The organism is Rhizobium sp. AB2/73 (assembly GCF_020871915.1).
GTDB classification, from domain to species: Bacteria; Pseudomonadota; Alphaproteobacteria; order Rhizobiales; family Rhizobiaceae; genus Rhizobium; species Rhizobium dioscoreae.
In genome coordinates this window covers 1-54,516 of sequence record NZ_CP067076.1, presented here as the reverse complement: position 1 = coordinate 54,516, position 54,516 = coordinate 1, and the positions used below count along the sequence as shown (strand labels likewise).

The window sequence follows — 54,516 nt, the reverse complement described above, 5'->3', positions numbered from 1 at the left end:
CGGTTTCAGGGTCGTGCATCGCAAAGACGTACCGATGTCCAGCAAATTGGTCAGCGAGGAAATCACGAACAGCGCCTTCAAAGGCTCCTGCATCTGTTCCGGCACGGGCCGACATGATGACATGCATCACATCACGGCTTTTGCGGCTATGAAGCTCTTCGCGCCACTCTTTTTGAACGAGATCACCTGCCGCCTTGCCGTCTGCTATTAAACGACCGCGATCGTCCCGAACTTCCCCATTGTCCGCGATAAGCTCCCGAACTTTCGTGGTGCCGTAATCGACACCGTTTCCATACCCGCCGAAGGAAAACCTTGCAGCGCCCTGACCTGCGACCGCGCTAGCGTCAAAACGTTGCTGCACGATCCCGGCTGCCTTGGCGTCTGCTGTAAGTCTCTCACCCTGCCCGCTACGAAGAACGACAAGGCCATTAATCCTCAATGAGCCATCACCGCGCTCTGCAACGGCGTAAGCATAGCGGCGATCGCCAAAGCCGCTCGATAGGATATCTCGCACTCGTCCGTACAAATCCTCTCCATCCGCACTTGCTGCGATCTCAACCGAGAAGCTTCCAATATCACGGCTCTCGGTCCGGTTCTGAAAGAGGTGGTTCCAGTCGCCCCGAACACGAGCAAGATCTTCACGGCCTTCAAGCTTCTCGCCGTTCTCGTTCTCGACCTTCAATTCTCCACCACGGGAGACGTAGTTGAGCATCGACCCAACGCGTGCGCCGCCGCCATAGGAGGCCATTTTCACAACAGCTGGCTGACTACCCTTCGCGACGCTCGCAAGACGCGCCTCCATCGGGCGGCTGGAAGCCGTCGCGCTTCCAGAGGGCATTGAGATCCGGGGAAACTGCATGCGGGGAATCCGCATAGGCTTAGCCTTAGGTCCACCTCCCCCACGCCTGACCTCCTTAATCTGATGGACGTACTTGAAGAGGTTTTCCTCAGATTGCTGCGCCTTCCCCCCAAGTGACATCTCATGCAGTAGCGCTGCACGCTTCTGCTCCCACTCACTTGTGAACGCTCCAAAGAAGAACTCCACCCTATTCCTCCCCCCGACGCTGGTAGCCAGCACGTCTTGAAAGCGATCGGAGTTCAAGCATTACAGCGGCCTGAATAGACTGAACGTTAGCAAGGTTGATATCCAGCTCGCTCGGATGAACAGCCTTCCCGCTGTTCAGGGCTCGCGCGACCTGGTTCAAGTTCACACCGATCTTGCGCATATCTTCCAGCAATGCCGCCATGATAAGCCGGTCATCACGCGTCAAGATCGGCCGGACGCCCGCGCCCTCAAGCAACAGCGAACGGAAAAATGCGGACACGCTCATATCAGCCGCTTTGGCCGCCTCTTCGATCTTTCCATGTTCGGCATCCGTCAAGCGCACGTTTACAAGCCGGTCTTTACGGGCCTTAGTCGCAGACGTCACCAAACTGTTTTCACTCATCAGCCGAAGGCCTTTCCAGAGCAACGCGAAGGCATCGAGGGCCAGTCCCTCGATAGCAGCAACCAAAATGTAAAACATTTTTGCGTATCCTGCCACCCTTAAAGTCATTAAAATACCAACACCTCTCATCCAACTCCTCGCCCACTGATTCCGACGCTTACGCATCGGCTTCAAAGCATTGAAACGCTCACCAGGGTTCACCGCCAAAACCGCTAAGAAGCCCTTGGTATGGCAGCCGTACTCACCCGCAAGGGACGCTGCGCTCTACGCCCTTGCGGCTTCCGTTCGCCTACCAAAGTCGGCCTTCACGCGGCTCCGGGGTTCACCACTCGAACAGGTCACACGAGGAGACCACACGACAAGTCGTGTGGTTTCTAAGTGTGTATTATCCGTTCTCTCTATCATCATGAGTGAAAAGCACGATCAAAACACTTCACACGACGATGTCATGTAATCGTATCGTGGCTTCGATCTTAACCTCGTAGTTGACATATAGTGTGGCAACATCTTAGGTTAACAGCGTGCGGCCTCATCGTAGCGCACTCGCATGGCGCAGCATCGTGTTTCTGTGTCGTGGTTAAGATTTTAACAACCGTTGGAATGCTAGATGTGGGCACACCGTTGAGAAGATCGTAAACACGATCGATTTACACGGGCGCGCTCGGGCCTTCAGAGGACTGGACGAATTTCTTTTGGGCTAGCAAAGGAAGCAGCTATGACGATTTGTATGTCCGCAGTGAGCGGTAAAGGCGGCGCAGGGAAAACAACTGCCGTGATCCTGCTAGCCGGAGAGTATGCTCTCGAAGGCAAGTCGGTTCTGCTCATCGACGCGGATGGTCGCCAAAATCTATCGACGTGGTTTCAACGGTCGATTGACAAGGACAACCAGCCAGACGGCATAACCCTAGTCACCGCAGCCCAGGATGCCGGTATTCGGCAGATCCTCGAACGGGACGCCGCAAAATACGATGTGGTGATCATGGACTCGCCCGGTCAGGACACCGTTACGAGGGATACTATCATCGCAGGCTCTCATGTTGTGGTTACGCCGGTCCAGCCATCGCAGGATGAGATTGTTGCCGCAGGGCAAGCCGCAAGCGACGTGGCGGACATGAGCGATCGAGTAGGGCGGGACATTCCTCACCTCATCTACCGGACACGGATCAGTATGCCGAACCGTGCACTTGAGGAATATCGGTTGATCCGTCCGTTCGTCGCGAACCTTCAGGAGGGTGGCTATAATTCGCATCTCCTCGAAACAGAGCTCGTTGAACGAAACCCTTATCGAGAGATCCGAACCGGCTACGGGACCCTGCAGATGCTGGAGCTCACAGAGTCCGTGAAAAAGGCACGGGCAGAAGTTCTTGCTCTCAAGCAGGAAGTCGAAGGCTTTCTCCTTCCTCCAGACCAACGCAAAGGGTTTAACTGATGGTAAAACGAGACACGAGCGTAACAGATTTTGCGGTTGCCCCTCGCAAGCCGCGTCAGGAGCCGACAGCTGCTCAGGCTGCTCCGGCACAACCTCCAAAGGATGCGCCCATAGCTCCCGAGGCCGCGATCGACCACGCGACAAGAGCCGTTGAAACTATTGCGGAAGCCCCTGATCAGGCGGACAGCAAGCCCGTACCGGAACAACGCTCCGAAAAACTCATTTCCCCCGATGAAGAGGTTCGCCGCGAGCGCACCACGACGCGGGCACTCCGCCAGGAGGCATCGCGTCTGCGCTTGCAAGACTTGAAGCAGACAAAGGCGAGGGAAAGCAAACACTTCGTGAACTGCCCATTGGATTTCGAAACGAAACAGCGGCTTGCGCGCGCTGCAACGGAGAACGAAGTGAAAATGACAGTCATCATCAAAACAGCCATAGACCAATACTTGCGGGACAACGGGTATTGATCCTGGACCCCAAATTCCTACTTGGCGTTGCGCTGGGCGGAGTGCTCGGAGTTCTCCTTGCGCCGCAAGCCGCATTGGTCGGAATAGATCTCCCCGCCCTTAAACATTCCATTTTGGCGCGAACAGTGAACAGCACGGATGTAACCGATAAGGGCGACTGGCCGACTGACCAAGCGGCCAAGGAGCAACTGTTTATCGTATCCAAATGGGATATAGAAAACTACGGCTCCCAGTCGTCAGTCCACGTCAATCGGTGTATTAGTTTAGCTCGAAACGCCATCGCATGCGAGATGACTGCGAAACTCGGATGGATCAAAGAAGATACCCTGTTGGAGGGTGTCTTCGAGCGGAAACATGAGGATTGGTCTCTGGTTTCACTTAGAACCAAATAGCTGGATATTCTTTGGTGCGCGCTATATTGCTCTGTTCGAGGCAGTAAATATATACCAACACTGAGTTCGCCAATTTGGCTTAGTTTGCAACTTGCCGCCGATTGTACACCTTACCCCCAAATTGATAGAAAGATGATTTGGTGATTCATAGGAACAGACTGCTGCCAAGTTGGTTCAGCTTGGTACATAATACCGCTCGAAAAGCGGATTGAGGCTGAGGGTGATGTCGGAAACGCGGGACCTAATCAAATACAAAAGTTCAAAGGGCCTCGTTGAGACCACTGACGATGAAGTAGACCGGCCGCTTTATCGCCGCCCAGGCTTCGAAGGTATCGTGAGTTTCAAGGAAATGGACGAGAAACTTGCAGCGTTTCTGCGCAAGGCTCGCGAGGATGAAAAACTCACCAGAGAAGAATTCGCTTCCATGGTCGGTCTTTCGACAGCCGTGTACGGTCGCTATGAACGCGCGTTTTCACGGATGACAGTCACACGGATGATCCATTTGTGTGAGCTTCTTGGCTTCCAGCCGATCGACATGCTCTTTGCCGCAGCACCTCATCTTTATGGGCGCACGCCCGAAGAGGCGAAGGATCACCTTGAGCTCTCGCACCTTACGCGGAGTCTACCGCACGAAGCCGTGCGGAATCTTATCGGTATCGTCGCACGGATGACACCTGAGGATCGCCCGGAGAGAGCGAAGACTGAAGGCCGCTAGGCGGCCTCCTTCTTACCTTTGTCCTGCATAGTGTGAAGGTAATCAGCCACGGCCTGAGCCTTGGCGGCGGCCGTGACGATCGCCCGCTTATCCTGCTTTAAAACCTTCAGCCAGCTTTCCAGATACGTTGCGGTGTTTTCGCGTGGATCGTGCTCAACGCCAAGATCCGCGCACACGAAGGCCGCCGACAGTTCCGCAACGAGCTCTTCCACGGCATAGGTCTCAGTCCCGAACCGGCCGGAAAGATCGCGATCGAGACGGTGTTTTGCGCCGGTCCAGTGACCGAGCTCGTGCAGAACCGTGCTGTAAAGATGGACTTCGCTTAGGAAGCGTTCACGGGCCGGCATCTCGATGTCATCAGGACCTGGACGATAGCAGGCGTGCTTGCCGCCATACGTGATCTTCGCGCCGGTTCGACCGATGAAGTCTTCGACATGCCCGAGGAGGGGCATTGAGCCCTCCGGAATGTCTTCGACCGGGCTTTTGAAGCGGTCGGGTAGGCCATCGATCTGCTCGACGTTGAAGACCGTGTAGCCCTTCAGGTACGGAATGCTTTTGTCGTCGGCTTCCTGCTCCTTTGGGGTGAAGGTTCCGTACTTGACGACGAGGGTTCCCTGTTCGCCCTTTCTGACCTGGCCTCCAAGATCCTGAGCCTGCCGGTAGGTCATCCAGGTGTTCTCGTCGTAGCCGGCGAGCTGGCTGGAAAGCCACAGCATAATCACGTTGATGCCGCGATAGGCTTCGCCGGTGGCGCGCTGCGGTACCGGCGAGCGGCGAACCGTTCCGCGCCAAGGGCGGATCCAGGGTTTCGTTCCTGCTTCCAGCTGCTCGATGATGGCATCCGTGATGCGCTGGTAGGTGTCCTTGCTCTGCATAGCCGTCTCCTTTTCGTTGGTTGACGGCAAAAAACGGAGATAGCCGAGACGAGGCCATGCACCCGGAGGGCCGCAACGGAGAGGAGGACCGCGGAGCGGTTGAATGGGGGAGGGGCTATCGTAGCTTGTCCGTCAATCACCCAACGAAAAGGGAGACGGCAAACACAAGGGAGCACGGACCGCAAACGGCGCTGCGGTTGCCGGTACTGCAACGGGGAGGAAGCCGGGCTAACGGTCCCTGTCGTCCCGGTCGTTCTGCTGCTGACGGGTTGCTAAATGCTGCGCTTCGACGGCCTTGAGCTCTGCGTTGTGATTTGACTGTTGTGGCGCTTGTTCAGCCTTTTGCTCGACGCTCTGAGGCTGCGCTTGGGCCTCCTGCTCCGGCCGCCCCAAGGTTCTGAAGTCAGATCGGGCGGTGAACTTCACCTCTTCGTCGTCGGCCGGAATCCGCTCCGGAAGGTCGGCGCGATCGACAGCGATAATGCCGTTCTCGGTCACAAGGGTTGCAACGCGGTTGTCATGACCGAACACCTGGCCCTCGATCTCTTCGCCCGGGCGGGCAGTCCGAACATAATGCTCGAAGGGCTTCTCGCCGACCTGCTCCAGATCCGCGAAGGCACCGCGCAGCGCCTCACGGCGGTTGGGGTCTATTGCATCTTCAATGACATGCTTCAGCGCCGGGCTGGCAGGGTCATTTGTCGTGGCAATGGACGCTTCAATCATACGGGTCTTGCTGATCACGCTCATATCGATGTCGTGCCCGTAATGCCGGCCGAGCTCTGTGATGAAGGTTTCCTGGGTCCTTCCGTTACCTTCGCGAAATGGATGCACGTAGTTCAGTTCTGACAGCGTTTTTGCGGCCCGTTCAACGAATTCTTCCCTGCTGGCGGCTCGTAGCGCCTGCGGATCGCTGATCGGCTTCAGCGCCTCATTCAGACCCATGTCTATACGCGCGCCATGCAGGAAAGACGTTCCGCCTTTTGAAAGGCCACCAATCGGCTCGACACGAGCTCCGTCAACCACCGGGCTTTCGTTTCGAGTATGACCCGCCCATTCATACACATCCTGAAATATGTGCCCGTGGATCGCCTTGAGATGAGCGGCATCAAAGTTCCCCTTGGGACCATCACCCTCAAGGATTTCCGAAATTCGGTCCTGCGTTGCACGGTACTCGACCGTGCGAAGCTCCGATTTGGATTCGATACCGAACTTGTTACGAAGGACGTTCTGGCGATCCGGATCGTCTGACGTGTTGGGATAAGTGTAGGTACCCTTGGGGTGTTCTTCAGCCATGCGTAAACCAACAAAAAGCCGTCTGCGTTAGCAGACGGCCTTGAGCCTCTTGAGACTTGAATGGAATGGAATGATCAGCCCTTGGGCTGCGGCAAGATGCGAGCGCGATACTCTTCTCGGGTGAGATCGCCGGCAACGTAAGCAGCGGTTGCCGCTTCGAGCAGGGCGTCGTCTTCCTGATAGCCTTGGCGAATGTTCATCGCGCGAGCCTGATCGGTGCTCTTCTTTCGAGCCGCTACGGCTTCCGGGGAGCGGTCGGGACGGGTGGAATGAATGTTCATCGACAAATCTCCAATTACTGTTCAACCTAACACGAAAAGGGCCAAAAATCCAGCTATTTGGCGGATTTTCAGCCTTTTCGGGGTGAGATGCCCGGTGATGAACCGGGCTTCTCTGCGCAATCAATCGCGTGGTTCCCACTCGATGATTGCCTGAAGGGTAGGATCGTCCTGGCCGGGGAACCGGCCGAGATTGGCATTGAAGCCCATGCGCTTGATCGAGATCGTGTAGTAAGGCCTGCCTTCGCCGTTCTCTTTTTTCCAAATGCCGCCTACGTCGAGGTCGTGACCTGCCGGAGACTTTGCGTAGACGCGGTGCGTCGGGGCTCTCTCGTTGGTGGAAGAAAAAGGCGTTACCTTGATGGGCAGGTCTCGCTCGATGGTGGAGATGAGGCCGGTACCGTCTGCGGTTTCGATGTTGTCGCCGTTGAACTGGATGTAGTTGGTGATGTTTTTCATGGTGGTCACTCCTCTTTGGTGGTTGCGATGAGCGTTCACAAGGCACAGCGGAAAGCGGTGCGCACCGGAGGCCGAAGCGCAGCGGAGGAGGCTGGAAGGCTGCCAAATTTGCTTCGCGAGGAAGCCAAAGGCGGGGAAATTTGGCAGACAGCCAGCTTTGCGCAAACCGCGTCGCTGTGCGAACGGGCATCAAGAGCAACCGCCTTGGAGGGGTGTCTACTGAAAGCGTCTACCAAACATCACCTGTACGACCAACAACAATAACCGCATATTCCTGCGCCAATATTATTCAACTTTTGCAAGCATACAACCAGAAACAAAGGGCTTTTCGCTCCACGGGTTAGCCAAATTGGCGCTAGAAAAGCGGACATCGACGGTTCCAGATCCAATCGTCATTGGGCTACTGATGAGAATTGGAACGGCGATAGTTGCTCGGCGCGTCGATCTCGGCCGCCCATTGGCCCAAACGTCTGCCTCGGGCGCTGTCTTCGGCCTGATGGTAAGCGTCAAGAGGCATTGAGTTGCCTCGCGGTAGATACTGCAACAGAAGTCGCGCCTGGCCGGCTTTTACCATTTCAAGGCCGATATCGGTTTGCTGGATGAAGCACTGTCCGACTAGGCGACGGTATTGGTCCTCGTCGATGATGGTGCATCTCACATGCTTCCCGTCGATAAGGCGAGAAAGATAGCTGCGAGCCTCGACACCACACGCCCATTCCGCTCCATTCTTCCAGCCCTTTTGCGAGCGCTCGCAGGCGTCAATTGCCGCAATCCTGATCCGCTGCTGTCGAATGCTGAAGGTGTCGCCATCGATCACGCGTGCTTGCCCGGAATAGTTCGCCGCGCCGGCAGATTGTGAAAACAGCAGAGCGAAAAAAAGTGCCGGAAAAACAGGGTTTTTTCTCAATTTAAAGCCTCCATAGAGTTGCGGGCGGCAAGCCCGAAGACAGAACGCGAAAGATGAAGCTCACCGGATGCCGCCCGGTCCGTCATGGCGCGCAGATACCCTCCAGGCGAGCTGACTTCTTGGCGAGAGTATTTCTCGAACGTGACGGCGATGGCGATCGCGGCCGCCTGCTGGCCCATTTGATCAACGGCGCGGAGCCGCGCGTCCTCTGAGACACCCGCCAAGCGGCAAATCTGCGGGGCGATGCGGGCGAGATCGGACCAGCTGCGTGGCGCGGTGGCAAAATAGTCTCTCAACGATGGAACCGCCCTCCACACATCATCAAGAGCAACAAACCCTTGCTGCGGGTGAGATTGCCCATTGTCTGGATCGGATCCTCTCGGCAGGCTTTCCTCAAAAGCCCTCTTGCTGGCGGAGCCAGCCTTAAACGAATTGTGTTGTCCGGCGCGAGCCGGACGCCGTTCCTCTTTACTCAGGTCAAAGGGATGGGGGTTTGTAATCTGTTTGTGCATGTCGTTTTCGACATCCGTGCATGTCATATTATCATGATCAGACGCACTCTCAGGATGTCTCGACGCCTTAAGGGAGCGTCCAACAAGCCACTCCAACAGTCGCGCTGCGCGCCTCGAAACAACCGCCGGCGCTCTGCTGGCGATGCCAACGAAGGCAGCGATACGGTCGATACGAAATGCAAGGCTAGCGAGGGCGGTTTCCGTCATATCGGCGGCATTCGCTAGCGCGTAACGGGCGCTCCTGAGTGCGTCCCTGAAGCGGCGCGCTGCGGCGTCGTTGGCGCGCTTCTCCTCACGCTTCTGCCGCACAAGAGCGTCGAGCTCACGATAGCGGGCAATCAGCACACGCAAATCGATGCCACAAGCGTCCGAAATTTCACCTTCGCCGTCCCTGATCGGATAGCGCTTGAAATTCGCACTATCCTGCATCGTGACAAGCCCGGCATCAAACAACCTCGAAAGGATACGGCTGACCCGCCCAGGCGAGCGGTTGATTTCGAACCCAAGTTGATTGTTTGACTTGAACACAATGGGTCGTCCGCCCTTGTCGAAGGCATCGGCCCGGGCGGTGTTGATGATCACTGTAAGGAGATGGCTTTCGGTACTGGTGATGAGGCCAGTGCATGGAAGGCTTTGTGACAACACGGCCAACTGGCCGCGCGTCACCGTTCCGACTTCCGTTGACTGTGCCAGTCGCCGGAACTCGGCTCTCTCCTTTGTCATTCTGCGGCCAGTCAGCCGCTTGTTCGTGAGGGTTTCCCTCATTGTCCTGTCTCCTATTCGAGGGACCAGACAAAGCTTCGCCGTTCACCGAAAAGGCGTTTTTCTTGTTGACAGTGGAAGGAGGGTCTGCGAAAACAAATCTGCTTAATTATTTGGTTTTTGCGGACCGCTTCCGGGTTTTCTCGGGAGCGGTTTTCTTTTTTCTGGGCCGGTGTGTTCTCCAAAAATTGGGTTAAACTGTGCGAGTCGGAACATATCTGATTCCGGCTAAGTGCGATACATAGCCCGATTACCCAACTTGGCGCAACGATTGAGCTTTCTCTCAATCGGAATTGGCGCATGAATGCGGTTTTTTCGCCTATAACCCCTGTAAATTGTGGGTTTATATTCGCATCGACGTGCGCGAGAGCTTGCGGCGACGTTACCGAAATGGCTCAAACTCTCGGTTAATAGTGCCTTAAAAGGCTTTTTGACCTCGGGTGGGAAGGAGAGTTTGAGAGGAGGGGGCCTGGGCCTCCTCTCAACGGAGCGGCGCGTTCCGCGACGATCCGGACCTATGAACCGGCTTTCCATCCCCGTATTGCACTAAGGTTGCAAATAACAGAACGCCCGCCTTCGGTATCGAACCAAGGACGGGCGGGGCTATGGGGCGAAGGATCAGGCGGTTTAAGCCTGTTCCTCAAAGAACGTGGGCGGAAGGTTGAAAGCTTCCAGCGCCGTGTTGACTGCCGTTTGAACATCACTCCAATCCACATGCTCTGGATCGGACAGGTACGCTTGAATGAGTTGGCAGCAGCATTCGGCGGCTTTGGTAGGGTCGGGGACTTGATCGAACATGACTGGCTCGTGTCGAGAGGGGAGCCGGTCACGCTGGAGGACGTGACCGGCTGACAGCAGCGCGGCTATTCCGCTGCCATCGGGAAGGGCTGCTCATCCTCCGAACGGAGTTCCGTCTGTTCCTTCTCGGCCTTCGGATCGGGCGCGATCCGCACCAGCGACGGAAGCCAGTTGGACCCCTTGATGGCAGTTTCGGCAAAAGCCGCCGCCTCGGCCTTCTTCATACCTGCGACACGCGAAGCGAAATCAGCGCCTCTCACTTCTGCCACCGCTGCTTGAATGCTCACGCGGTTCAGGCTCGAAAAATAGCTTTCGGCTGTCGTCTCGAACCAGTCGGTCATATCAACCTTTAGGGTGCGCCCGATCTGGTCGGCATGGGCGCATGCGTCCTTGCGGAAGCTATGTTTCGTCTCGACGGCATTGAGGGTGTGCGCGGCGGCATAGGCCAGCAGCCCCAAAAGCTCCGACTGCGGCTTTTCGAGAAGATGGTCCCATAGGTCTTCCGGCTCACCGGGGAGTTGATAACCGAAGTTTTCGGCAATCCGGTCCCATTCCTCGGTCGCCCGACTTGCATCCGGCCTTTTCATCGAACCTTGCAGACGCTCATGCGTCACGGCGATCTGCAATGCGGTCATCCCTCGCGAACGGCCATAGGTGCCGGGATAAACGAGATCGAGCAACATGGCGTGAACGACGCTGACCAAAGCCACGTCGGGATTGTTGGCAAGTTCGACGCGCAGCGCTGCGGTCTTCTGCGCTGTCAGGTCTTCGACCAGCACAGCAGAGTGGACGATCGTCGGCGCGCCGACTTCCTCAACCTTTTCGGAAGCCTCGGACCCGCTATCGTCATCCTCCGTTTCCGATTGCTCTGTATGTTCGTCATCACCCGGTTTGCGGATGCCAACGGCAATATCCGCCCTTCCGTAGTAGTCCAAGGAAACGACAACCCCGCTTATCGCCTTGTCCTCGTCGGAAAAGACCTCCTGCATCGAGTCCAGTTCGTCTAGTCGTGCGCTGATGGCGTCGACGCGTTCGGAATGGCTTTCGTCGCCCTCGTCACGGTTCATGAGCTCTACGAGTTCATCGTGCTCGGCGCACAGGCGCAAACGTTCCGATTGTTCGTCAGGGGAAAGCTCGATCTGTTTCGGATAGACGCGAGGGACCCCGAAAATCCAGTCGGGCCGCTGCATATAGGTTTCGACAAATTTCCAGCCCTGCGACAAAAACGGCTCCGCTACCGCTGCTAGCTTCTCACTGACCAGCTTTTCAACCAGTATGACGTCAAGCGCGAACCCGCCGCCCTGCGCGTCGAACAGGTCGCGGCGCACCGCACCTCCTGCCTGTTCATAGACATCGAGGCCGCCGATGAACTTGATACGCTTGTCGCTTCCGGCAATTTCGTCGGTCATCAGCGCCGACTTGATCCGCGAGATATCGCGGCTCCACCGATCAAGAGAGTCCCAGACCTGTTCCTGACGCTCATGATCATCGCAGACCGTGAAGGCGGTCAGCTGCTCAAATGTCATTTCGTCGTTGCGAAACAGGTCCAGCAAGACCGGCGAGACCTTCGCCAAAGCCAATCGGCGGCGAACGATGATTTCAGTGACACCGAACCGGGCAGCGATATCCGCGATGGCCTTACCCTCGTTGACCATGGCCTGAAACGCTACATACTGGTCAGCAGGGTGCATTTCCTCACGCTGCACATTCTCGGTCAGGCTAAGCTCTGTCGCCTCGTCGGCTGTCTTTACGATAGCGTTCACGGCATAATCGGCTGCGATCTGGCCGCGCTCGACAAGGAGCAACAGGGCAGCGCGCCGACGACCGCCCGCCGTAACAAAATAGCGGCCCTTGGGAGCCTTGCGCACGACGATGTTCTGAACAACACCATTGGCGAGAATGGATGCTGCGAGGCTTTCGACGCCCTCGGCCTTGTAGGTTTTGCGGACGTTTTTCGGGTCCGTATCAAGCTTGCTAAGCGGAATGCTGACAATCTCGGTCATAGGTCAATCTCCAAAGTTTTCCCGGTTCCCTTGGGAGCAAGCCCCGCTAGTGGGCGAAGCCTCTGCCTACGTTCCGTAGGATGTGCCCCCACATCCGGCGGAACGAAGGGGGAGGGCGCAGCCCGCTCCCGTCAGGGGGTGGAGCGGGTCATGGGTCCGGAGGAGGGAAAAACGGAAGGTTCGCCGGCTCGGCGGTGAAAGCCGTTTTTCCAGACGAGGGACAGCGCTTGCGCGCTTGCCCATTGGCGCGATCCGCGACCTGTCGTAAGAGCGGATAAGTATGAAAAATCGTGCGTCCGCTTATCGGACGCTCATTCCAGAAGTGAACCGGCCAGCCGGTTCCCCGGATCGATCTGCCCGCTGCGCTCCGAGTGTTGGGCGCTCCGCTTCACGGGCAGATCTGGTTCAATGTGGATTAGCGCAATGAGAAAGTGAACCAGAGCGCCGCTCGGCGTGCCGATAGGTGCTTGCTCGTCGCGACGAGCCAAACGAACAATGAAGAGTATCGGAGCTTTCAGCATAGCGACGGCCGTTCTTAAGGCCGGGAAAGCGGGAATTCTCGACGCGCATTTGGCGGGAAAAAGGAAGCCGCAGGAGGCTTAGCTTGCGCCGCGAAGCGGAAGCCGGGACCGACTTCCTCCGGCAAAGACGCACCGCCTGGTTCTCAACGGCCTGAAGCTGACGTTTCACTTTTCATGATGTAGTGCGCGATCTGAAAAACCTTCTCGATAGCGTCGGCCAGATCGAGAGAGGCTTGCCGTACATCTGAGGGTGTTGAGGGGTCCGCTGCCAACGCACGAAAACCCTGCCGGAGCTCTTCGCAGGGATCAGCAATGTCATGCACCTTCGCCAATAGTTGCTGTCTTGAAGTCATCGTTCATCCGTCCGGTCTCTTGCTGAGTGTTCTAAAGCATATTGTACGGGATATTAAGGGTTGCCTGATGCAATACGGGGATGACCAGACGCCCGCGCTCGCCAACGCAGCCGCTCCGTACAGAAGAGAATGCGCCGCTGCAAAGCGGGCGCGTGCGACGCCGCGACCCTAGCCAGCCGCAGTTGCTGTTCGATCCCATGCCCGTGCGGATCGAACCATGCCTTGCCAGTCTCGTCGCGCGCCCGCCAATCGGGCCGGAATGGTCATGGGATATCAAGTGGGACGGATACAGGATCGCGGTCCACCGCGAACCCGACCGGGTGCGCATTATCACGCGCGGAGGCCATGACTGGACTCACCGCTTTCCGGGTATCGAGGCGGCCGCGCTTGCGACCGGACCGGCGACGTTCATCCTCGACGGCGAGGCCGTCATGCTGGACGAACAGGGGCGCTCAGATTTCGGACTTTTGCAAAGCTCGCTCGGCGGGCGAGGCAGCACCGCGACCGCGGGGCCTGCCATCATGTACGCATTCGACATCCTGTATCTCGATGGTCACGATCTGACGGGCGTCGAGTATGCGAGTCGACGACATCTTCTCGATGACCTGCTGGAAGGCGAGGTCGGCGGCATTCGCCTATCGGAAGAGTTTCACGCTGATCCCGCTTTCCTGCTCAAGCAAGCTTGCCAACTTGGCCTGGAAGGCATTATCGCCAAGCACCGGGACAGGCCGTATCGATCCGGTCGAACGGGCGACTGGATCAAGGTAAAGTGCATCCAGCGTGAAAGCTTCGCGATCATCGGATATGAGCCGTCATCTTCGGCTCCTGACGGCTTCTCCAGTCTCCTTTTGGGCGCAAGAGCAGGGACGGACTTTGTTTATGTCGGTAGCGTTGGAACCGGCTTCAAATCGGCTCAAATGCGAGATCTGCGATCGCAGCTCGACAAGCTGAGGGTGAAGAAAACAGCGTCTGGACTTAAGAAGGGCGCGGTTTCGACCAGGCCGACGCTCGTTGCTGAGATCGATTTTCGAGGATGGACGAATGACGGGAAACTTCGTCATTCGTCATTCAAAGGCATTCGTGACGACGCGGACGCCGGCGACATCTACTCAATTCCCAGTGAGGAAGACGATCCGAGCTTGTGAGCGCGAATGCGGAATGATGTTATCGGCTGTCCCGACATGATGTCGCGGCTCTCCTCCGGCCATGGTGCATTACCCCAACTCGCGTCATGGCCGGACCCTCTTATAGCTTGGCAAGGTATGAAGGCGCCGGTGGAAGAACGCCGGGCTCGACGTTCACCCAGGTGGGAGCGATCGGGATGACGCGACCATCCTGCAGGGTCCGCGTATGACCGCGCCGCCAATGGGCCGGGACGCTGTAGCTGCCTTCGCCGCGCTTGCTGTTGGCGTATCGCCCACTCGCCCTGACGTCGATAACGATCGTCCCGCCGATGGGCTCGCGACCTTTCCGGATACGGTGCTTGTTGAGTTTTGAGGGTGCAGGCTCTTCCCGCCGAATGGCTTGAGGTGTCGCGAGTGCGCCTATGAGCGCGGCTGTCACTTCAAATCCGATATCGCTCAAGCCAGCTGTTGAATCGTTTTCAGCGCCGCTAATGAGAATATGCCTGTGATCTCCCATAGCCTTGTGCCCGACCATATTCAGAAACACTAGACCGTCGTGCTTTTTCGTCTCGAACATGGACCGGACGGAGAGGGAGACGATGTCACCCTTATCCGACAGGTTCCTTTCGCACAGAACGCCCATTTGCAGCGTGATGTCATTGAGCTGATGCTCGAAAGATATCCAGAACTTGTCGTATGGGATGGGCGCGATACGCGCATCCCAAAGCTGGTTCGAGAAATCGATAAAAGTTTGCAGGGTGTCGTCGGCTTCATCGGGATTGCGGAAGCTGAAGGTGAACTCGGCAATGGCACGGGCGTGGGCCTGGACGTGGAGGGCAAGCTCTTGAGGAGCGCCTTCCGGCCACGGTTCCATGGAGCGGAAGTGTCCTGCCTTCAAATGCTCGAGTGCGCGGTAAAGTCTCATGCCTGACCTTAAAACTGCCTATACTTATTTAGGGTCTAGCAATCTAATTGGTTGTCACATTTACGCAAGCGACGAGGACGACAAGGCAGCGCCTGTGGATTTTGGCCCGATTTTGATATTGCGGCCCTCTCATGAAAGCGGGTCTGAGTGAGAGGCGATATGATCGGTGCGCCTCCTGAATTTGGAAACAGGGAGGCAGGGCCGTCGCCTCGACCTTCGAAATAGAGGCGGCGGCTTCTATCCACGCGTCGTCGGAATCTAGGTTCGCTTTCGAATGCCTGATAGCAGCTGCTCAAGCTCGCTATTGGCTCCAGCAGCTAGAACGAGGTTATCGGCCACTTCAATGATAGCGCTGAGGACTTCGACATCTGACCAGCCTTGGTGGACGGCATTCTCCACCAGGTCCTGTAAAGGCCGCTCAACGGACATTTGACATAGGATGTGTCGGTTTTCGTCGCTGCCCGTGGCAGGTCGGCCGGGAAATATGGTCATGCAATAGAGGTAGGTGCTGTCGCCCTCAAACGTAGCATCGGTACGGTATCGGACCGAACACATCGGGAGCGCGATGGAAAGCCGCGCCCCGAAGGGCGCGGCTTTGCCTCATTGAGGCTTGTTGGCGTTTCCGGCCTTGCCATCGAGCTCCACCTGATAGGTGAACTCGACCTTGGCGAGGAGTGGAAGCATGATGGCGATGGAGAACTTCAGTTGGCCCTTATGGGCCAACTTCGCGATTTGCCGGTTGATGAACTGGCGAAGGCGGCGGCCGGTTTTCTGGCAGAAGGTTACGAGCGTTTTCATGAGGTGATCCTCTTTGGTGGTTGTGCGTAATCGCGAAGCTCGAATACGGCTGGAACCGCCGAGTGCATCGCGGAGCGATCGCAACGGAGCGAAGCGGAGAGGAGAACCCCTTGGGGTTGCACGCAAAGGCGGGGCCAGCCGTATCGTGCGCAGCATTAGATTACGTACAGCCACCAAGGAGAGACCGGTAAACGCGGCCTTCGTTGCCCCGGCCGTCGTCTTTGCCTTCAACCGGCAAATCGCGATCCGACCGCAAGGGCGGATCTCTATCGCCGTCATGCTGCAACGGGGTGGGCACATATCAGGACGTCTCCGGCCGGAAACGCCAACAAGCCTCAATGAGCCGACCCGCTTGCGGGGCGTCATCGTGCGGGGGAAGGGGAGTTTGAGGGGAGGGGCCGAAGGGGGCTCCCCTCATTGCACCCGCTGGCCGCTCAACGCGGTCAGCGAGCGCGCGCTTGAGGCATGACGGTGGAACCGATCAGCGCGACAGGAATCTGCTCAAGCTCAGGCCAGCCAGCAGGATGTAAGGTGGAATACCGAGTGAATAATGCCCGCAGTTCAGTTCCAGGATGTCGGGCGAAGCGCCGACACTCTCGAGCCTCTGCATAAATAGGGCTGAGAGCTCGGGCAAAACGACTGTGTCTCGTTTCGCGAGGACGATGTGAAGCCTCAAGTCCGGTCGCGCTAGGTTTTGCGCGTAGTTCTCCAGATTGAGCGGTCCCCACGCTCTTCTGAGATCGTTCAGCTCGATATGGGGCGCAAGGCTCTCGTGAATGGATCGTGTCGCGCGTCCTGTCCAAACCATTTCCGCAAGGCTACCGGCTGTCAGAAACAGCGAGGCTTTCGACACGGCGGGCTCGTGCGCCGCGATCAATCCTGCGACCCAAGAGCCCAGGCTCATGCCGAGAACCGAAATCTCGCGATAGCCTTCGCTTTTCAGCCAGCCAATGACTTTCCGGCCGTCGCAAACCGCTTGCCTCATGGATTGGAGCGTTCGCCCGAGATTGGCACTGAGGATGTAGTCGGCATACAGCGAGCCGGGACGGCTGCGCTCGAAATGATAGGGCATCGCGATCTCGATCACGGTGATGCCGCGCCTCGAAAACAATGTCGCGATTTGGGCATTGCGGGCGTCAGCATTCCAGTGGTGGAAGATCACCAATGCCTTTTTGCTGGACGCGCTTTCCGTGATTTTAGCCCACACGATATTGTTCTCGTCAACGTCCGTCGCGATGTCGGACGGGAACTTGAGCCATCCGTCTGTTCGGTCAAAGCCGTCAACGCCCCCACTCGGTCGCTCGAAGAAACTCGGATCGGAAGCGGCCTTGTCTGCAAGCAGACAAAATTCTTCCAAAGACGCGGTATTCTGTGCGCCGGCAAAGGCGCGATCGGCGTCGATCACGAAAGGCGTTGTCTTTTTGACCTGGTCACCGCGCTGCGCGCGCTGCTCGTCCCAACCATCAAGCCAGCTATGAAACACGTTGATCGCTTTCTATCTCGTCTGCGCGCCACCGCCCAAACTCCGGATCGAAGAGGGCGTATGTCGCAAGCACAGTTGCGATACCAAGTAGGATCGAGAAGCCGTCGAAGGCATCGATAAGCATGTAGGTTGCGAAGAGCAACGCGACGACCGCTGACATCCGCCATAGCGGCATGTGGAAGCGTCTTGCAAACCGAACGGACCCGAACAGGAAGCCTACACAGGACGAGATCGCCACCAACAGACTGCTGAAATGCGTTGGCATTCTGTAGTGGAAGCCATTTCGGCCATTGGCATAGCCGTCAATGACAACCGAGCTATCGTTCACGAGCCACGTCACGATGTCCTTGCCGTTCGAGGCCAGGTAGGCGCTTTGCAGCTTCATGCAGATGGCGACCAGAATGCCAACCGTGGTGCACCGGAATACTCCCTCCATCACTCTCAGGGCAATCGCCCCGGCTTCCCGCTGAAACTCGTCAGGCCGGAGCTGTGTGGCACTTTCGATCGTCCAAAGGTCATGGAGGATCGTGTGGAGCAAGATCAGCCCGGCGAACAGCAGATAGAAGCAGAGGCACATGTAGAGATATGCAAGGCCGGTGAACACGACCGACATTGGGACCGAGACCACCTCGGGCCGAATAAGCGCCAACGTCCCCCAACTTATCGCGTAGTCGCCACCGCCCTTTAGCAGCGGTATCAGATCCACTGCGATCCACTGGATGATACCCGCAAAGGGAATGCAGATGACGAAAACGGCCCAATAGGAGTAGGAATAGGCCTTCAGGTGACGTTCCCAATCGCGGCTGCTCTGGATCCTGTCACCATGGCCTGCCAGCACCATCCGGCCATTATTTTTCCAGTAAACCAGAAGCTCCGTTACCAACACGAAAAACACGGGCAGGAGAACCATGAAAAGGAAGGTCCAGTTGGGTGCCCAAAGGAACCCGACCTGCTTAACAATGCCATCGGCCCGGGTGTAGATCGCGCTGTGTATGCCCAGGATATAGGCTAAAAACCCGAGAGCCGACGCGCCGGCGAAGACCGAAGCGGGCAGATTCAGGGGCGAGCCGCGCGTGAAGACCGCTTCCGACATTCGGCCGAGACTGAAGCGCGGCTTTTCGGTCTGCGCATCGCCTTGGGCCGCATAGACGATTTCCACGGCCTCGAGCTCGGCTAGAGGAACATCAGGAATGCGACTGAGACGGCTGTCTGCTTTCTTGGAACCCCGCCTCTTGGCGACCAATCGGGATTGAGCCGCGCTGAGCTCCATTTGCCATTCGCTCGTCGCTTGCTTATCAGCGCATCCAAAAACCCTCGCAAGCCAGCGAATGTTGGCCGCGCTCACACCCTTGTCGTTCTCCTGAAACCAGAGTTGTACCGTTCGCAAATCGACGCCGACATGATTGGAATCTATCTGCGAAATCGCTTCGGCCAGAAGCTCCGGCGTCCACGGACCCGATGGAAAGCCGTCGCTGTCCAGGGGGCGTCCAGCCCCCGCAGCGACAAGGTCCTTGAACAGTTCCTTGAAATCCCGACCATCCTTAGGGGGCGCGATGAAAAACTTTCCGTTCTTCTCCAAAGGCTTACCGGCGTTGATTTCGTTTCGTTTCGTGGAACTTCGTAGTGTATCGTGCCTTCATCCGCAAGCAGTGGTCTACGCTAGCACGCTCATAGATCAGTGAGTTGTTTAGCCATGATAGATTTGTCGTCATCCGATCCACGCTTATCCCGTCATCGCACACACAAGGCGCTCGTGGGCAAGGACACCCTTGAGACTTGCCTTGAGGAGCTGATTGATCAGCACATCGTCACGCTCCATGCGAGGGCAGAGGCCGCTCAATTTGACGCCGCTCTGGTGAGGCAAGAAGCGGAAGCCCGACAAGCGATCCTCCATTACAGGCCGCAGGGTGAGAGCGAGGTGAATGAGAAGCTGACCTATATCGCAGCTTATATTCTTAAAACCGGCAATGTTCTGACGCCCCAGGAAATGGATCTGCTCCTCGGATCTCCGCGCCGGATGTAAGCGATCCGGCCGTCATGCCTGACCTCACTCGATCACGTCCAACACTTCGTGATCGATGACAGCAGCCTCAAAGCCCGAATTAAAAAGAAGCAGCAAATTTTCTCTATTCATGGGCGCGAGGACAAGCTTCTCGATCTGTACAGGCGTCCACTCAGTATCGCCCTGACGCACAATATCTTCTCGTAGCTTCAGGGCGTCCTCCTTCGCAGCTTCGTATGTGTCGAAGATATCAAAGCCGGCATCGTCATCTTTCCAGCGTCGATCGCCTTCGGCCCATCGGCATGGAGAATATGTGTAGAAAATCTGTGATACATCTTCGGACATGACTTCCTCGCGCGTTGCTGTTGACCGTCACCAGCCGAGATCGGTTTCCGCAAAATCGTTGCCCTTGTAAGCGATCTTCGTGCGGTAGGCTCTGGCGCAAGCATAGGTAAAGCAATCGCCCATATTCAGTTTCGCGGGGTGATTGACGATCTTGCCGAACTGCTGAGCAGCGTCGAGCGCTTTCGTCCCGACATCACCAGAGATCATGGCCTCCTTGGCCTCAAGGTCCGCAAAGAATTGATCGACCATCCTTCGCGCGGTAGCGAGCATATCAGGGGTCGCAGGCCGGTCCCGGCCTGTCGCCTCGGCCATGCGCCGCGTCAGCGAAAGCGAGGCTTCCATGCGAACCACCGCCGACATGTAAAAAGGGCCGTCATGCTGTTCAAGCCGCTGCATTAGCTCGCCGGCGTCGTCTTCGCCGGCAAGGATCGCGACGGCCACGGAAGCGTCAACGAACAGCATCAGTCTTCGCCCCACATTTCATCAGTTTCGCGTTTGTGATCCCCCGGCGCAAAGGGACCGGCCTCCCGCGCCATCGCGAGGGACTTAGCCAGGCGCTCGCGCATGGGCAAGCTGCCCTTGCGGCTGGCGATCTCGCGCCTAAGCGCTGTCTTAACGGCATCAACCTTGGATGTTTTGGTCAAGCGGATCAGCTCTTCGGTGAGAGTATCGACTTCCGGATCCTTGATGTACAGCGGCATGATACATATCCTTTCGAGGATATTATAATATCCTCAATTGCATATGCTTGCAACTGTTCCGAGATCTTTTCGGGGAAATCGTCGCATTGCCCGTTAAGTCGCCTTGCAGGGTCTCAGCGGCACAACTTTAAGAACGTCTTGAACTACATCGTAATTAAGCACGGACTCCCGCACAAGCGGGGTCGTGCAGGCATCTGAAAGGTTCATGACATGATGTCACTCCCGGCCATCATCGGGATTTCGGCAGGCGCGGCGGGCGTTGTTGCGTTCAGCCGCAAGAAGCAGCCGCAAAGCCTCGTCAAAAAGATCGGCGTCTTTTTTCTCGCTTTCATCGGCACGATCGTCGTCATGCTGGCGGTCAATTTTGCTCTCTTCTACGCAGCCCAGACCTGACAAGACCGGGTGGGAGGGGAGCCCGAGGGGAGGGGCAAGGGCTCCCCTCGTTCGGACCTGGGCCGCTCGATGCGGCACGGGTCCGACCTGCGCAAATGGATATGGGGCCAGTCTGGTAAAACCGGCCCAAAAACATCAGCTTCGATCGCTCGGTTAGCGAACGATCCCAAGTCGCTCGCCGATGCTCGGCGGCCTCGGCGTCCCGCCTTCCTTGGTTAGGGCTATGATGACCTCATGGGTCAGCCCGTGAACTTCATAACCCTCTGAGCGGGCCGCATCGATGATCGATTCAAGGCTCGGATACTCCTCAAGAAAGCCGCCAAGCCATAACGCGCAAGCGTCCGTCGCCTCGTCGGGGAACGCCTGCAGAAAGAACGTGCGCAACGGCGGGTCAAAACCGATTATGGCGCTTTCATCGGTCTGAAGGTCTGATTTTACGGTGATAGGATATCGGCTCAATGTCGGTCCTCCTGATGAAAGGGCCGCGCGATCGGCGCGGCCAAGGGTTATTTGAACAGCGGCATTGTCCGCTTGTTTTTCAACTCGGCGCGGTTGGCGTCAAAACGGTAGCCGTCCCAATCCTTCCATGGTTCCCAGCCTGTCGCGGTTGCGCGCCCATACCAGACGCGCAACCGGACCTTACCGCCTTGCAGTTCTCCGACGATCTCGACGGTATGGCTCCCGCCAAGGCCGGACGGAATATCGAACACCTCGACGCTGCGGCGGGTTGCCTGCTTTGGGGCAGGCTTTCCCCCGCATTCGTCGCAAAGGTCTTCCCCCCGTGCGCCTTTCTCGCTTTCCCAGAAGCTGCCACCACAGCGTTTGCAAACAGAGTGCGTCATGGTAGCCCCTAGAACCGGAAGTGGGCGTAAAGCCCCTGATTGGCTCGGTGACTGGCAAGCGCGTAGGCACATGCCTGAGCTACATAATCCGCGTACTGGCCTAGCGGCCAACCTTCCGAACGGGCGACGATATCGGCGGTTAGGTCCTCGTCGCTTGTGCCAACGTGCATGTTCCCGACGATCCAGCGGAGCTGACCAACGGGAATACGTGGGTCACGTGGCACCGGCAGAACGGAAATCAGTCCGTTTCGAAGGCTCGCGCCTTCGCCAGCTGCCTTTCCCTCCTCCTCGGTTGGGAAATAGGCTTTGACCAGATCGCGGCGCTGCGCGTGGGCGGCACACATGAACGCGTGCCGCTTGTCTTCGGTCGTATAGAGGCCCCAATCGGCGGCATTGCCGCCGAACATCGGGTCGCCCTTACCGCAAAATTCCATGACGGTAAAAATCTGCTCGGTCATGTCATCAATCCTCGATGTGTTGGGAGGATCAAGCGGCGCTAGCGCCGCTGATCTTGCTCAAGACGGTTTTGACGGCATAGCGTCCTGCCTCGTTAAGGTGACGCTGCCACGCGCCTTGCGAGGGCGACCAACGGAAGCCATGGGATTTGAGGATGCGGCGGGCTTCCTCGTCGGGCTTGCCGGGAAAAATCATCTGGATGCGGGCTATTTCGGTATTTTCCTTCACTTCCACGGCTCCCGCTTCCGTCTCGACTTCCTCCGACCTGTCGCCGCGCTTCTTCATCGCCGCGAGGCGCGCTAGGCGCTGCTGCATGCGGCGAAGCTCGGCGCGGGTGTTGGTGGTGCAAAAGCCGCGTCGGCTCTGCCACGGCGCAATTGTGATGCCCCGTGCCGCCTGTTCTTCCTGCAAGCCCGTCTCCGACACCACGCGAGCCAATATGTCGGCTTCGCTGGCGTGGTCCTTTTCCATCCGGCGAATAATCGCGTTGGCGCGTTTCATCCTGTCGATGGACAAGGCCAGGTCCTCGATGCGTGATGCGATCCGCTGCAACGCTTCGGGATCGCCGGAGCGGATCGGCTCGCCGTCCGCCCCGTGCGGGTACGCCTTGCGCCTGATCGCCTTTCGGGCATTTTCGGCATGGGCTGCGATGTCAGCGCGGCGGGCATCGGAAACCCGCATGCGCTTTTCGTTGCGAGCAACGGGAAAGCGGGCGGGACCGGTTATCATCCAATTGGCGCAACGGCTTTCCGCTGCCCAATATTTGCGGGTGACGTCAATGTGCCGTTGCGCAAAAGCCTCGATTTCGGGACCGGGAATAGGGGTCGCGGCCTCCGTCCAAAGGTCCATGGCATAGTTGGCAAAATCGTTCAGCCGCTCGGCCAAACCTTCTAGCTCCCGGTCTGCGCGACGCTCGGGCGAGTGGGTGAGCCAGCTGAAATTATGCTCGATGTCCTTCGCCGCGATCTTGGCGGCGAAGGTGTCTGCTACGATTTCTAAAACGCGGTCGGCGGCTTCCCGCTCGAAGAATGCAACGGTGATGCTCATTTCTTCACTCCCGCCATGACGGTTGGCATGGTGCGAGTGATCCGCGTTTGCAGGCCGGTCAGAAAACCGGCAAGGATAACCCCCTTCATGGTCGTCTCATCGATTGACGCAAAAACTGGATCAAGCACCGGTTTGCACACGGTGAACCGTTTGGCGGCGTCTTCGATGGTCATTTGGAGAGGCGTGAAGTGTTCGCCGTTTTGTGCACCGACAAGGACAATTTTCCCGGCCAATGGCTGCGGGTATCCATCTGCGATGGTGAAGGATGTTAGTCCGTCCTGTAACCCGTCCTCATCGATGACGAGCACATGGTGGCTATCGAACGGCACCACCTGAACCAGCTCGCATCCAATCAAGGTGTAGGTTTGAGCAAAGGCGCTGCGCGCGTCGATCTCGACGGTTTGAATGGTCCCGGCCTCCGGGTCCAACAGGTAAACGGTTGCTGTTTTGGTCATGTCTAGCCCTTCCATTTCCGCGAAGCGGTCTTCTCATGCCCCTCGTGGGCAGGAGCCCCGCTCCTGCTCCCGAGTTCGCGCGGAGCAGCGGGAGAGAGGGTGGCAAGGGAATAAAACGGAGGGGGTTCGCCCGCCCGGAGGCGAAGACGAAGGGTCGGCGCGTGAGCGCTGATCCTGCACGGAGCGCAAAGCGCGAAGGAAGGACGGGGATACCGTTTTTTCGCTTGCGAGGGAGAGAGGGCAGCGCTCCTCTTTCCCTCATCCAACAAGCAGGACACCGAAGGTGTCACCGTCAATCTCCCCACCCCGAAGCACTCTTCAGGAGGACATCTCAATGACTGAGGCGATGATAGCGAATATGGCAACCAGTGGGATGACGCCGCCAGGTATAGCGGCCAGATTGATCCATAATTTGTTATAGCTCTCGCGTTTCTCGAAAGCGCGCAGTTGTTCGTAGGTATCGAATTCCAGAACGCCAGCTGAATTGGTGTGCTCGAACCGCTCCTTGCGAATGGCATGAAAGGTGCGGTTTGCTCTCAATACGAGCCATACGTAGCCGGTCAAAACGATGACTGCTGGAATGAAAATATCCAAGACGATGATACCCCAGAAATAAAAGGGGCCGCCCTGTTTCGAGGCAGAGCGGCCCCCTGCCGGCATGGCAGAACGGGCTAGTGTCCTGTCACAACCTGACCTCGGTTTGATGCAATATGGTATCTTGCGATCAAACTGTAAATGCCCAGTGAATAGCCCAATATGGCGCAAAGCATTATTTGTTTCGCGGCGGATGCCGCGCTGCGCAAGCGATCGTTACCCGCAGGGCGGAGACGCTTTTCCAGCGGCTCCGTGCCAAAGGCATAGAGCGCGGTCGCGTAGCGATGCGCCAATTTTAATCTGGAACCTTTGTTTCGGGGTTCCTATCATGTAGCCAATTCGGTAACAAAGAATCATACCTAGAAATTACAGCGCGGTAAAACCATGGCAGGTCCAACGATAGAAAACTGGGTTGAACAACTCGGCCTACAACTGGTCCAGGATCCTGATCTTGAAAAGCCGGTCTATCGGAAGCCCTACCACGGCAAAGTCCATCTGAACGCGGAACTGGACGACAAAATCAGCACCAGCATTCGGGAGGCCCGCGATAAACGGTCTTTGTCACGCTCCAAAATCGCTCCCCTGCTTGGCTTAAGTAACGCGGTCTATCACCGGTACGAAACGAGTGTTTCCCGCCTGACTGTTTCCCGGCTTATTCATCTCTGCGAAGTTCTGGACGCTACACCAGAAGAAATCCTTGCCCCTGCCGCTCCGCATCTATGGGGCGAAAATCAGGAACATTCCCGGCTCCTGCAAAACACGATCTCGGAAATCCGACAGCTCGACACGGAAGCTCTCGAACGGATCTTCAAGCTGGTTGCCTCGATGGAGAAAAAACCGACACCCACGGCGGGCCGCTGAGATAGGGGCGCGGCGCAAGCCGCGCCTCTATTTCGGTCTCATTGGGTTGGCGTTGGATGGGGGCCGCGAGCGCAGCGGCGAAGGTTGAGCAACACTTGGCAGTCATCGCACAGACCATAAAAGGGAAAGCCGCCGCAGGCGTCCGTAGGGCAGGGCTGCATGCAGCCCTATGACATAATGATCCTTGCGGCCGCGCTCGCGCTTGCGGCCGCTCTGCTGTTGCGACGGCTGCTCCGGCCGAAGGCCAAGGAGCGACGTCACCGCCGCAAGCAGGACCAGGCCCGCCGCGTTCTGGCAAAGATCAACACCATTCCACTGATGCCGCAACGCCTAGCATACCTTCGCAAGATCGATCCCCTGACATTCGAGGAACTGTTGCTCGAGGCTTTTGAACGGCGAGGCCATGCCGTTCAGCGCAACGCGTCCTACAGCGGTGATGGCGGGTTGGACGGCTCCGTGGTGATCGCGGGAGAGACGTACCTGTTACAGGCAAAGCGCTACGGCAAACACATCAACCGCGCCCATGTGGTGGCCTTCAGCGCTGTCCTTGCTGCAAGGAACTGCAGCGGGATCTTTATCCATACCGGGCGCACTGGCGCCGGCGCAAAGGATATTGCGGCCGCGGACCCGAACCTGACGATCGTCAGTGGTCAACGGTTGCTCGATTTTCTCAACACGGGCGACATCGAACGATCGAATGGCCTGCACGGCAGGAACTGAAGGTGACGAGTAACAACTCACCGACAGACGAAGATGCACAGATCGGGGCGCGTATCCGCAAGCGACGCAAGGCGCTCGGCGTGACGCGCGAAGACTTGGCGGCCGCCGCTGGTGTGGGCACGTCACAAATCAGCAAATATGAGCTTGGCACGAACCGCGTGCCATCCGACAGGATCTTGCGGTTTGCGGATGTCCTTAAGGTCAATGTGACCTACTTTTTCGCCGATTACGTCAACGTCGAGGAAGTTGAGCGGGTCATCGCGTTTGTCGGCTCTCCAGAGGGCATCGAACTGAACCGGGCGTTCGGGCGGATCGCTGACCCGGCCAAACGCGCGACGGTCGCAGCTCTCGTCGCCGCTATCGCAGAATAGTCGAACCTGGGTGCCATTGCTTGAAAGGACGCTCCGTATATAAGGCGACGATATGAACATGCTTGAGGCCTTTATCCCCCCCGAAAACATCCCTTCTGTGCTGACGAGCGGCGCAGGCGCGCTCGTCGCGATATTCATTGTGATGTTTGTCGTCAGAAAGATCGTCGGAATGGTCGTGATAACGGCCCTGATCATCGGCGGCTGGATGGTCTGGAACGACCCGACAGTGCTGCAATCAGTCCGGGACACGGTCAGTAGCTATATCGATGAATGGCGTCATGTCCCATCCGAAGAGGATCGGCCTCGTTGGTGAGCCTTGTTGCGCTACCGTACAGAACGCACCGCATTCTCTCTCATTAGGCGAGCTTAAAATAATCATCGCGTAATCCTCTATATTGCCTTTTGCTGCCGTTTATGTTCCCTATCTGTTCCTTTCGCTCGTGTTTCGTGAAAGGTACTTTAGAATGCTTGTCGGCCTGAAAATTCAAGCGGAGGTTTACGTTCCGCTGATGCTGCACGGGCTTTGTGCCGGCTTCCCCTCTCCTGCAGATGACTACATTGACGAATCCATCGACCTGACGCGGCTGCTGATCCGCAACCCGCCCGCCACTTTCCTCTGGAAGGTTGACGGCAATTCCATGCGGGACGCTGGCATATTCCACGGCGACCTGATCGTTGTGGACAGGAGCGTGACCGCCGTCGATGGCGACATTGTCGTGGCAACGGTCCACGGCGAACGCTCATTGAAGCGTCTGCGCATGAACGGCAATCGACCGCGGCTGCTGTTTGAGAATAGCGACATGCCGCTATTCGACCTGCCCGAGATCGCGGAAGTCGAGATCTGGGGCGTCGCCATGTGCAACGTCCACTGGCTCAGACCAAGGAAGCGGACATGACTTCCTTTGCGCTGATCGATGGAAATTCGTTCTACTGCTCCTGCGAGCGGGTTTTCGACCCCTCCATTGAAAAGCGACCAGTCATTGTGCTTTCGAATAATGACGGCTGCGCCGTTGCCAGAACGGCCGAAGCAAAAGCTCTTGGCATCGGGATGGGGGAACCCTTCTACAAGATCCGGGACCTCTGTCGCACCAACAACGTCGCTGTGTATTCCAGCAATTACACGCTCTACGGCGACATGAGCGCACGCCTGAACGCGATCTACCGGCAATGGTCACCTGATGTCGAAGTCTATTCGATTGATGAAAGCTTTCTCGATATGACCGACATTAGGCCGACTGACCGGCAAGCGTTCGGCCGCGATCTGCGATCGACCGTCCAGCGCTGGACCGGGATTCCGACATGCGTCGGCATTGGCCCCACTAAGACGCTCGCCAAATTCGCCAATCACGTTGCGAAGAAAAACCCTGAACTGGGTGGAGTCTGCGACCTTACAGACGCGACTTTGCGGCAAGGCTGGCTCGACCGGATCGAGGTTGGCGAGGTGTGGGGCGTGGGTGCCGCCTCGGAACGCAAGCTGTTTGGCCTCGGCGTAGAAACGGCGGGCGACCTGGCGCGCATGGATGCGCGTCTGGCCCGCAAGCTTCTGAGTGTTGTCGGGGAACGGACAGTGCTGGAATTGCAGGGCCTGTCGTGCTTGCCGCTCGAAGACGTGCCCCCGCAACGCAAGGGCTGCGCTGTGACGCGTTCGTTCGGAACGCCGGTCACGGATCTTGCAGGCATGCTGGAAGCTGTTGCGGCCTATGCGACGAGGGCAGGCGAGAAGCTGCGCCGCTACGGCCTTGAGGCCACCCATATGGCAGTATTCATGCACACGTCGCGCTTTAACGAGAAGGATCAACCCTACTCCGCACAAACGACCGTGCATTTGCCTGAAGCGTCAAACGACACGTTCGATCTGATCCGCATGGCGCAAAGCGGCGCGCGCAAGATTTTCAGGGACGGCTATCGCTACGCGAAAGCCGGCATCATTATGAATGATCTTGTGCTTGCGCGATCGCAACAGCGCCCGCTCTTTGACGCTCGCGATCGCGAACAGTCCGACCGGCTGATGACGGCCCTTGATGCGGTCAACGCGAAGTTTGGCCGAGGAGCTCTCATTCCCGCCTCGGCTGGCATCAAGCGGGAGTGGCAAACGAAGTTTGATCGCCGGTCTCCCCGTTACACCACCAACATCAAGGAGCTGCCCGTAGCGATGGCAAGATAGATCATGACCAGGAACGTTAGCCCCGAGATTTTCGCTGAGCTTCAGGAGCGGATAGACCAGATTGCAGGCGGAGCAGCCAAACAGCGACCGCGTTTGCCGTTCGGTGTCGAAGATATCGATAGCCGCATTCCGGGTGGTGGTCTGGCCTACGGCTGCACGCATGAAATTGCAGGGGGAGGAAGTGACGCAGTCGCTGGAGCCGTGTCGTCGCTATTTGCGGCCGGTATCGCCGCACGGACGAAAGGCCCTGTCATTTGGTGCCTATCCCGCACTGACTTGTTTGCGCCGAGCCTTCAGCAGGCTGGCCTTGACCTCAATCGTGTCATCTTCGTCGAGTGCACGACCGAAGAGGCGATCTTGGAATGCGCGGAAGAAGCCTTACGCTTTGGGGGCCTTGGGGCGGTGATTGCCGAGACGGTGCGCTTGCCGATGGTTGCTTCCCGCCGCCTTCAGCTAGCGGCGGAACAGTCAGGCACGATGGGCCTGATCGTTCGGCGCTGGCGCCGACAATCTGAGGCGACCGATTATGGGCAGCCGACAGCATCGGTCACGCGCTGGCGCGTGTCCTCGATGCCATCGGAACCGCTTCCGGTTCCAGGCGTCGGGAGACCGCGATGGATGATCGAGCTTATGCGTTCGCGGGCAGGCGAGGCTTTTGATGTCGAGGTGGCGGCATGCGACGCTCAAGGGCGTCTGGCCAGCCTTCGCGAGGAACGTCCGGATGGTTACATCGCCGCACCCATGCGGGATGGTGTTCTAATTCCAGCTACGGTACGGCACCAGATTAGGTAATTTGTTCCCAACCACCGGTTCGGTGGAGATTGTTCGTTCCCCTTACGTAAACTATCGACCGTTTTGCAGCGCAAGATAGGGGACAGCCGAAAGTTGTCATTTTCGGCAGAGTATTTAAAAAGTAACTCAATGACTTGCCTGGGTGTTGGAGACGAGATGCAAAGCAATTACATCGCCAAGGGCGCCTTCATTCTGATGGCAGGGTGGAGCGTTTATTCGCCAGCGTTCGCGGGCGGGCTGGAACGTGGCGGATACAATATCGACCTTCTGTTTGAGAGGTCCCCCTATGCCGCCGAAACGACGGCAACCTACGTCATGCCGCAGCGAAGGTTGAAGAACGCGCAAGACACCATCACCGGACCGGACGGCAACCTCAGCACAACGCCCGGCTATTCCTATTCCAGCACCGCTGACGACAGCGAGAGCTACTGGTCGCCGCGGATCGGCATCAAGGCGGGTATCGGCGAAGCCGCTGACTGCATGTTCGATTATTCGCAGCCCTATGGCGCTCATACCAATCCCGGAGCCCGCTGGGCTGGCGCTAACGACAATATCGAGACGAAGGTCGAAAGCGACAATTACGCAGCCACATGCTCCTACCGTTTCGATGCTGGCCCGGGCCAGCTTCGCCTGATCGGCGGCGCGAATTATCTCCGCATGGATGGCTTCAAGGAAAGGCTGTTGATCGCCCCTGAAGCGCTTGGCTTTGCGTTCAGCGGTGTTGGTCGTCTCGACCTGGAAGGCGACGGTTGGGGCTGGCGTGCCGGCGCTGCTTACGAGATCCCGGAATACGCTTTCCGCGCGAGCCTGATGTATTATAGCCAGGTGAAGCTCGACAAGGTCACCGGTACGGTCGATCTGACGCAGGTCCCGGTTGGGAGTGTCTACGCCGGTACTGTCGTGCCGGTTGAGGGCTCGACGGCTACGCCGGATGCGCTCGAGCTGAAGCTTCAGTCGGGTATTGCGCCGGACTGGCTTGCCTTCGGTTCGGTCAAGTGGACCGACTGGAGCCAGTTGCAGCGCATCCCGTTCTACAACAACGGTGTCGAGATCACGTCTCTCGATCTCGGCTATCGCGATGGCTGGACGATCACCGGCGGTATCGGCCACAAGTTCAACGACCAGTGGAGTGGAGCCCTGAGCGTCACCTGGGACCGCGGCACGTCGCCGGAGTTCGGAACGCAGACCGATACCTGGTTGTTCAGCGCCGGCGTTTCCTATGCGCCGACTGAGCACGTCGAGATTCGTCTCGGCGGCGTACTCGGCATCCTGACGGGTGGCGAGTCGAGCGCGTCGTCCATCGACGGCATCCCGGTAGGCGCCGAAGCCAGCTACGAATACGACAGTGACTTGGTTTCAGCACTTTCTACGTCCTTGAAGGTAAAGTTCTAAAAATCCTTACCAGTCGGCAAGAGCCCGGTTCGAGCCGGGCTTCTTTTATGGCGCTCCTTAATCAAGCGCCAAAGAGACCGCCCTATTCAGGCGGCTCAGCGAGAACCATCGCATCGTACGCAGCTTCTTCTTCGGCAAGCTGGCGCTCGGCGGCGGCAAGCTCGTTAAGTATCCACTGGCGCTCGTCCTGGTACACGGCGTTACGCAGCTCGGCGCGCAGTTCTTGGATGTGGTCGTAAGTGGTCATCGTCGGCTCCTTTGAATGAAAACAAAGGTGCGAGACCGATAAGGGAGGGCTTGGGTCAATGACCGCCGCAGGCGGCCTACGGGGCGTGGGGGAGCCGATTTCGTTGCGTAGCGGCGAAATTGGGGGAACCGCGCATCATTGACGCAAGCTCTCCCGTTCGGTTCAATTGGCTCATGTTGAGAGAGAAAATACCTCTCCGTATTCCACCCTCTTTTCTCCTACGGTCCATGACCGGCCAGCGGCGTTCCCGCCGCGCAAAAACAGCGATGCTGTCGAATAGAATGGTCGCATGAACCGTCATCACGATGGGCGGACCATTATCGCCATCACGGTCAGAAGGGAGACGAAATGAAATTGAGGGTTTTCATCATTGCAGGTGCCGTTCTGATGGGAGTTGTCCTGCTCGCGGCTTACGAAATGCAGAGGCCGGTCAAAGACAGCTCGACGCTGAGAACGAGTGAACCGCCTTCGCCCGCAAGCCCTCCGGCCCCTCCAGCTCCAAATCGCTAGGAGCAAAGCCATCGGTTCTGACAACTGAAACCGTTTTTGGTTTGCAATCCAGATGGCCACGGACCATATGTCCCGTAGCTGATGCGCGGGTATCCTCCCAGGACCGACTTCAGCTGTTCCCCTCTGGAGGTTTATAACCTTCATACCTCAAGGGCCGCGGTTCTCCGTTGGCCCTTTTTTTCTGCGTTTCGCGCGGCGTTATCCGCATTTGGCTGAAAGAACCCGTCCGGTCTGGGGATCGCTCTCGATGGTGACGCGGTCCTCCCTGAAATCATGGGTTACCATCATTCCCGGCTCGATCCGGCGAAGGCTCTTGGCCTTCGTCAGGAGTAGAACCTCTTCATCGGTGGGTTTTTGCCCAACGAGCTTCTGTGCAGCGTCGGTATTGCAAACGGCTTGCGGCGAGGGCGGCGTAGCCGTCTCGCTGCTGCAAGCCGTGAAGGTCGGCAGCAATCCGATCATCAGAAGGGGTCCGTATAATTTTGGCATGCAAGTTTCCTCCGGTATTGCAGCGTTCAATAAATGGCTTCCACCGCCGCCTACAAGGAATTGACGATCGGCATCTTCGTGTCCGTCCCATCGTAACGCGAAGAGTTTACTTCGCGCCCGACGCGATGAAACACGAGCTGGTCATCAATCTGACGATCAGCCAGCAGCGACTTGGCATCCTTCCCCTGAATGTCCGGATTGAGCCAGGCGTCATATGACGCAGGATCCAAAATCAGCGGCATTCTGGTGTGAATGTGAGCGATATGGCTAACCGCTGGCGCGGTAATGATCGTGCAGCTGGTAATGCCAAGCTTGTCGTTGTAGGCCCAGAGACCCGCGAAAGAGAAGGGCTTGCCTTCTGGCAGTTGCAACAGCCAAGGGTCTTTTTTCCCGTCTTCGGCGTTCGTCGTCCATTCAAAATAGCCATCGGCCGGAATGAGACAGCGCTTTGATTTGAACGGTTCCCGAAAAGCGCCTGAGGTATCGACCGTTTCGATGCGTGCATTGAACATCGCTGCCTTCGGGAGCTCCTTTGCAAAAAACGGCACGAGCCACCATCGTCCGTAGTTGATCTCCAACTCACCGGATTTGCTCTTATGGGTGAAATGCACGTCTTGGGTCGGCGCGATGTTGTAGCGGGGCCGCATGTTTGAAACCGGGGGGCCGGACTGGTGAATGGTGTAAAGCGCGTGGATCTCGGCCCACGTCATGATGTTCGTAAAACGCCCGCACATAGGGCCTCCCTTATCTACCGAGTTTGCATCGACAGCTCCTTGAAACTGTCAACGATGTTGAGGATGACCCTGCGCTTTGCCGGATCTGTCACTTTAGCGAATGCCGTGTTGAGCTCGATACTCTCTTCCGAAACGAGATATCGAAGAAAGTGTTGCTCTTCGGCGAACGCGGTCAGGTGCTGCAAAAAGAAGTAGCTGACTGGCGCATCCAACGCTCTCGCGAACACGACAATCTCAGCAGGGTGAACGCGGTTCTGTCCCGCTTCATATTTAACGATCTGCTGGTGAGATAAACCGGCCGCGTAACCAAGTTCACCTTGGCTAAGTCCAAGTGCTTTTCGCCGCTTTCTTATCCTTGCACCAACAAGAATATCGAAATCCGTCGCCTGCTTTGGCTTCAATATTTTGCACCCTATAGCAACACGTTTATGAATACATAGTCCTTGTTTTATATAGGATAACGCGCGGCGTGAAGGCTGAGATTTCGCGAGCCTATTCTAATGGATATCGCGGCGAGTGCAGATCTGCAGAATGCATTTCGAAAAGAGCTATGATAATCGACAGAGAGCCGACTTAGGCGAAGTTGCATGCGGAACGAGAGGGCTTAATGAGCAGAGGCAGGGCAAAGACAGACGAGCCACACCCGGTTGATATCCATGTGGGTCAGCGGGTACGGATGCGCCGGAACCAAATAGGAATGTCTCAGACAACCCTTGGGGAAGAGCTCGGAATTACATTTCAGCAAGTTCAGAAATATGAGCGGGGCTCTAACCGCATCAGCACATCAAAGCTCTATGAAATAGCAACTGCCCTCAGTGTGCCGATTACATATTTCTTTGAGGATTTGACGCCCGGCGACAAAATCGAACGCGAGCCGGTCGCGGCACTTGAACGCCACAAGGAATATCTGTCGAGCAAGGAGGGGTACAAGCTCATCGATACGATGAGTAAGCTACCGCGTTCGCTGCGTTTGAAAATCTTGTCGCTTCTCGTCGTGCTTCAGGACGGAGAGGATGAAGCGGATGATGATGGTTCCGATACCTAGTGCTTTGACGGGGAGGGTGTGACAATGGAAAGACATATCCGAAACCAGGCCATCACCGAAGCATATGAAGCCGGTGAGCCCGTTGCAGCCTTGGCGGAACGTTTCGGCCTAAAGCCCGCCTCGATTAAACAAATCCTGAGGGACTTCGAATTTTACACGCGGATCCGCGGCGAGCAAACTCTTCCCAAAGGTATCTCACTGGTGGCCGCCGTCACAATTGTGCAAGCCATCGGCATTTGGCCTGCGCCCTCTAATCTCGATGAGATTCTGGACCGACGGATTGAACTCCTGAGAGCGGCACATGGACGGCACGTAAAGATGGCGCTGGCAGAAGTAAGCGCGGCTAACGGTATTCGCGAAACACCGTAGTGAGCCATGCGCCCTGATGTCGGCGGCTCTTATTTCTTTTCCGCACTGAACAACTTACCCTTTTACGGGGAACTCAGCGCGCGTAAGAGATCACGCCCGTTTTCCCCGCGCCAATAGCTTTTCACCGTCCGGTCGAATCTCACCCTCCGGACCTACGAACCGATAGAGGGTCTGCCTGGTTACACCGAGCTCGGCGCATAGCTCGCCCACCTTGGTTTCCGGCTTCCCCATTGCCGCCTGTGCAAGCCGAAGCTTTGCGGCCGTCATCTTGAACGGTCGGCCGCCATTGCGTCCCCGTGCTCGCGCCGCCTCGAGTCCGGCCTTTGTGCGTTCGATAATCAGTGACCGTTCAAATTCGGCCAACGCAGCAAAGATTCCGAAGACGAGCCTTCCATTAGCAGTTGACGTGTCTATCGTCGCGCCTTCGCCAGCAAGAACCTTGAGACCGATGTGCCGCTTGGTGAGTTCATCGACCAAGTTAACCAGGTGACGGAGATCGCGGCCGAGTCGATCGAGTTTCCAAACAAGGAGCGTGTCTCCGGCCCTGAGGGCCTTTAGGCACGCTGTCAGTCCCGGTCGATCGTCCTTTTTACCTGAGGCAGAGTCCTCATAGATATTGTTGCTGTCCACGCCACTCGCAATGAGCGCGTCGCGCTGTAAATCGTGAACCTGTGTGCCGTCAGCTTTCGAGACACGGGCATATCCTAAAAGGGCTGTCACATAAACGCTCGTATTTGTTACAGTCAGTGATGCGGCGAGGCGAAAAAGATAACGCGTCACATAACCCGTGTTGTTTTCTACGTAATGTAAACCTATCCCGATTTAGATTTAATGACAATGTAGCTCACTGAGAGGGGAGAAAGGCGCGCTGCCCTCTCTCCCCCACAAGCACTAAACCGGTCTCCCCATGCTTCAGCCTGCGGCTTGCAGCACCGGTCTGATTTTCTACAAAAATCCGACGCGGCCCTTCGGGTGGGTGATCCCCCTCCGGTTTAGCGCTTGTCCCCCTCTCTCCAGCTGTTCCGCACGAGCTCGGGAGCAGGACCAAGTCCTGCTCTCCTTCGATTTGGGAGGTCAAACGGCTTCGGCCGGTTTAGTGGATAGGGGTGAGATGATGAAGCAGGGAATGGAAGACGGTTCGCTCTTCGAGAAGATGGAACGCCACATCGCGGCTCAGAAGGCGACGGCTAAGACGGTGAGGGAATGGGACGAAAAGCGAGCGGTCGAGCGCGTAAGCCCTGTGATTTATGCCGGGGCTTTGGCTGCTGCATCGAAGGAAGATGAGGCGGCACGACTATCGATCGTCATGCACAAGCCAGCCGACCGAAAGGAATCCGACCGCAAACTCGAATATCTAGCTGCCTATATCCTGACAACGCAGGCAGCTTTGGATCCAAAAGAGATGGAAGTGATTCAGACAGAGGCGGACAACCTGACCGTTTGAGTTGGCCGGATAGTCGCTAATATCCGCTCGCAACCCAATCGCCTGAAGCGGATTTCGAATATCCAATAACCCGATCGAGAGGTTGAGCGGACGGGGTAAACTTAATTGACGTAAGACAAGACACACCCGGCCCGGCTGGATTCTGATCGCACTCGCCAAGTCGTATAGAGATACGGTCCTCAGATCCGCGAGTTCGCATCGGATTGGATGAGTAGGCTCGGCGGTATGCCGCCAAGGCCTCTTCTTCGCTTGGGGTCTCCAAGGCCGGAGCTACCAACTCGCGCGGCAGAAGAGACGGATCAGCTTCTATGGCTGCTACAATCTCTTCATGCGTGGGTGCGCGAAGTTGCGGATCTGGCTGCGGCATCAAAACGTAAGTTGCACCGGAGCCGGCAGCGATGCCAACGCCGGTAGCGATTACGAGTAGAATGTTCTGGTTCATGGCGCTGGCCTCATAGATTGAGGTTGAACCAATGGCGTTCCTTCACGCCTTTGTCGTTCGGGATATCGAAGTAATAGGGGTCAGCCCTCATTGGCCTTGGCTGCGTGATGACAACTTGGCAGCTGTTGCCAAAGCCGTTGTCATTGTTTGAATTGAGTTCGCGGATTGTGATGCCAGCCTGCTGGTTCGCACGGTCGTTCCCGTAGAGCGTCCGGAAAGCGCCGCGGTTGCTGCACTGGTTGACTGTCTTTGTGCAAACATTTGCCTCGCCACCGCCAAAGAGGGAATCGTTGTCGCGACCAGACGATGTCCTTCCGGCTTGGAAACCGGCAGGGCAATCCTCAAAAGGCTCGTGGCCGGGTTTGCCGGCCTTAGCTTCTTCGCAGATAGGCCACGAGAAGCCGGGCTTTTTCATCGCCGAAATCAATTTCTGCATCGGTGGCACGCAGTATCCAACCCCTTGCCATGAAGGGTTCTTGGACGCTGCGCAAAGGAGGATCTGGCACCCCCAAGACGCATCTTGCGCCCTTGCGGCAGGTGTCATGGTGAACGCCGCAATACCTGCGGCAACAAAATACAGAGCTTTCATTAGCTTTCCCTCTCTCATTCGTTCACTGCGGAATTGGCCGGTGTGAGATCTTGGCTTCTATCGCGTGGGGGGCTGTTCGGTCGGAGGCCGCGTAAATGACGGCGGCGATCAACGAGAATGCTGCAAACCACAGGATTCCGACGCGGTAGAGGAGAGGGCGGTTTGGGATATCCCGGCAAACCGCCGCAAATGCAAAGAAGCCGACAAGATAGCTGTCGAAAGCGAGATGACGCTCGGCCTGGAATAAGGCTGAGGCCACGAGGAGGATCAGAGCGCAGGGGGCGTGGATCCACCACAAACGTTCGCACGGCACGATCAGGGCGAGCGAAAGGGGAATGGCAACCAATAACGCCGCCATCGGATCGATCGCGAACGATGTCGCGATATGTGCGATATCCGGCAACTATCGATCTGTCCTCTTAGGTTTGTTGCGTGCGTCAGCAAACGGCGGCGAGATTTCGCTCTTCCGCTCTGCCAAAAGGTTGAAGTCGGCCAAGGGTCGGCGCTCAAGGGTCTTATCAACCGCTTTGCGTCGCCATTCGTTCATGTCGAGCACATAGGTGCCCCACATGCCATAACGGGCAGCCATGGCATCGTGCTGATAGGAAAGGTACTGCTGGTTAGCGTAGGGCGAATCCACCCGCGCCCAACCTACGCGCAACATTTCCGTCGCCACGTCTCGGCCCTTGACCGTGCATTGAGCGAGAGGAATGCCATCATTCCCATAGCCAAGCGTCGTGCAGACCGTCACCTTGTTGCCAATGGTTCGCTTAAGCCAGGCTTTCGCAAGCGGGCCACAGGGAACCGGCATAGGCGCTTGGTTCTTCGTTCGATCCACCCACTTGGGGTTAAGAGCCCATTGCGGGAGCTCGCATGCATCGATATTCGCGAGGCGGACCTTATAGCCCCGTCCGAGAGAGCCATACCAAAGAGTGCGACCGTCCAGAACGGTTACAACGCCTTTGAAGATCGGCAACCTGACAGGCGCAGCCTCGATGGGAGGTGCAATGCGCCCCGAGTAGCGCGGGGTATAATATTGTAGATCAGCGGCCATTGTAGGTGTGGCTATCGCAGCAATGAGGACGCCGAATAATGGATTATGTTTCATTGCTCCGCCTTCCTGGCGCGCTGATTAGCTTCACGGCTGAGGGTGATCGACGGATGCTGAACGTCTTTGAACTGCCAGAGGCCAGCCTTCTTCTGCTGAGCCATCTGTTCCGCGACAGAGTAAGGGACATGATATGGAAGCCCGTCGCTCTTCAACGCAGCGAAAGCATAGCCGCTGCTGACGAGGACCTGTCCAAGATCGAGCCGCTGGCTGCCAACGGTCGCGTAACAAATGACATATGAGATGTTGTTTGCCTTGGCGACTGGCGCACAGATTGGCTGCGTGTCTTTGATATATGCGGCAAGAACGGCGAGGGACGCCTCGCCGCAATCGCGCGTATTTTTGTGAGCATCCGTGTAATTGGTACCGCGCAAGCATGACTGGATGCCATAGAGGCGGAACCGCTCTCCGTTCGAAAGCCACGTATCGCCGGTTTCGAGTGTTATGCCGTCTGGCCTCAAATCAAAATAGCCCTCCGGGGCTGCGAGAGCCCAGGAAGGCATCAATGTCGCCATGAGAAGGGCTATCCGCTTCATTGGGACTTTACCCGCGGATCGGCCCACATGCCGAAGTCGCCCTTTTTCCCGAGATCCTCGGCTTCCTGAAGATCAGGACGCTCCACGGAGCCATCAGGCTTTTTGGCGAGACGGAGAGCGCCCAGAGAGAGAAGCTGCTCCTCGAAATTATCGACCGAGTCCATGGCACCAGGGTAGTTGTAGTACCCATAGCACGTCGCATTCTGCATCGGCGCTCCCTGCTCGCTGACAAAAGCGCGGCAGAAAACGACCTTTGGGCTCTGCAACATGACCTGAAGCTGCTTAAGGGCGTAGTCATCGCACGTTCCGGCATAGTCTTCCGTCCGGTTGACCAAATCGCCCTTACACGGCTGCAGACCGTACAGATGTACTGTTGTCTTATCATCTATCTTGAAGTCGGTTCCCGAAACCGCCTTGAACCCTGAGGCTGTTGCATAGCCCTTCCGGTCAACGACATTTCCATTGCCGTCATAATACTCGACCACCAAAGCCGTTTTACCGGGGGCTGCGAGTGATTTGACGTAATCCTTGTTAATTGCCGGCGCGGCAAAAGCTTGTGTTGCCATTGCGCAACTTGCGAGTGCGGTAATGATGGTCCGTATCATTTTCTAGCCCTAACCATCTTGGTACAACGGATTCCCTTGAGAAAGGGGGTTTAACACTGGCACAAAAACTTGTAAGTCTGAGCCAAATCGGTATCATACAAGCATCAACTTAATCGGTTTTCTTCCTAATCACAACACCGTTTGGCGGACGGAGACGATGGAAAAAAGGGCTAGCATGGCAGGCTTTTCAGGCACCACCGTCCTTTTTGGGACAGCTCTCGCTACGCTGTGGTCGGCCAACTGTGCATATGCCCAAGATGCTGTAAAAAATACCAGAATAGCTAGCGCATACAATGAAACAACAACGTCTGAATCGCCGTCACTAGCTACCAACTTCGCGGAAAGATGGGCTGGGGAGCCTGTCGCAGCCAAAGAATTTGTCTTGGGCGCTGATGGCGTTGTGAAAGATGCGAACCAGCAGAAAACCACGACGGAAGCGGCCGCGTTGCCAACTACTAAAATTGGCGCAGGAAACACCCCGTATCTGGATGTTACAGGATCAGAAGCCGACTCCCAGATCACTCCTCGTGCCACCGGTTCACTTAGCCAAATTGGCGCAGCAAACGTGTTAGCTTCGCCCGTGGTGGGGGCAAAAGAGTGCGGGGCGTCTCCTATGACGCCTGACGAGATCAAAGCCTTGGTTGTAGAGACCGCGCGCCGACATCAGGTTGACGAGGCGTTTGCTGTGGCGATTACATGGGCCGAAAGCCGGTTTGATGTGGTTCGCAATTCTCCCAAAGGTGCGCGTGGCCCCATGCAGCTTATCCCTGACACCGCTACGAGGTTCGGTGTCGTTGATATCTGCGATCCTGCGCAGAACATCGAAGGCGGTATCAAGTATCTCCGCTTCCTGCTCGATGAGTTTCAAAATCCTCTGCTCGTAGCCGCCGCATACAACAGCGGCGAGAACCGGATCTACGAATATGGCGGCGTGCCGCCGTTCCAGGAAACGGTTGGATACGTAGCAAAGGTCCTCAATTTTCAGCTTGGCCTCCCGATGCCTGCGGGCAAGCGGAAGGCCGGAAATGTCGTCCGCGAGGCAGCGGCGACGAATTCGGCCCACGGTACCGGGGTAATTGCCGTGGAGAAGACCGGCAAGTTTGTCGGCGGCGTGATGCACTTCTAAGGAGAGAGTCAGATGAAAAGTGTGAAGTTGGGTCAATCCCAGGCGGTTAAGGTGATCGCGCTTCTTGGCGTGGTCGCGGCGGTACAGATCGTTGGCGCTGAACTGGCGTTTGCGCAAGGGGCAGGTGGCGGCGGTAGTGGCGCTTTCGGTCCTATCCAGACCGCCGTGCAGATGATCGTGGATTTCATCACTGGCCCATTTGGCCGGTTGTTGGCAATCATCGCCGTTATCGCCCTGGGCTTCATGGCATTTGCCGGTCGTCTGTCTTGGTTTACAGCCGGCGCGGTCGTTATTGGCATCGGGCTAGTCTTCGGCGCTCCGGCCATCGTTGATCAGATGATTTCTTCGGTGGGCGGGCAGTAAGTTGAGCGAGTTCTCGGATGAGAAGCCGGCGCTTACGCCATTGGTGATCGGTCTGACCCGATCACCTACCCTTTGGGGCGTGCCATACATGGCGGTGGTGCTGATCATCGGCGTCACCATCATCGGCTGGCTTGCGTCAAACCATCTCGCCGCACTTCTGCTCGCGCCTGTGGGCTACCTCGTCCTTTTCTCGCTTTGCACATGGGACGCGAAAATTCTCGACGTGCTTCAGGTTTCGTCACGCAAGACCCCCCGCACTCCCAATAAGCGCTTTTGGGGCACCAACTCGTACGGACCATAATCATGCTGAAAGTCGTCACAGAAGAGCTAGGATTTGGGAAGGTCGCTGGAAACGAGCGGCCTATGTCCGTTCATATTCCTTACATGCGGCATGTCTCGGACACGGTGATAGGTCTCGAGAATGGCTCGCTCGCCAGTGTCATCAAGCTCGACGGCTTGTTTTTCCAGACCGAAGACCAGGCCGAATTGAATATGCGATCAGTCGTCCAGAACACGATGATCCGCGCGCTCGGCTCAAGCCGGTTTTCCCTATGGTCAACCGTGATCCGTCGCGAGGTCGAGACCGAGATCGGTGGAACGTTTGATCAATCATTCTGCGACATCCTGAATACGCGATACATGAGTCAGCTTCGCAAGAAGCGCATGTTCACAAACGAAATCTACTTGACGATCGTCCGTTCGGGCATGCGAGGGGCGCTTGGTGTTGGCGACTCGCTCAAGCGGATTTTTACGCAGTCTAACAGGGACGCGAAAACCCAGGCCACTCGTGAAGAGGTAACGGACCTGGAGGAGCTGATCGGGAATATCGTCCGTGAACTCAGTAAATACGGAGCCCGTTCACTCGGCATAACCTATCGGAAGAAATCCGACGATACTGCAAAGATTGAGGGGCAGGAGGAAGAGACCAAGGGCGAACCGTATTCCGAGCCCTGCGAATTCTTCAATTCTATCCTCACGGGTAGCGTGTCTCGAAAGATGCGACTGCCGCGTATGGGCATTCGCAACTTCATTGGAACCTCTCGTCTCCACTTCGCCAAGCGCGCCTTTCACGCGCAAGCCGCCGTGGACGAAGATTCGCGCTATGGTGCTCTGCTGTCTATCAAGGAATACCCTCCGTTCACTGGACCCGGCATGTTAGACGGACTATTACAGGTGAACCACGAGTTCATCCTGACTCAGTCGTTTACCCTTGCCGATAAGCCGATTGCACAGGAGCGCATAACGCGCCTTCAGAGGCAAATCCGTGCTTCGGACGAAGCTGGGACGTCTGTAGAATCCGACATCAATTTTGCTCTCGACAGTATGCTGAATCAGGAAGCCGTATTTGGCTTCCACCATTTTTCGCTACTTTGCATTTCCCGGGACCTCGAAGGCTTGAGCCGCTGCGTTTCGGAACTTGGTGCATGCCTCACGGACATGAACATCAACTGGCTGCGTGAAGATCTGAATCTTGAGGCAGCGTTTTGGGCGCAGTTGCCCGGCAACCACTCCTATATTGCTAGAAAGGCGATGCTCTCCAGCTCGAACTTCTCGGGCCTGTCATCGATGCACAATTTCGCCAGTGGTCAGGCGGAACGTACGCATTGGGGCCTTCCCATCACTATCCTTGAGACGACATCGCAGACGCCCTACTGGTTCAATTTCCACCGCCGCGACATCGGGCATTTTACCGTCACAGGACCGACCGGCTCGGGTAAGACTGTCGGTTTGAGCTTCCTGCTCGCGCAGGCCATGCGAGTTTCGCCAACACCGCGCGCCGTCTTTTTTGATAAGGACCGCGGAGCCGAAATCTTCGTTCGAGCCATCGGCGGATCTTACGAGATCCTTTCACCGGGTACACCAACCGGATTCAATCCGCTTCAGTTGGAGAACACGGGACCAAACAGGGAATTTCTTCAGCGCCTTCTCAAGGCGATGCTCGGCGGACGTGATCGCCGCGACTTCACCCAGGAAGATGAAGATATCATAGAACGCGCTGTCGTCCGCCTCATGGAAGAGCCGGCCCAACAGCGAAACCTCACCAACCTTGGCAACCTGCTCATGGGCCGTGCCCGTGCTGATGCCAATGACCTCTATTCTCGCCTTCGTCCTTGGATTGAGGGCGAAAAGGCTTGGCTCTTCAACGCTCCTCACGATGTGCTGTCCTTCTCTGGCCGGACCGTGTTCGGCTTTGACATGACCAGCATTCTCGGGAACGAGGAGCTGCGGACGCCCGCCCTCATGTATCTCTACCATCGGCTTGATGAACTGCTGGATGGCAATCCGGTCATGTTCTTCATGGACGAAGGCTGGCAGTTGCTCCTGGATGAAACTTTCAGCGCGTTCATTGTCGACAAAATGAAGACCATTCGCAAGCTCAACGGCATCGTAGGCTTTGGCACTCAGTCGGCCGCCGACATTGCAAAGTCGAAGGTGTCCCACACGCTAATTGAGCAATCATCCACGAACATTCACTTCCCAAATCCGCGTGCAGACGAAGAGAGCTACATCAAGCGCTTCGGTCTCACGGTGAAGGAATACAACTTTATCAAGAATACCCCGCCGGAAAAGCGAACCTTCCTGATCAAGCACGGCAATGACTCCGTCATAGCCAGGCTCGACCTTTCGAGCATGCCCGATCTGGTCAAAGTCCTGTCCGGGCGAAAGGAGACGATCGAGGAGTGCGCTGCGCTCCGCGAGCAATACGGAGACGAGCCGGAAAACTGGTTGGCTAAATTTTGCGGATGGGAGAATGCTGAATGAGGAAAAGTCCCACTCTGGTGCTGCTTGCTACAGCCATGTCGATTGGCGCTCCAAGCGCGGCCTTTACGCAGGTTCCGATCACCGACGCCGCTCTTACAGCGGACGACGCGGTGAGGGAGAAAACCACCGACGACATCAAGGAAACAGACAAGAAACGTCATTCTGTCAGCACGAGCGTCACTTGCTCGATGTACAAGAAAGGCAAGGGAGGCGACGCGCCGTCTGCTGCGCAAGCTAATCCGGAAATCGTCGGCCTTGTAAAGCGCGTTGCCCAGGAAGAGGGCGTAGACGAAACCCTTTTTATGTCTCTTGTCTATCAAGAGAGCCGCTTTAACCCGTGCGCAAAATCACCGGTAGGCGCAACGGGTCTATCACAGCTTATGCCAGGAACCGCAAAGGACCTCGGTGTTGACCCAAACAACATTGAAGACAACCTTCGGGGCGGCGCGCGGTATCTCAAGCAACAGTTGAAGCGTTTCAACGGGAATACGAACCTGGCTTTAGCCGCTTACAATGCTGGCCCTGGGAACGTTCAGAAATACGGCGGAATACCGCCGTTTAAAGAAACCCAAGGCTATGTCGCGAGCATCACGAAACAATGGATGCCGCAGTTTGGCGGGTCGGATACCTCCAACATTCCGATGAACTATGGAGGAGGCAGCACAGCCTTCTCGGGTGCTCGTGACAGCTCGATGAACGCTATGGCGACGAGCCAGTCCATCACGGAGAGCAGTGGCAATGTCAGTTCGTGGTTGCAGCAGCTCGGGCAGATGCAGACGGGCACAATCCAAGATAGTTGGGACCAAAACTCCGGGGCGCGAAACGCGAATCTCGAAATGATGAATCAGGTCATTCGTCTTGGCGCGACAATGGCTGAACTCATGAACTCGAAGAACGCGTTGGATCTCGGTGAAAGATCCGGTTCGTCTCGCACGAGCTCGGTGAAGAAAAAAGACGAGAAAGACCCCGAAACGGTGAAGCTCTGTGACCCGGCGCTGAACGTGGAATGGAACGAGACGGAACAAGCTTGCGTCCAGAAAAGGGAACGGGCGTCCGAGATGAAACTGATGTTGAGTACACAATAAAGGAGAACTGCCATGAAAAAGACGATCGCAACGGCGTTTTCGCTGGCTCTAGCTTCGACAGCGTACGCTCAGGTCCCCACAATCGACAATGCTAACCTGAAGGTAGCTCAGGAAACATCGAAAACAACGACCGACATTTTAGATACCAACAAGGAAGTTCTTAAGACGGTCGAAGAAACACTTAAAGCCGTGACGGGTGACCGTGGAAGCGTGCAAAGCCCCATGCAGAACTTGGCTATCGGCAATGGCTTTAGTGTATCCCAGATGCCGTCCTTCGACAGCCTGATGAGTGGTGGTGTACCGAATTTCGGAAGCATGGGCGGCGATATCGGCAAAGTAGCCTCCACATTCATCAACGGGCTGCAGCTGGTGAAAAACCTTTCGGGAAAGGCCGATAGCACGTTTTCAGGCGATAAGTCGTATGAGGAAGTGATGAATACGGTCCTTGGCGTAGCGGCTCTGGTGACAGGATCAAATCAGGCAGTGCAGCAGCGTACACAATCCTTCCAGCAAGCAGGTCAGCAGATCGGCAAAGCTGAGGATATCAAGGGCTCGATCGATCAGAACACGCAGCTCCAAGTTCAATCGGGGCTGGTGCTAAACGAAATGATTGGCGTCATGAATGGTACCGTTCAGTCGCTTAACGCCCAAAATCAGCAGCGTCTTGTCGATATGTCGAACTCGAAAAAGGCGATGACCTACGGTGATTAAGGCATTCGAAACAGCTGGAAAAGTGCTTCTAATCGCGACGTTCACGGCCGGGCTTGCCGGCTGTGGAACGGCTGCGAAAGAGAAAACAGCACCCTGCAAAAGACCGGCCAACATGACATCTTTCGTTGAGGATCCGCGTCACGACTGTGGTCCGATGACGAACGTCAACGGTGATCCATCAGCCGCTCTCGCGGCCATCGACACATTAGCAACTGAATAGGGGCGTTGGGCGATGGAGGATTTCCTCGGTGGGCTTTTGGATCGGATTGAACAGACAGGCGCTAGCTTCACGCAAAGTGCCTATGGAGTGGTTGGCAGCGAAGTCGCGCCGCTTCTAACCGTGTTACTGATCGCCTACGTCGCCTACTACGGTCTTCAACTGATCATGGGGACGGCTCGGGTCAGTGTCGGCGAGGTCATCAGCCGCGTGGTCAGGATGACGCTGATCGTTGCTTTCATAAACTCATGGGGTAACTTCAACACATTCTTCTACACCTGGCTGAGCGACACGCCGGAAGATGTCGGCCGCGCGATACTAGCTGTCAGCAACACAGGCATCACGGAGCCGACGAACGGCCTGTCGATGATCTGGGAAACGGCCAATAAAGCGGCAGGGGCTTTTGCTGAGCAGGCCGGATATTTTTCCGTCCTCCCGGCCATGGTCGGTTTCCTTATCATGTTTTTTGTCGGCGTGTTTATTGCCGTCGCTCTCGCGATCCTTCTGCTCGCTAAAGTCATGATGTGGGTGCTGCTAGGAACCGCGCCGATTTTCATCGCATGTTTGTTGTTTCAATCCACCCGTAGCTACGGAATGGCGTGGTTCCAAAGTGTGCTGATGTACGCGCTTATTCCGTTGTTCGTTTACGTGGTTGCTGCGTTCCTGATCTCCGCAATGGATCCAGAGTTGACGAAGGTCACTGCCGCAGCCGACCAGCGCAGGCTTCAACTCGATGATGTCGCGGCATTCCTTCTTTTGTGTGCTGCCGGTGCCTTTGTCCTTTTCAACATACAGACGCTTGCTCAGGGAATCACGGGCGGTGTTGCGGCCGGAATCGGGCAAGTGGCGCGAACCGTCGGGGGCCTGACAGGCTTCAGTGCTCCAGCTGCACTGCTAACCGGGGCGCGTAGTGCTTCCGGCACAGCTGGCCGACTTGGAATGGAGGCCCGCGAGCGTACCCAAGCCGGCATGCGGGAAAATATTCGGAATGCAAGTGCGAGTGCGATGCAAAATCGTATCAGTAGCAACAGCGTGCCGCGCTAAGCGCAGGCTGTTCAGAGGGGTTTAAGGGCTAGACCATGGCAGATTCAAACGATGCTCTCCGGAGCTATTTTCAAGATGGCGATAAATGGGAACAGGAGATCGTAAAGAAGGCAAATCGCTCAAGGACATTTGCTTGGTTCGTTGCCATGATCATGAGCGCCATCACCCTTATGTCGCTCGGGACATTGGTGATGCTGGTTCCGCTCAAAAGTTTCGAACCTTACATCGTCGAGGTCGACAAAAACACCGGCTACATTGAGGTGAAAACCGGGCTCACGCGCTCTGCAAACCTCACTGACCAGCAGGCTGTCACTCAGGCCAATGTGGTCCGTTACATCCGATCGCGCGAGGGTTATGATCCGTTTGCGATACAGCAAAACTTCGGAATTGCCGCCCTCCTCTCGACGGCTGACGCAGCTAAGGAGCTCCAAGACGAATGGAGCGCGGCCAATCCGAACAACCCAGGCAGGCGCTTGGGCAGAAACAAGAAAATCACCGTGGACGTTAAGTCGGTCACGTTCTCGAACGCAAGCACCGCACTGGTCCGCTTCTCGACCACCGAAAGCTCTGAGAGTGATAACATCACCCGGCACTACATCTCTGTGGTCCGCTTCCGGTACACGGATACGCCGGAGCGCAACGATTGGCGCTTTGAAAATCCGCTTGGCTTCCAAGTGTATAACTACCGTCGCGATCAGGAAACGGTTACGCCGGGAGCAGCAGGATGAAAGTCAGACTATTAGTCTCTGCGGCCTTCATGGCCGTGACGATGACTCACGCCTTCGGCGCACAGCAGCCTAAACCTGGCACATTGGATTCACGTGTTACAAGTGTTGTCTACCAGCCCAATAACGTGGTGAAGGTCTCTGCGACCTATGGCATCTCAACGATGATCATTTTCGATGAAGATGAAAAGTTCGAGACGATCTCTCTGGGCGATACCGATAGCTGGCAGGTCGCACCGTCTGAGAAGGGCAACATCCTATTCGTAAAACCTATTGCGAAAGGTGTTTCTACGAACATGAATGTCGTGACATCCAAGCGGATCTACTTCTTGGAGCTGAATGACTACGCGCCGACAGACGAACGGAAGGTTTTCGGTATCCGTTTCGTATATCCCGAGAAGGATTTGAACGCATCTCTGCGGAAAGAGGCAGAGTTTCGAGCAGCAAACCCGAATATCAGCAATATCGACAAGGCAAACGTCAACATCGACTACTCATTCTCGGGTGACTCCGCTTTGAAGCCGTCGATGGTCTTCGACGATGGGAAGAAGACGTTCTTCAAGTTCAAAGGCCGCGTACCTGCTATTTTTGCGGTCCAATCTGACTTCTCTGAAACCCTTCGGAATTTCAGAAAGGAAGGCGAATATATTGTCGTTGATGGTACGGCGACGCAATACACGCTGCGAGACGGCAACCAATGGACCTGCATTTTCAATCTTCGCAAGCCCGATTTTGCGGCCCCTGACCCCGACATCATGGCCCCGAAACCTGATCCGGACGCGAGCAAGCGCAGAAGGAGCGGCAACTAATGAAGCGCAGCCCCGAACTTGAAGCTATGGCGCAGGCTGACGAAACGGATGTCAGCAACAAGAACGCGAAACGAAACCAAACGGCAGGCATGGCCGCTCTGGTGATTTTTGGTGTTATCGCTGCATACATGGTCCTTTCGACCTCGAAAGATGAGCCGCGGGACAATTCCCAGTCGGATGAGGAGTTTCGCACCACGACGTTCCGGCCACCTGGCTACGTGCGCGATGGGGAGCCGCAACCCGCTCCGGAACAGCCAGTCGTGGTCCTACCGCCCCCTCCGCCTCCTCCTCCGCCGCCCGAACCGCCAGCTGATACGACAACGTTCAACGTGCCGCCGCCACCAGTTGCCCCGCCTCCCACTGTTGAGGTGCCTAAAGTGGAGGAGTTTCCCGAGCGCTTCCGGTCAAAGCTGATCACTATGGACCAGAATCTGGGGGGCAACGCGAACGGTTCGCTGGACGGGTCGGCCAGCGGCCCGCCGTTGACGGTTGCCGGCGAGGATAAGAATAGCCAGTACCTCTCGTCCGCTAGCGCGATCGGCGATCGTAGCGCCAAGGCCAGACAGCTGAAACGCCTCGACGCTTTAGTGCCAGAGGGCACGCTTATTCCAGGCATTCTGGAAACAGCGATCGTGAGTGATTTGCCCGGGCAAATCCGCGCTATTACGTCTCAGGATGTCTACTCGTTCGACGGACGGCGCGTGATCATCCCTACAGGCACCCGCCTGATCGGTGAATACCAGTCGGAGGTTACGCGTGGACAGAAGCGTATTTTCGTCGTCTGGACACGCCTGATCCGTGACGATGGCGCCAGCGTGAGGCTGAACTCGATCGGAGCCGATAGCCTTGGTCGATCAGGATTGACGGGTCACGTTGATAACAAGTTCCGGGAGCGCTTCGGCGCGTCCATCCTTCTTTCGATCGTTGGTGGCGGCGCAAGCTACCTGACGGGATATGGAAGCGAACAGAGTTCAGGTTCCAACAATGACGATGCGCAGCGTGGGGCGGATCTCGCTCGCGAGACTATCGCACAGACGTTTAGCGACATGGCAAACACCGTGCTTTCGGAAAATCTCCGTATCCCACCGACGATCAGCGTCCCCCAGGGCGAACGCATCTTCATCTTCGTGCGCCAAGACCTCGATTTCAGCGACATGTACGACGATCCAGTTACAGAAGCGATGAAGGAGATCAAACGTGAACGCACCGGCAGGTAATTCACTGGTTCATGATCCCCACTATTTCCTGACCCGTTCATTGGAGCCCATCAGGCCGTTTCTTGACGACCCAAAGGTTGTCGAAATCGCGATAAACAAGCCGGGCCACGTTTACGTGGAACGGTTTGGCGCAGATCATATGGAGCATCATCGTATCGATGTTCTGACCGCGCAAGAGATTGAGAACATCGGAGAACGCGTCGCCGCCTCAACAAAGCAGTTCTTGAACCAGGCCAATCCAATCCTGAGCGCGGCGTTGCCGACTGGTGAGCGCATTCAGGTCGTCTTACCCCCCGCAGCTCCTGACGGAGGATCCATTACGATCCGAAAGCAGGTCGTCCAGAATTTCTCCCTCGAAGACTACAGGGATAACGGATCGCTGGATAAGGTGTCGGTTGCCGTGGGGGGATTGAGCGACGTCGATCGCGAGCTCATTCGATATCTCCGCGAAGAAAAGATCTACGACTTCATCCATACTGCAATCACGAAGCGGGTTTCGATCCTTATCAGTGGCGGCACGTCCTCGGGCAAAACGACATTCTTAAATGCCTGCCTCAACTCAGTTGACCTGAACGAGCGCATCTTGACGCTCGAAGACACGCGGGAGCTTTTTCCGCCACAGAAAAACGCAGTCCACTTGGTTGCTTCCAAAGGTGGGCAAGGCACGTCCAATGTGACCATTCAAAACCTGCTCGAGTCGGCACTGCGCATGCGTCCTGACCGCCTTTTCGTGGGCGAGATCAGAGGCGCTGAAGCATTCTCTTTCCTGCGCGCCATCAACACCGGTCATCCGGGTAGCATGTCCACAGTTCATGCAGACACCCCTATGGGGGCATATGAGCAACTTGCCATGATGATGCAACAATCTGGAATGTCGGCGGGCTACTCGAAGCAGGACTTGATGTCCTACATTCAAATGGTGATTCCGATCGTCATCCAGCTCCGCCGCGAAGGGGGAAAGCGCGGCGTCTCGGAGATCTTCTTTGCAAGAGATGAAGCATGACGAAAGGCTTCAAAGCCGTCTATCTAGCGTTTTGCCTCGCGGTTGCCTTTGCGGCTTGGATGCTTGGATATGGCGCTGGCCTTCACCTGTTTTACGGCGACGGCAGAATCCTCGATACGACGATAAGAAGCAATCCTTTCGCGCCAATCCAACAGTTCTGGGCTTACAGCGATAATCCTACCCTGCAGAAGGTCGCCCTGGGGTCGCTGGTGCCTGCCTTCGTGATCGCCGCAATTACTGCCTATCTCGGCCTTAGACCAGTCACGAGCCCATTAGGGGACGCCGCATTTCAGGACATCGCGGGTTTGCGGACGGGGAAATGGTTCGGCAAGAAGGGGCATATTTTCGGTCGCTTTGGAGGCAAGGTCCTCCGGGCGCAGGACGATCGCCATCACCTGATCATCGGGCCGACAAGGTCCGGTAAAGGTGCCGGTTACGTTATTCCGAACGCTCTCATGCATGAAGGCTCGATGATTGTTACCGACTTAAAGGGAGAGGTCTTCAAGGCGACGGCCGGCTATCGGAAGAAGAATGGTAGCCAGGTTTTCATTTTTGCACCGGGCTCTGAGCGCACGAACAGCTATAATCCTCTCGATTTTGTGCGACCGGAACGGGGCAATCGAACAACCGACATTCAGAACATTGCCAGCATTCTTGTTCCGGAGAACACGGAGTCTGAGAATTCGGTATGGCAGGCCACCGCGCAGCAGGTCCTCGCCGGCGCGATAAGCTACATTCTCGAAAGCCCCTTCTACCGGGACCGCCGCAATCTCGGCGAAATCAACTCCTTCTTCAACAGCGGCGTAGACCTCCAGGCCTTGATGAAGCACATCAAGGAGAAAGAGCCCTACCTCTCGAAATTTACCGTCGAGAGTTTCAACTCATATCTTTCCCTGTCTGATCGAGCCGCTGCATCAGCCCTTCTTGATATCCAGAAGGCTATGCGACCTTTCAAGAACGAACGGGTTGTTGCCGCAACAAACTTCACGGACATGGACCTTCGATCCATGAAGCGGCGGCCCATTACAATCTATCTCGCTCCGAACATCACCGACATCACGCTTCTCAGACCCTTACTGACCCTGTTTGTCCAACAGGTCATGGATATTCTCACGCTTGAGCACGATCCAAATTCCCTTCCCGTCTATTTCCTTCTCGATGAATTTCGCCAGCTGAAACGCATGGACGAGATCATGACGAAGCTGCCTTACGTGGCCGGTTATAAGATCAAGCTCGCATTCATTATCCAGGATCTGAAAAACCTAGATGAGATATATGGAGAGACCTCGCGGCACTCACTCTTGGGGAATTGCGGCTACCAGTTGATCCTTGGAGCAAATGATCAGGCGACGGCCGACTATGCGTCACGAGCTCTCGGCAAGAGGACCATTCGCTACTCGTCGGAGTCTCGAACAATTGAAATCATGGGACTTCCACGGCGGACGAAGGTCGAGCAAATTCGTGAGCGGGACCTCATGATGTCTCAGGAAGTCCGGCAAATGCCGGAAAACAGAATGATCCTGTTGGTAGAGGGCCAGCGTCCAATTTTTGCTGAAAAGCTTCGGTTCTTTAATACCCAGCCGTTCAAGGCAGCTGAGGCCTATGCCCAGGCTCACATCCCAAGTGTCCCGGATATCGAGTACCTTCCATCGAAGCCGGTCCCGGCGACGACTGCAGAATATGAGAATGCTGGAAACACAGCGCCGGTAGCTGAGCCTTCGGCTGCAGTCCAAACAAACATGCCGGAAGCCGGCCCCGCTCAAAAAGAGCCGGAAAAGCAGATTCCTGCAAAGGAGGCGCCGGAGCCAGCGGAGGCAATAGTGCGTATTCCGATGAAGCCGGCCATCGATTCCGATTTGAAGCCGGCCAGTCATTCCGATTTCATTCCGGCCGGGGTTCCGATTTGAAGGCGGCCATTTGTCGGACTGATCCTGGGTCTGTTGGATGTTTGGATCGGGTTTTGTTTCAGGTCAAGCGTGCGGTTTTTCAGGCGCTATCGACGAGCGCTGTTTTCGCATGCTTTCACCGGTGAGATCGATGCGATAGGCATTGTGAACGAGGCGATCCAGGATGGCATCGGCGAGCGTGGGGTTTGCTATTATTTCCCACCAGCGATCCAGGGGCACCTGACTGGTGACGATCGTCGATCGGCGCTCGTAGCGGTCTTCGATGATCTCGAGGAGATCGCGCCGCTGATCATCGTTGAGCTTTTCCGGTCCCCAATCATCAAGGATAAGCAGATCGGTCTTGGCCAGCGATTTGAGGATCCGGCCATATCGCCCATCGCCTCGTGCAAGGGCAAGTGTTGCGAATAGCCGAGGAACCCGGTGGTAGGCGACGGAGAAATCTTCGCGGCATGCTTTATGGCCGAGTGCACAGGCAAGCCAGCTCTTGCCGACGCCGGCCGGCCCTGTGACGAGAAGGCTGTGGTGCCTGCGGATCCAATCGCAGCCAGCAAGCGTCATGAACAGATTGCGGTCGAGACCGCGTGCGGCACGAAAGTCGGCATTCTCGATCTGCGCATCGTGGCGAAGTTTGGCAGCCCTGGCGCGGGCTTCGAAGCGCTTCTGGCGGCGCATGGTGGCCTCTCGTTCGAGTAGGATGGCAAGCCATTCTCCATGCTCGAGGCCGCGCGCTTCGGATTGTGCGTCGAGCTCCTGGAAGGCTGTGGCCATGCCATTGAGGCCGAGTTCACGCAGCATGTTGATGGTGGGATTGGTCAGCATTGGTATGTCTCCTCAATGAAAGTAATCAGGGCCACGCAGATTGGCATGGTCGACAATGGCGGTTGGTTCGGTGGAATGGCGCGCCGCCTTGTGGTTGGCCAGCAGCGAGGCGATGCTCTTGCAGTTCAGGCCACCGATCTCGACGGCGCGTGCTGATACGGCTTCGGCCCGATTGCGTTCGATGTCGCGAAACAGGCGAAGCACACCCAGGCATGTTCGAAAGCCCTGTTCGGGGTGCGGACGGCTAGCAAGAATTGCGATCACCAGGCCCTCTGTCTGTGGCCCGATGGATGCGGCCCAGCGCCGAAAGCGATCTGGTGTCCACTCAGCGTATCGCCGGTGGGAACTGGGCATGTGATCTGGGTCGGTTCCATGGCGAGGACCACCATACCGACGCTGATGCACGGCGATGCGCTTGCCGCGGTGGAAGATCTCGATGGTGCGTGCCGTTGCCCTCAGGTCGACCTGCTGGCGAATGAGGGCATGGGGGACGGAATAAAAGAAGCTTTTGAACTCGACGTGATAATCGGTCGAGACACGGACCAGACGCCATTCGGCGAATTCGTAGTCTTCACCCGGAAGACTGGCGAGCGCAGCACGTTCGACACTTTCAAATACTTGCCGCCGGGTAACACCCAATCGACGCATGAGGTGATCGTTGATGCGATCGAGTGCCTGGCCAATAGCGGCATTGGCCTCAGCCAGCGAGAAGAAAGTCAGCTTGCGCAACCGCCCCAGGATGCAGGTCTGAGCAAAACGGACTCCGTTCTCAACTTTCGATTTGTCCCGCGGTTTCTTCGGCCGTGCCGGGAGAACTCCGACGCCATAGTGGGAGGCCATCATGCCGTAACTGCGGTTGATCTCGGGATCGTAGAAGCTGGCGTGGTTGACGCCCGACTTCAGATTGTCGGGAACGATCAGCCGGGGAACGCCTCCAAAAAAATGAAACATCCGGACATGCGAGCCGATCCAGTCAGGGAGCGTTTGCGTCCAGGTCGCCTCAGCATAGGTGAAGCTCGATGCACCGAGCACCGCCACAAAGATCTCTGCCTCGCGGATCTCTCCGGTCTTGCGATCAACGATCGGGATCTTCTTGCCGGAATAGTCGACGAACACCTTGTCGCCAGCAGCATGCTCCTGGCGCATCGTCGGTGAAAGCCGCTGTTGAAACCCACGCAGGAGTTCACAAAAGCGGCTATAGCCGTAACCGTCGGGGTGCGACCCACGATACTCCTCCCACAGGATGAGCATGGTAACGCCCGGCTTCTTGAGCTCGATGGCAAGATCGGCCCAATTGGGCTCGACCCGTCGTCTCGTGCCGTGTTTGATGCCATTACGAGTGAACAGTTTGCTCTCGAGCGCATCGTCGGTGAGATCCAAAGGCAAGGGCCAGTTTAACCCAACCGCTGCCGCGCGCTGCAGATTATCCTGCACCGTGCTACGCGCAATTCCCAATACGACGGCAATCTCACGCGAGCTGGTTCCGCTTGCCGCAAGCCGCAGCATTTGTCGCAAATGTCTCATGGTCAGCCTTCTCTTTGCCGGCATCAAAATCCCCTCGTTCATCACGAGGTATCGATGCCAAAAGTTGCTGACCCAGGAGGTAATCTTCAGTGCCGAAAACTGGCCGGTCTTTGATTGGAACGGTGGCCGGCTTCAAATCGGAATGGTGGCCGGTCTTTGATCGGAATGCCGGCCGGCTTCACGTCGGAATCCGCAGGCAATAGCGCCAGCTGCCACTCCAGCGAAGCGTACCGTCAATCCAGCCGCATTGGCCTCGAAAGCCAAAGCCACGCCCGCAGCCCGACCTAAAGCCCCACGGAAGCGCAATAGCGCGGCGTCAGATGACATCGCACGGCGAGAGGAAATTGAAGCGCTGCACGCCCTTGCAGCACAAAAGCTTCGTGAACAGGTCGAGAAAACCAGCGTCGG

General features: G+C 56.7%; 66 protein-coding genes (1 of these 66 only partly in view). 30 read left to right on the top strand and 36 right to left on the bottom strand.

Translation table 11 applies throughout. The annotated features are described in order from the left end of the window. Both I8E17_RS35055 and mobC read right to left on the bottom strand, forming a co-directional pair. On the bottom strand, positions 1-1,045 hold the 5' end (the start) of the coding sequence (locus tag I8E17_RS35055) for a conjugal transfer protein TraA (RefSeq protein ID WP_219511905.1). 1,478 nt of this gene lie to the left of the window's left edge; the window shows 1,045 of its 2,523 coding nt (coding positions 1-1,045); it begins with the start codon at positions 1,043-1,045; its stop codon lies beyond the left edge, outside the window. A 1-nt stretch (position 1,046) separates the two neighbouring features. Beyond that, the gene (gene mobC / locus I8E17_RS35050) at positions 1,047-1,448 is read right to left on the bottom strand and encodes a plasmid mobilization relaxosome protein MobC (protein ID WP_045232556.1); all 402 of its coding nucleotides are present in this window, start codon (positions 1,446-1,448) and stop codon (positions 1,047-1,049) included. A 715-nt stretch (positions 1,449-2,163) separates the two neighbouring features. Between mobC and I8E17_RS35045 the strand changes: the two genes are divergently transcribed. From I8E17_RS35045 to I8E17_RS35035, 3 genes are all read left to right on the top strand, one after another. Beyond that, positions 2,164-2,877, top strand: coding sequence for a ParA family protein (locus I8E17_RS35045; RefSeq protein ID WP_174048348.1), 714 nt, complete (start codon positions 2,164-2,166; stop codon positions 2,875-2,877). Beyond that, a complete protein-coding gene (locus tag I8E17_RS35040; RefSeq protein WP_219511987.1) occupies positions 2,877-3,344 on the top strand; it encodes a hypothetical protein in 468 nt (155 codons plus the stop codon). The genes I8E17_RS35045 and I8E17_RS35040 overlap by 1 nt, the downstream gene beginning before the upstream one ends. 615 nt (positions 3,345-3,959) lie before the next feature. Further along, the gene (locus I8E17_RS35035) at positions 3,960-4,451 is read left to right on the top strand and encodes a helix-turn-helix transcriptional regulator (RefSeq protein ID WP_219511984.1); all 492 of its coding nucleotides are present in this window, start codon (positions 3,960-3,962) and stop codon (positions 4,449-4,451) included. Here the strand turns inward: I8E17_RS35035 and I8E17_RS35030 are convergent. From I8E17_RS35030 to I8E17_RS34990, 9 genes are all read right to left on the bottom strand, one after another. Beyond that, complete coding sequence (locus tag I8E17_RS35030; protein ID WP_219511907.1) at positions 4,448-5,326, bottom strand: zincin-like metallopeptidase domain-containing protein; 879 nt, start codon at positions 5,324-5,326, stop codon at positions 4,448-4,450. The genes I8E17_RS35035 and I8E17_RS35030 overlap by 4 nt on opposite strands. Before the next feature lie 228 nt (positions 5,327-5,554). After that, complete coding sequence (locus I8E17_RS35025) at positions 5,555-6,619, bottom strand: Fic family protein (RefSeq protein ID WP_219511910.1); 1,065 nt, start codon at positions 6,617-6,619, stop codon at positions 5,555-5,557. A gap of 74 nt (positions 6,620-6,693) precedes the next feature. Continuing rightward, the gene (locus tag I8E17_RS35020; protein ID WP_071207563.1) at positions 6,694-6,900 is read right to left on the bottom strand and encodes an antitoxin VbhA family protein; all 207 of its coding nucleotides are present in this window, start codon (positions 6,898-6,900) and stop codon (positions 6,694-6,696) included. Positions 6,901-7,020: 120 nt separating this feature from the next. Then, a complete protein-coding gene (locus I8E17_RS35015; RefSeq protein WP_174048353.1) occupies positions 7,021-7,356 on the bottom strand; it encodes a DUF736 family protein in 336 nt (111 codons plus the stop codon). 400 nt (positions 7,357-7,756) lie between these two features. Then, entirely contained in the window at positions 7,757-8,263 is a 507-nt protein-coding gene (locus I8E17_RS35010) for a thermonuclease family protein (RefSeq protein WP_219511912.1), read from the bottom strand. After that, positions 8,260-9,540 (bottom strand): plasmid replication protein RepC, encoded by a 1,281-nt coding sequence (gene repC, locus I8E17_RS35005; RefSeq protein WP_219511914.1) that lies wholly within the window; start codon positions 9,538-9,540, stop codon positions 8,260-8,262. Before repC ends, I8E17_RS35010 begins: the two co-directional genes overlap by 4 nt. A 624-nt stretch (positions 9,541-10,164) precedes the next feature. Beyond that, positions 10,165-10,335 carry a hypothetical protein gene (locus I8E17_RS35000; protein ID WP_219511916.1) on the bottom strand — a complete coding sequence of 57 codons (171 nt, stop codon included), beginning with the start codon at positions 10,333-10,335 and terminating at the stop codon, positions 10,165-10,167. 65 nt (positions 10,336-10,400) lie between these two features. Further along, positions 10,401-12,338 carry a ParB/RepB/Spo0J family partition protein gene (locus I8E17_RS34995; RefSeq protein ID WP_219511918.1) on the bottom strand — a complete coding sequence of 646 codons (1,938 nt, stop codon included), beginning with the start codon at positions 12,336-12,338 and terminating at the stop codon, positions 10,401-10,403. Between the two features lie 664 nt (positions 12,339-13,002). After that, entirely contained in the window at positions 13,003-13,212 is a 210-nt protein-coding gene (locus I8E17_RS34990; protein WP_219511920.1) for a hypothetical protein, read from the bottom strand. Between the two features lie 80 nt (positions 13,213-13,292). Here I8E17_RS34990 and ligD point away from each other — a divergent pair, with 80 nt between their 5' ends. Next, on the top strand, positions 13,293-14,357 hold the full coding sequence (gene ligD, locus I8E17_RS34985) for a non-homologous end-joining DNA ligase (RefSeq protein ID WP_219511922.1): 1,065 nt from the start codon (positions 13,293-13,295) through the stop codon (positions 14,355-14,357). A gap of 100 nt (positions 14,358-14,457) precedes the next feature. Here the strand turns inward: ligD and I8E17_RS34980 are convergent, their stop codons facing one another. From I8E17_RS34980 to I8E17_RS34965, 4 genes are all read right to left on the bottom strand, one after another. Further along, positions 14,458-15,261 (bottom strand): hypothetical protein, encoded by an 804-nt coding sequence (locus tag I8E17_RS34980; protein WP_219511924.1) that lies wholly within the window; start codon positions 15,259-15,261, stop codon positions 14,458-14,460. A gap of 600 nt (positions 15,262-15,861) precedes the next feature. Next, on the bottom strand, positions 15,862-16,059 hold the full coding sequence (locus I8E17_RS34975; RefSeq protein ID WP_045232508.1) for a hypothetical protein: 198 nt from the start codon (positions 16,057-16,059) through the stop codon (positions 15,862-15,864). 481 nt (positions 16,060-16,540) lie between these two features. Continuing rightward, complete coding sequence (locus tag I8E17_RS34970) at positions 16,541-17,542, bottom strand: dienelactone hydrolase-related enzyme (protein ID WP_219511927.1); 1,002 nt, start codon at positions 17,540-17,542, stop codon at positions 16,541-16,543. Next, positions 17,532-19,121 carry a hypothetical protein gene (locus tag I8E17_RS34965; protein WP_219511929.1) on the bottom strand — a complete coding sequence of 530 codons (1,590 nt, stop codon included), beginning with the start codon at positions 19,119-19,121 and terminating at the stop codon, positions 17,532-17,534. The genes I8E17_RS34970 and I8E17_RS34965 overlap by 11 nt, the downstream gene beginning before the upstream one ends. 174 nt (positions 19,122-19,295) lie before the next feature. Here I8E17_RS34965 and I8E17_RS34960 point away from each other — a divergent pair, with 174 nt between their 5' ends. Then, positions 19,296-19,565 (top strand): hypothetical protein, encoded by a 270-nt coding sequence (locus tag I8E17_RS34960; protein ID WP_229002347.1) that lies wholly within the window; start codon positions 19,296-19,298, stop codon positions 19,563-19,565. A gap of 24 nt (positions 19,566-19,589) precedes the next feature. Here the strand turns inward: I8E17_RS34960 and I8E17_RS34955 are convergent, their stop codons facing one another. The 3 genes from I8E17_RS34955 to I8E17_RS34945 are packed head-to-tail and all read right to left on the bottom strand — an operon-like array spanning position 19,590 to position 20,590. After that, positions 19,590-19,889 carry a hypothetical protein gene (locus tag I8E17_RS34955; RefSeq protein WP_174048362.1) on the bottom strand — a complete coding sequence of 100 codons (300 nt, stop codon included), beginning with the start codon at positions 19,887-19,889 and terminating at the stop codon, positions 19,590-19,592. Between the two features lie 27 nt (positions 19,890-19,916). Beyond that, the gene (locus I8E17_RS34950; RefSeq protein ID WP_174048363.1) at positions 19,917-20,351 is read right to left on the bottom strand and encodes a type II toxin-antitoxin system VapC family toxin; all 435 of its coding nucleotides are present in this window, start codon (positions 20,349-20,351) and stop codon (positions 19,917-19,919) included. Next, a complete protein-coding gene (locus I8E17_RS34945; RefSeq protein WP_219511933.1) occupies positions 20,351-20,590 on the bottom strand; it encodes a type II toxin-antitoxin system VapB family antitoxin in 240 nt (79 codons plus the stop codon). Before I8E17_RS34945 ends, I8E17_RS34950 begins: the two co-directional genes overlap by 1 nt. A gap of 210 nt (positions 20,591-20,800) precedes the next feature. On the opposite strand from I8E17_RS34945, the gene I8E17_RS34940 reads away from it, so the two are divergent. After that, a complete protein-coding gene (locus I8E17_RS34940; protein ID WP_219511935.1) occupies positions 20,801-20,983 on the top strand; it encodes a hypothetical protein in 183 nt (60 codons plus the stop codon). A 153-nt stretch (positions 20,984-21,136) separates the two neighbouring features. Here the strand turns inward: I8E17_RS34940 and I8E17_RS34935 are convergent, their stop codons facing one another. The 6 genes from I8E17_RS34935 to I8E17_RS34910 form a co-directional block, all read right to left on the bottom strand. Beyond that, positions 21,137-21,442, bottom strand: coding sequence for a hypothetical protein (locus I8E17_RS34935; protein ID WP_219511937.1), 306 nt, complete (start codon positions 21,440-21,442; stop codon positions 21,137-21,139). A gap of 47 nt (positions 21,443-21,489) precedes the next feature. Beyond that, the gene (locus tag I8E17_RS34930; protein ID WP_219511939.1) at positions 21,490-21,825 is read right to left on the bottom strand and encodes a hypothetical protein; all 336 of its coding nucleotides are present in this window, start codon (positions 21,823-21,825) and stop codon (positions 21,490-21,492) included. Positions 21,826-21,833: 8 nt separating this feature from the next. Beyond that, on the bottom strand, positions 21,834-22,283 hold the full coding sequence (locus I8E17_RS34925) for a hypothetical protein (protein WP_219511941.1): 450 nt from the start codon (positions 22,281-22,283) through the stop codon (positions 21,834-21,836). Between the two features lie 28 nt (positions 22,284-22,311). Then, entirely contained in the window at positions 22,312-23,328 is a 1,017-nt protein-coding gene (locus I8E17_RS34920; protein WP_229002346.1) for a hypothetical protein, read from the bottom strand. Then, positions 23,325-23,783, bottom strand: coding sequence for a DUF3846 domain-containing protein (locus tag I8E17_RS34915; protein ID WP_229002345.1), 459 nt, complete (start codon positions 23,781-23,783; stop codon positions 23,325-23,327). Before I8E17_RS34915 ends, I8E17_RS34920 begins: the two co-directional genes overlap by 4 nt. 318 nt (positions 23,784-24,101) lie before the next feature. Then, entirely contained in the window at positions 24,102-24,377 is a 276-nt protein-coding gene (locus tag I8E17_RS34910) for a hypothetical protein (RefSeq protein WP_219511943.1), read from the bottom strand. 384 nt (positions 24,378-24,761) lie between these two features. On the opposite strand from I8E17_RS34910, the gene I8E17_RS34905 reads away from it, so the two are divergent. The 8 genes from I8E17_RS34905 (at position 24,762) to I8E17_RS34870 (ending at position 30,677) form a co-directional block, all read left to right on the top strand. Continuing rightward, complete coding sequence (locus I8E17_RS34905; RefSeq protein WP_174048370.1) at positions 24,762-25,238, top strand: helix-turn-helix transcriptional regulator; 477 nt, start codon at positions 24,762-24,764, stop codon at positions 25,236-25,238. Positions 25,239-25,397: 159 nt separating this feature from the next. Beyond that, positions 25,398-25,958, top strand: coding sequence for a restriction endonuclease (locus I8E17_RS34900; RefSeq protein WP_219511947.1), 561 nt, complete (start codon positions 25,398-25,400; stop codon positions 25,956-25,958). Between the two features lie 2 nt (positions 25,959-25,960). Further along, entirely contained in the window at positions 25,961-26,329 is a 369-nt protein-coding gene (locus tag I8E17_RS34895; protein WP_174048372.1) for a helix-turn-helix transcriptional regulator, read from the top strand. Positions 26,330-26,381: 52 nt separating this feature from the next. Beyond that, positions 26,382-26,642: a hypothetical protein gene (locus I8E17_RS34890; protein WP_219511949.1), complete on the top strand. Its 261-nt coding sequence runs from the start codon at positions 26,382-26,384 to the stop codon at positions 26,640-26,642. Between the two features lie 151 nt (positions 26,643-26,793). Beyond that, a complete protein-coding gene (umuD, locus tag I8E17_RS34885; protein WP_229002353.1) occupies positions 26,794-27,225 on the top strand; it encodes a translesion error-prone DNA polymerase V autoproteolytic subunit in 432 nt (143 codons plus the stop codon). Further along, positions 27,222-28,493, top strand: coding sequence for a Y-family DNA polymerase (locus I8E17_RS34880; protein WP_219511951.1), 1,272 nt, complete (start codon positions 27,222-27,224; stop codon positions 28,491-28,493). The genes umuD and I8E17_RS34880 overlap by 4 nt, the downstream gene beginning before the upstream one ends. A gap of 3 nt (positions 28,494-28,496) precedes the next feature. Further along, positions 28,497-29,285, top strand: coding sequence for an ImuA family protein (locus I8E17_RS34875; RefSeq protein ID WP_229002352.1), 789 nt, complete (start codon positions 28,497-28,499; stop codon positions 29,283-29,285). Between the two features lie 156 nt (positions 29,286-29,441). Next, positions 29,442-30,677 carry an OmpP1/FadL family transporter gene (locus tag I8E17_RS34870; RefSeq protein ID WP_219511954.1) on the top strand — a complete coding sequence of 412 codons (1,236 nt, stop codon included), beginning with the start codon at positions 29,442-29,444 and terminating at the stop codon, positions 30,675-30,677. Positions 30,678-30,759: 82 nt separating this feature from the next. Here the strand turns inward: I8E17_RS34870 and I8E17_RS34865 are convergent, their stop codons facing one another. The 4 genes from I8E17_RS34865 to I8E17_RS34850 all read right to left on the bottom strand — a co-directional run bounded on the left by I8E17_RS34865 (position 30,760) and on the right by I8E17_RS34850 (position 33,058). Then, on the bottom strand, positions 30,760-30,924 hold the full coding sequence (locus I8E17_RS34865) for a hypothetical protein (protein WP_174048325.1): 165 nt from the start codon (positions 30,922-30,924) through the stop codon (positions 30,760-30,762). A 708-nt stretch (positions 30,925-31,632) separates the two neighbouring features. After that, complete coding sequence (locus tag I8E17_RS34860) at positions 31,633-31,923, bottom strand: I78 family peptidase inhibitor (RefSeq protein ID WP_219511956.1); 291 nt, start codon at positions 31,921-31,923, stop codon at positions 31,633-31,635. 50 nt (positions 31,924-31,973) lie between these two features. Then, positions 31,974-32,657 carry an SOS response-associated peptidase gene (locus tag I8E17_RS34855; protein WP_219511958.1) on the bottom strand — a complete coding sequence of 228 codons (684 nt, stop codon included), beginning with the start codon at positions 32,655-32,657 and terminating at the stop codon, positions 31,974-31,976. Between the two features lie 14 nt (positions 32,658-32,671). Then, positions 32,672-33,058 (bottom strand): helix-turn-helix domain-containing protein, encoded by a 387-nt coding sequence (locus I8E17_RS34850; RefSeq protein WP_219511960.1) that lies wholly within the window; start codon positions 33,056-33,058, stop codon positions 32,672-32,674. Between the two features lie 296 nt (positions 33,059-33,354). Here I8E17_RS34850 and I8E17_RS34845 point away from each other — a divergent pair, with 296 nt between their 5' ends. Together I8E17_RS34845 and I8E17_RS34840 are read left to right on the top strand one after the other, a co-directional pair. Continuing rightward, a complete protein-coding gene (locus I8E17_RS34845; protein WP_229002351.1) occupies positions 33,355-33,702 on the top strand; it encodes a helix-turn-helix transcriptional regulator in 348 nt (115 codons plus the stop codon). A 24-nt stretch (positions 33,703-33,726) separates the two neighbouring features. Next, positions 33,727-34,071, top strand: a complete 345-nt coding sequence (locus tag I8E17_RS34840) for a hypothetical protein (protein ID WP_219511965.1) — start codon at positions 33,727-33,729, stop codon at positions 34,069-34,071. Positions 34,072-34,161: 90 nt separating this feature from the next. Here I8E17_RS34840 and I8E17_RS34835 read toward each other — a convergent pair whose 3' ends face one another. Next, positions 34,162-34,791, bottom strand: coding sequence for a recombinase family protein (locus tag I8E17_RS34835; protein WP_174048328.1), 630 nt, complete (start codon positions 34,789-34,791; stop codon positions 34,162-34,164). Between the two features lie 391 nt (positions 34,792-35,182). On the opposite strand from I8E17_RS34835, the gene I8E17_RS34830 reads away from it, so the two are divergent. After that, on the top strand, positions 35,183-35,515 hold the full coding sequence (locus I8E17_RS34830; protein WP_219511967.1) for a hypothetical protein: 333 nt from the start codon (positions 35,183-35,185) through the stop codon (positions 35,513-35,515). A gap of 452 nt (positions 35,516-35,967) precedes the next feature. Here I8E17_RS34830 and I8E17_RS34825 read toward each other — a convergent pair whose 3' ends face one another. The 5 genes from I8E17_RS34825 to I8E17_RS34805 are packed head-to-tail and all read right to left on the bottom strand — an operon-like array spanning position 35,968 to position 38,795. Further along, entirely contained in the window at positions 35,968-36,546 is a 579-nt protein-coding gene (locus tag I8E17_RS34825) for a hypothetical protein (protein WP_219511969.1), read from the bottom strand. Between the two features lie 22 nt (positions 36,547-36,568). Beyond that, complete coding sequence (locus I8E17_RS34820; RefSeq protein WP_219511971.1) at positions 36,569-36,949, bottom strand: hypothetical protein; 381 nt, start codon at positions 36,947-36,949, stop codon at positions 36,569-36,571. Then, positions 36,950-37,654 (bottom strand): thermonuclease family protein, encoded by a 705-nt coding sequence (locus I8E17_RS34815; protein WP_219511974.1) that lies wholly within the window; start codon positions 37,652-37,654, stop codon positions 36,950-36,952. Beyond that, positions 37,651-38,190, bottom strand: a complete 540-nt coding sequence (locus I8E17_RS34810) for a thermonuclease family protein (protein ID WP_219511975.1) — start codon at positions 38,188-38,190, stop codon at positions 37,651-37,653. The genes I8E17_RS34815 and I8E17_RS34810 overlap by 4 nt, the downstream gene beginning before the upstream one ends. Continuing rightward, positions 38,187-38,795, bottom strand: coding sequence for a hypothetical protein (locus I8E17_RS34805; protein WP_174048335.1), 609 nt, complete (start codon positions 38,793-38,795; stop codon positions 38,187-38,189). Before I8E17_RS34805 ends, I8E17_RS34810 begins: the two co-directional genes overlap by 4 nt. Before the next feature lie 175 nt (positions 38,796-38,970). On the opposite strand from I8E17_RS34805, the gene I8E17_RS34800 reads away from it, so the two are divergent. From I8E17_RS34800 to I8E17_RS34740, 13 genes are read left to right on the top strand one after another with little or no spacing between them, the layout of a single operon-like run. Continuing rightward, positions 38,971-39,921, top strand: coding sequence for a lytic transglycosylase domain-containing protein (locus tag I8E17_RS34800; RefSeq protein ID WP_229002350.1), 951 nt, complete (start codon positions 38,971-38,973; stop codon positions 39,919-39,921). A gap of 12 nt (positions 39,922-39,933) precedes the next feature. Further along, positions 39,934-40,284: a TrbC/VirB2 family protein gene (locus tag I8E17_RS34795; RefSeq protein WP_132665707.1), complete on the top strand. Its 351-nt coding sequence runs from the start codon at positions 39,934-39,936 to the stop codon at positions 40,282-40,284. 1 nt (position 40,285) lies between these two features. After that, a complete protein-coding gene (locus tag I8E17_RS34790) occupies positions 40,286-40,585 on the top strand; it encodes a VirB3 family type IV secretion system protein (RefSeq protein ID WP_174048337.1) in 300 nt (99 codons plus the stop codon). 2 nt (positions 40,586-40,587) lie between these two features. After that, positions 40,588-43,047: a VirB4 family type IV secretion/conjugal transfer ATPase gene (locus tag I8E17_RS34785; RefSeq protein ID WP_219511980.1), complete on the top strand. Its 2,460-nt coding sequence runs from the start codon at positions 40,588-40,590 to the stop codon at positions 43,045-43,047. Next, positions 43,044-44,132 carry a lytic transglycosylase domain-containing protein gene (locus tag I8E17_RS34780; protein ID WP_219511894.1) on the top strand — a complete coding sequence of 363 codons (1,089 nt, stop codon included), beginning with the start codon at positions 43,044-43,046 and terminating at the stop codon, positions 44,130-44,132. Before I8E17_RS34785 ends, I8E17_RS34780 begins: the two co-directional genes overlap by 4 nt. 12 nt (positions 44,133-44,144) lie before the next feature. Continuing rightward, positions 44,145-44,843 carry a type IV secretion system protein gene (locus I8E17_RS34775; RefSeq protein WP_132665710.1) on the top strand — a complete coding sequence of 233 codons (699 nt, stop codon included), beginning with the start codon at positions 44,145-44,147 and terminating at the stop codon, positions 44,841-44,843. Then, positions 44,836-45,063, top strand: coding sequence for a hypothetical protein (locus tag I8E17_RS34770; protein ID WP_229002349.1), 228 nt, complete (start codon positions 44,836-44,838; stop codon positions 45,061-45,063). Before I8E17_RS34775 ends, I8E17_RS34770 begins: the two co-directional genes overlap by 8 nt. Before the next feature lie 12 nt (positions 45,064-45,075). After that, positions 45,076-46,104: a type IV secretion system protein gene (locus tag I8E17_RS34765; RefSeq protein ID WP_219511896.1), complete on the top strand. Its 1,029-nt coding sequence runs from the start codon at positions 45,076-45,078 to the stop codon at positions 46,102-46,104. 35 nt (positions 46,105-46,139) lie between these two features. Beyond that, complete coding sequence (locus tag I8E17_RS34760; protein ID WP_174048341.1) at positions 46,140-46,832, top strand: type IV secretion system protein; 693 nt, start codon at positions 46,140-46,142, stop codon at positions 46,830-46,832. Continuing rightward, positions 46,829-47,638: a TrbG/VirB9 family P-type conjugative transfer protein gene (locus tag I8E17_RS34755; RefSeq protein WP_174048342.1), complete on the top strand. Its 810-nt coding sequence runs from the start codon at positions 46,829-46,831 to the stop codon at positions 47,636-47,638. Before I8E17_RS34760 ends, I8E17_RS34755 begins: the two co-directional genes overlap by 4 nt. Beyond that, positions 47,638-48,855 (top strand): type IV secretion system protein VirB10, encoded by a 1,218-nt coding sequence (gene virB10 / locus I8E17_RS34750; protein ID WP_219511898.1) that lies wholly within the window; start codon positions 47,638-47,640, stop codon positions 48,853-48,855. Before I8E17_RS34755 ends, virB10 begins: the two co-directional genes overlap by 1 nt. After that, on the top strand, positions 48,836-49,858 hold the full coding sequence (virB11, locus tag I8E17_RS34745) for a P-type DNA transfer ATPase VirB11 (RefSeq protein ID WP_219511901.1): 1,023 nt from the start codon (positions 48,836-48,838) through the stop codon (positions 49,856-49,858). Before virB10 ends, virB11 begins: the two co-directional genes overlap by 20 nt. Next, positions 49,855-51,765, top strand: coding sequence for a type IV secretory system conjugative DNA transfer family protein (locus I8E17_RS34740; RefSeq protein ID WP_229002348.1), 1,911 nt, complete (start codon positions 49,855-49,857; stop codon positions 51,763-51,765). Before virB11 ends, I8E17_RS34740 begins: the two co-directional genes overlap by 4 nt. A 63-nt stretch (positions 51,766-51,828) precedes the next feature. Here I8E17_RS34740 and istB read toward each other — a convergent pair whose 3' ends face one another. Further along, the gene (istB, locus tag I8E17_RS34735; protein WP_112722455.1) at positions 51,829-52,584 is read right to left on the bottom strand and encodes an IS21-like element helper ATPase IstB; all 756 of its coding nucleotides are present in this window, start codon (positions 52,582-52,584) and stop codon (positions 51,829-51,831) included. Between the two features lie 12 nt (positions 52,585-52,596). After that, positions 52,597-54,132 carry an IS21 family transposase gene (istA, locus tag I8E17_RS34730; RefSeq protein WP_112722466.1) on the bottom strand — a complete coding sequence of 512 codons (1,536 nt, stop codon included), beginning with the start codon at positions 54,130-54,132 and terminating at the stop codon, positions 52,597-52,599. Between the last annotated feature and the right edge of the window lie 384 nt (positions 54,133-54,516).

What these genes read in the sequence shown, in the direction of transcription:
- mobC (WP_045232556.1), bottom strand. Translation starts at nt 1,448, where the DNA reads ATGAGTGAAAACAGTTTGGTGACGTCTGCGACTAAGGCCCGTAAAGAC.
- I8E17_RS35045 (WP_174048348.1), top strand. Translation starts at nt 2,164, where the DNA reads ATGACGATTTGTATGTCCGCAGTGAGCGGTAAAGGCGGCGCAGGGAAA.
- I8E17_RS35040 (WP_219511987.1), top strand. Translation starts at nt 2,877, where the DNA reads ATGGTAAAACGAGACACGAGCGTAACAGATTTTGCGGTTGCCCCTCGC.
- I8E17_RS35035 (WP_219511984.1), top strand. Translation starts at nt 3,960, where the DNA reads ATGTCGGAAACGCGGGACCTAATCAAATACAAAAGTTCAAAGGGCCTC.
- I8E17_RS35030 (WP_219511907.1), bottom strand. Translation starts at nt 5,326, where the DNA reads ATGCAGAGCAAGGACACCTACCAGCGCATCACGGATGCCATCATCGAG.
- I8E17_RS35025 (WP_219511910.1), bottom strand. Translation starts at nt 6,619, where the DNA reads ATGGCTGAAGAACACCCCAAGGGTACCTACACTTATCCCAACACGTCA.
- I8E17_RS35020 (WP_071207563.1), bottom strand. Translation starts at nt 6,900, where the DNA reads ATGAACATTCATTCCACCCGTCCCGACCGCTCCCCGGAAGCCGTAGCG.
- I8E17_RS35015 (WP_174048353.1), bottom strand. Translation starts at nt 7,356, where the DNA reads ATGAAAAACATCACCAACTACATCCAGTTCAACGGCGACAACATCGAA.
- repC (WP_219511914.1), bottom strand. Translation starts at nt 9,540, where the DNA reads ATGAGGGAAACCCTCACGAACAAGCGGCTGACTGGCCGCAGAATGACA.
- I8E17_RS35000 (WP_219511916.1), bottom strand. Translation starts at nt 10,335, where the DNA reads ATGTTCGATCAAGTCCCCGACCCTACCAAAGCCGCCGAATGCTGCTGC.
- I8E17_RS34995 (WP_219511918.1), bottom strand. Translation starts at nt 12,338, where the DNA reads ATGACCGAGATTGTCAGCATTCCGCTTAGCAAGCTTGATACGGACCCG.
- I8E17_RS34990 (WP_219511920.1), bottom strand. Translation starts at nt 13,212, where the DNA reads ATGACTTCAAGACAGCAACTATTGGCGAAGGTGCATGACATTGCTGAT.
- ligD (WP_219511922.1), top strand. Translation starts at nt 13,293, where the DNA reads ATGACCAGACGCCCGCGCTCGCCAACGCAGCCGCTCCGTACAGAAGAG.
- I8E17_RS34980 (WP_219511924.1), bottom strand. Translation starts at nt 15,261, where the DNA reads ATGAGACTTTACCGCGCACTCGAGCATTTGAAGGCAGGACACTTCCGC.
- I8E17_RS34975 (WP_045232508.1), bottom strand. Translation starts at nt 16,059, where the DNA reads ATGAAAACGCTCGTAACCTTCTGCCAGAAAACCGGCCGCCGCCTTCGC.
- I8E17_RS34955 (WP_174048362.1), bottom strand. Translation starts at nt 19,889, where the DNA reads ATGTCCGAAGATGTATCACAGATTTTCTACACATATTCTCCATGCCGA.
- I8E17_RS34950 (WP_174048363.1), bottom strand. Translation starts at nt 20,351, where the DNA reads ATGCTGTTCGTTGACGCTTCCGTGGCCGTCGCGATCCTTGCCGGCGAA.
- I8E17_RS34945 (WP_219511933.1), bottom strand. Translation starts at nt 20,590, where the DNA reads ATGCCGCTGTACATCAAGGATCCGGAAGTCGATACTCTCACCGAAGAG.
- I8E17_RS34940 (WP_219511935.1), top strand. Translation starts at nt 20,801, where the DNA reads ATGATGTCACTCCCGGCCATCATCGGGATTTCGGCAGGCGCGGCGGGC.
- I8E17_RS34930 (WP_219511939.1), bottom strand. Translation starts at nt 21,825, where the DNA reads ATGACGCACTCTGTTTGCAAACGCTGTGGTGGCAGCTTCTGGGAAAGC.
- I8E17_RS34925 (WP_219511941.1), bottom strand. Translation starts at nt 22,283, where the DNA reads ATGACCGAGCAGATTTTTACCGTCATGGAATTTTGCGGTAAGGGCGAC.
- I8E17_RS34920 (WP_229002346.1), bottom strand. Translation starts at nt 23,328, where the DNA reads ATGAGCATCACCGTTGCATTCTTCGAGCGGGAAGCCGCCGACCGCGTT.
- I8E17_RS34915 (WP_229002345.1), bottom strand. Translation starts at nt 23,783, where the DNA reads ATGACCAAAACAGCAACCGTTTACCTGTTGGACCCGGAGGCCGGGACC.
- I8E17_RS34905 (WP_174048370.1), top strand. Translation starts at nt 24,762, where the DNA reads ATGGCAGGTCCAACGATAGAAAACTGGGTTGAACAACTCGGCCTACAA.
- I8E17_RS34900 (WP_219511947.1), top strand. Translation starts at nt 25,398, where the DNA reads ATGCAGCCCTATGACATAATGATCCTTGCGGCCGCGCTCGCGCTTGCG.
- I8E17_RS34890 (WP_219511949.1), top strand. Translation starts at nt 26,382, where the DNA reads ATGAACATGCTTGAGGCCTTTATCCCCCCCGAAAACATCCCTTCTGTG.
- umuD (WP_229002353.1), top strand. Translation starts at nt 26,794, where the DNA reads ATGCTTGTCGGCCTGAAAATTCAAGCGGAGGTTTACGTTCCGCTGATG.
- I8E17_RS34880 (WP_219511951.1), top strand. Translation starts at nt 27,222, where the DNA reads ATGACTTCCTTTGCGCTGATCGATGGAAATTCGTTCTACTGCTCCTGC.
- I8E17_RS34875 (WP_229002352.1), top strand. Translation starts at nt 28,497, where the DNA reads ATGACCAGGAACGTTAGCCCCGAGATTTTCGCTGAGCTTCAGGAGCGG.
- I8E17_RS34870 (WP_219511954.1), top strand. Translation starts at nt 29,442, where the DNA reads ATGCAAAGCAATTACATCGCCAAGGGCGCCTTCATTCTGATGGCAGGG.
- I8E17_RS34865 (WP_174048325.1), bottom strand. Translation starts at nt 30,924, where the DNA reads ATGACCACTTACGACCACATCCAAGAACTGCGCGCCGAGCTGCGTAAC.
- I8E17_RS34860 (WP_219511956.1), bottom strand. Translation starts at nt 31,923, where the DNA reads ATGCCAAAATTATACGGACCCCTTCTGATGATCGGATTGCTGCCGACC.
- I8E17_RS34855 (WP_219511958.1), bottom strand. Translation starts at nt 32,657, where the DNA reads ATGTGCGGGCGTTTTACGAACATCATGACGTGGGCCGAGATCCACGCG.
- I8E17_RS34845 (WP_229002351.1), top strand. Translation starts at nt 33,355, where the DNA reads ATGTCTCAGACAACCCTTGGGGAAGAGCTCGGAATTACATTTCAGCAA.
- I8E17_RS34840 (WP_219511965.1), top strand. Translation starts at nt 33,727, where the DNA reads ATGGAAAGACATATCCGAAACCAGGCCATCACCGAAGCATATGAAGCC.
- I8E17_RS34830 (WP_219511967.1), top strand. Translation starts at nt 35,183, where the DNA reads ATGATGAAGCAGGGAATGGAAGACGGTTCGCTCTTCGAGAAGATGGAA.
- I8E17_RS34825 (WP_219511969.1), bottom strand. Translation starts at nt 36,546, where the DNA reads ATGAAAGCTCTGTATTTTGTTGCCGCAGGTATTGCGGCGTTCACCATG.
- I8E17_RS34815 (WP_219511974.1), bottom strand. Translation starts at nt 37,654, where the DNA reads ATGAAACATAATCCATTATTCGGCGTCCTCATTGCTGCGATAGCCACA.
- I8E17_RS34810 (WP_219511975.1), bottom strand. Translation starts at nt 38,190, where the DNA reads ATGAAGCGGATAGCCCTTCTCATGGCGACATTGATGCCTTCCTGGGCT.
- I8E17_RS34805 (WP_174048335.1), bottom strand. Translation starts at nt 38,795, where the DNA reads ATGATACGGACCATCATTACCGCACTCGCAAGTTGCGCAATGGCAACA.
- I8E17_RS34800 (WP_229002350.1), top strand. Translation starts at nt 38,971, where the DNA reads ATGGCAGGCTTTTCAGGCACCACCGTCCTTTTTGGGACAGCTCTCGCT.
- I8E17_RS34795 (WP_132665707.1), top strand. Translation starts at nt 39,934, where the DNA reads ATGAAAAGTGTGAAGTTGGGTCAATCCCAGGCGGTTAAGGTGATCGCG.
- I8E17_RS34785 (WP_219511980.1), top strand. Translation starts at nt 40,588, where the DNA reads ATGCTGAAAGTCGTCACAGAAGAGCTAGGATTTGGGAAGGTCGCTGGA.
- I8E17_RS34780 (WP_219511894.1), top strand. Translation starts at nt 43,044, where the DNA reads ATGAGGAAAAGTCCCACTCTGGTGCTGCTTGCTACAGCCATGTCGATT.
- I8E17_RS34775 (WP_132665710.1), top strand. Translation starts at nt 44,145, where the DNA reads ATGAAAAAGACGATCGCAACGGCGTTTTCGCTGGCTCTAGCTTCGACA.
- I8E17_RS34765 (WP_219511896.1), top strand. Translation starts at nt 45,076, where the DNA reads ATGGAGGATTTCCTCGGTGGGCTTTTGGATCGGATTGAACAGACAGGC.
- I8E17_RS34760 (WP_174048341.1), top strand. Translation starts at nt 46,140, where the DNA reads ATGGCAGATTCAAACGATGCTCTCCGGAGCTATTTTCAAGATGGCGAT.
- I8E17_RS34755 (WP_174048342.1), top strand. Translation starts at nt 46,829, where the DNA reads ATGAAAGTCAGACTATTAGTCTCTGCGGCCTTCATGGCCGTGACGATG.
- virB10 (WP_219511898.1), top strand. Translation starts at nt 47,638, where the DNA reads ATGAAGCGCAGCCCCGAACTTGAAGCTATGGCGCAGGCTGACGAAACG.
- I8E17_RS34740 (WP_229002348.1), top strand. Translation starts at nt 49,855, where the DNA reads ATGACGAAAGGCTTCAAAGCCGTCTATCTAGCGTTTTGCCTCGCGGTT.
- istB (WP_112722455.1), bottom strand. Translation starts at nt 52,584, where the DNA reads ATGCTGACCAATCCCACCATCAACATGCTGCGTGAACTCGGCCTCAAT.
- istA (WP_112722466.1), bottom strand. Translation starts at nt 54,132, where the DNA reads ATGCCGGCAAAGAGAAGGCTGACCATGAGACATTTGCGACAAATGCTG.